The 57,671-nt window shown below is 35.6% G+C and carries 44 protein-coding genes and 1 riboswitch (1 of these 45 only partly in view); of the genes, 19 read left to right on the top strand and 25 right to left on the bottom strand.

The features are described from left to right. Nucleotides 1-377: the 5' portion of a DsbA family oxidoreductase gene (locus H7U22_RS07070; RefSeq protein WP_187070652.1), read on the bottom strand. Its footprint begins 340 nt before the window's first position; 377 of the gene's 717 nt are visible here — the first part of the coding sequence; it begins with the start codon at nucleotides 375-377; its stop codon lies off the left edge, out of view. 248 nt (nucleotides 378-625) lie between these two features. Here H7U22_RS07070 and H7U22_RS07065 point away from each other — a divergent pair, with 248 nt between their 5' ends. Then, nucleotides 626-1,252 carry a hypothetical protein gene (locus H7U22_RS07065; RefSeq protein ID WP_187070651.1) on the top strand — a complete coding sequence of 209 codons (627 nt, stop codon included), beginning with the start codon at nucleotides 626-628 and terminating at the stop codon, nucleotides 1,250-1,252. Nucleotides 1,253-1,295: 43 nt separating this feature from the next. Here H7U22_RS07065 and H7U22_RS07060 read toward each other — a convergent pair whose 3' ends face one another. Next, the gene (locus H7U22_RS07060; protein WP_187070650.1) at nucleotides 1,296-4,001 is read right to left on the bottom strand and encodes a M14 family metallopeptidase; all 2,706 of its coding nucleotides are present in this window, start codon (nucleotides 3,999-4,001) and stop codon (nucleotides 1,296-1,298) included. Nucleotides 4,002-4,187: 186 nt separating this feature from the next. Next, nucleotides 4,188-4,391, top strand: a riboswitch (cobalamin riboswitch). A 200-nt stretch (nucleotides 4,392-4,591) separates the two neighbouring features. Between H7U22_RS07060 and metE the strand changes: the two genes are divergently transcribed. Both metE and H7U22_RS07050 read left to right on the top strand, forming a co-directional pair. Then, on the top strand, nucleotides 4,592-6,925 hold the full coding sequence (metE, locus tag H7U22_RS07055) for a 5-methyltetrahydropteroyltriglutamate--homocysteine S-methyltransferase (RefSeq protein WP_187070649.1): 2,334 nt from the start codon (nucleotides 4,592-4,594) through the stop codon (nucleotides 6,923-6,925). A gap of 94 nt (nucleotides 6,926-7,019) precedes the next feature. Then, nucleotides 7,020-7,406, top strand: a complete 387-nt coding sequence (locus H7U22_RS07050; protein WP_187070648.1) for an acyl-CoA thioesterase — start codon at nucleotides 7,020-7,022, stop codon at nucleotides 7,404-7,406. Nucleotides 7,407-7,497: 91 nt separating this feature from the next. On the opposite strand, the gene H7U22_RS07045 is transcribed toward H7U22_RS07050, so the two are convergent. The 3 genes from H7U22_RS07045 to H7U22_RS07035 are packed head-to-tail and all read right to left on the bottom strand — an operon-like array spanning nucleotide 7,498 to nucleotide 9,449. After that, entirely contained in the window at nucleotides 7,498-8,307 is an 810-nt protein-coding gene (locus H7U22_RS07045; RefSeq protein WP_187070647.1) for a phosphatidate cytidylyltransferase, read from the bottom strand. Between the two features lie 28 nt (nucleotides 8,308-8,335). Continuing rightward, nucleotides 8,336-8,542, bottom strand: coding sequence for a putative signal transducing protein (locus tag H7U22_RS07040; protein ID WP_158526236.1), 207 nt, complete (start codon nucleotides 8,540-8,542; stop codon nucleotides 8,336-8,338). Then, nucleotides 8,523-9,449 carry a CPBP family intramembrane glutamic endopeptidase gene (locus tag H7U22_RS07035; RefSeq protein WP_187070646.1) on the bottom strand — a complete coding sequence of 309 codons (927 nt, stop codon included), beginning with the start codon at nucleotides 9,447-9,449 and terminating at the stop codon, nucleotides 8,523-8,525. The genes H7U22_RS07040 and H7U22_RS07035 overlap by 20 nt, the downstream gene beginning before the upstream one ends. Before the next feature lie 43 nt (nucleotides 9,450-9,492). Between H7U22_RS07035 and dusB the strand changes: the two genes are divergently transcribed. The 4 genes from dusB to H7U22_RS07015 all read left to right on the top strand — a co-directional run bounded on the left by dusB (nucleotide 9,493) and on the right by H7U22_RS07015 (nucleotide 12,938). Next, a complete protein-coding gene (gene dusB / locus H7U22_RS07030) occupies nucleotides 9,493-10,500 on the top strand; it encodes a tRNA dihydrouridine synthase DusB (protein ID WP_187070645.1) in 1,008 nt (335 codons plus the stop codon). A 37-nt stretch (nucleotides 10,501-10,537) separates the two neighbouring features. Beyond that, entirely contained in the window at nucleotides 10,538-10,924 is a 387-nt protein-coding gene (apaG, locus tag H7U22_RS07025; RefSeq protein ID WP_187070644.1) for a Co2+/Mg2+ efflux protein ApaG, read from the top strand. 122 nt (nucleotides 10,925-11,046) lie between these two features. Then, nucleotides 11,047-11,973, top strand: coding sequence for a hypothetical protein (locus H7U22_RS07020; RefSeq protein WP_187070643.1), 927 nt, complete (start codon nucleotides 11,047-11,049; stop codon nucleotides 11,971-11,973). 47 nt (nucleotides 11,974-12,020) lie between these two features. Further along, the gene (locus H7U22_RS07015) at nucleotides 12,021-12,938 is read left to right on the top strand and encodes a hypothetical protein (RefSeq protein ID WP_187070642.1); all 918 of its coding nucleotides are present in this window, start codon (nucleotides 12,021-12,023) and stop codon (nucleotides 12,936-12,938) included. A gap of 6 nt (nucleotides 12,939-12,944) precedes the next feature. On the opposite strand, the gene H7U22_RS07010 is transcribed toward H7U22_RS07015, so the two are convergent. From H7U22_RS07010 to H7U22_RS07000, 3 genes are all read right to left on the bottom strand, one after another. Beyond that, a complete protein-coding gene (locus tag H7U22_RS07010; protein ID WP_187070641.1) occupies nucleotides 12,945-15,431 on the bottom strand; it encodes an Hsp70 family protein in 2,487 nt (828 codons plus the stop codon). A gap of 5 nt (nucleotides 15,432-15,436) precedes the next feature. Further along, nucleotides 15,437-15,730, bottom strand: coding sequence for a hypothetical protein (locus tag H7U22_RS07005; protein WP_187070640.1), 294 nt, complete (start codon nucleotides 15,728-15,730; stop codon nucleotides 15,437-15,439). Nucleotides 15,731-15,906: 176 nt separating this feature from the next. Next, nucleotides 15,907-16,602 carry a zinc metallopeptidase gene (locus H7U22_RS07000; RefSeq protein WP_187070639.1) on the bottom strand — a complete coding sequence of 232 codons (696 nt, stop codon included), beginning with the start codon at nucleotides 16,600-16,602 and terminating at the stop codon, nucleotides 15,907-15,909. 84 nt (nucleotides 16,603-16,686) lie between these two features. Between H7U22_RS07000 and H7U22_RS06995 the strand changes: the two genes are divergently transcribed. After that, nucleotides 16,687-17,823: an NAD(P)/FAD-dependent oxidoreductase gene (locus tag H7U22_RS06995; protein WP_187070638.1), complete on the top strand. Its 1,137-nt coding sequence runs from the start codon at nucleotides 16,687-16,689 to the stop codon at nucleotides 17,821-17,823. Here the strand turns inward: H7U22_RS06995 and H7U22_RS06990 are convergent. From H7U22_RS06990 to purU, 4 genes are all read right to left on the bottom strand, one after another. Further along, complete coding sequence (locus H7U22_RS06990; protein WP_187070637.1) at nucleotides 17,818-18,648, bottom strand: hypothetical protein; 831 nt, start codon at nucleotides 18,646-18,648, stop codon at nucleotides 17,818-17,820. The genes H7U22_RS06995 and H7U22_RS06990 overlap by 6 nt on opposite strands. A gap of 70 nt (nucleotides 18,649-18,718) precedes the next feature. Beyond that, entirely contained in the window at nucleotides 18,719-19,150 is a 432-nt protein-coding gene (locus tag H7U22_RS06985) for a type II toxin-antitoxin system death-on-curing family toxin (protein WP_187070636.1), read from the bottom strand. Beyond that, nucleotides 19,150-20,160, bottom strand: a complete 1,011-nt coding sequence (locus H7U22_RS06980; RefSeq protein WP_187070635.1) for a DNA-binding protein — start codon at nucleotides 20,158-20,160, stop codon at nucleotides 19,150-19,152. Before H7U22_RS06980 ends, H7U22_RS06985 begins: the two co-directional genes overlap by 1 nt. 156 nt (nucleotides 20,161-20,316) lie before the next feature. After that, entirely contained in the window at nucleotides 20,317-21,156 is an 840-nt protein-coding gene (gene purU / locus H7U22_RS06975; RefSeq protein WP_187070634.1) for a formyltetrahydrofolate deformylase, read from the bottom strand. A gap of 138 nt (nucleotides 21,157-21,294) precedes the next feature. On the opposite strand from purU, the gene rmuC reads away from it, so the two are divergent. Beyond that, nucleotides 21,295-22,665 carry a DNA recombination protein RmuC gene (gene rmuC / locus H7U22_RS06970; protein WP_187070633.1) on the top strand — a complete coding sequence of 457 codons (1,371 nt, stop codon included), beginning with the start codon at nucleotides 21,295-21,297 and terminating at the stop codon, nucleotides 22,663-22,665. A 289-nt stretch (nucleotides 22,666-22,954) separates the two neighbouring features. Here rmuC and thiL read toward each other — a convergent pair whose 3' ends face one another. From thiL to nadA, 3 genes are all read right to left on the bottom strand, one after another. Beyond that, on the bottom strand, nucleotides 22,955-23,995 hold the full coding sequence (thiL, locus tag H7U22_RS06965; protein WP_187070632.1) for a thiamine-phosphate kinase: 1,041 nt from the start codon (nucleotides 23,993-23,995) through the stop codon (nucleotides 22,955-22,957). A 146-nt stretch (nucleotides 23,996-24,141) separates the two neighbouring features. Next, a complete protein-coding gene (locus H7U22_RS06960) occupies nucleotides 24,142-25,371 on the bottom strand; it encodes a dicarboxylate/amino acid:cation symporter (protein WP_187070631.1) in 1,230 nt (409 codons plus the stop codon). 85 nt (nucleotides 25,372-25,456) lie between these two features. Next, nucleotides 25,457-26,455 (bottom strand): quinolinate synthase NadA, encoded by a 999-nt coding sequence (nadA, locus tag H7U22_RS06955; RefSeq protein WP_187070630.1) that lies wholly within the window; start codon nucleotides 26,453-26,455, stop codon nucleotides 25,457-25,459. Between the two features lie 448 nt (nucleotides 26,456-26,903). On the opposite strand from nadA, the gene nadB reads away from it, so the two are divergent. Continuing rightward, nucleotides 26,904-28,490, top strand: coding sequence for an L-aspartate oxidase (gene nadB / locus H7U22_RS06950; RefSeq protein ID WP_187070629.1), 1,587 nt, complete (start codon nucleotides 26,904-26,906; stop codon nucleotides 28,488-28,490). A gap of 68 nt (nucleotides 28,491-28,558) precedes the next feature. Beyond that, complete coding sequence (locus H7U22_RS06945; RefSeq protein ID WP_187070628.1) at nucleotides 28,559-29,080, top strand: gamma carbonic anhydrase family protein; 522 nt, start codon at nucleotides 28,559-28,561, stop codon at nucleotides 29,078-29,080. A gap of 119 nt (nucleotides 29,081-29,199) precedes the next feature. On the opposite strand, the gene H7U22_RS06940 is transcribed toward H7U22_RS06945, so the two are convergent. The 4 genes from H7U22_RS06940 to H7U22_RS06925 all read right to left on the bottom strand — a co-directional run bounded on the left by H7U22_RS06940 (nucleotide 29,200) and on the right by H7U22_RS06925 (nucleotide 35,851). Continuing rightward, nucleotides 29,200-30,933 carry an Ig-like domain-containing protein gene (locus H7U22_RS06940; RefSeq protein ID WP_187070627.1) on the bottom strand — a complete coding sequence of 578 codons (1,734 nt, stop codon included), beginning with the start codon at nucleotides 30,931-30,933 and terminating at the stop codon, nucleotides 29,200-29,202. Between the two features lie 122 nt (nucleotides 30,934-31,055). Then, nucleotides 31,056-32,918, bottom strand: coding sequence for a tRNA uridine-5-carboxymethylaminomethyl(34) synthesis enzyme MnmG (gene mnmG, locus H7U22_RS06935; protein ID WP_187070626.1), 1,863 nt, complete (start codon nucleotides 32,916-32,918; stop codon nucleotides 31,056-31,058). 143 nt (nucleotides 32,919-33,061) lie between these two features. Continuing rightward, entirely contained in the window at nucleotides 33,062-34,924 is a 1,863-nt protein-coding gene (locus H7U22_RS06930; protein ID WP_187070625.1) for an ABC-F family ATP-binding cassette domain-containing protein, read from the bottom strand. Between the two features lie 294 nt (nucleotides 34,925-35,218). Continuing rightward, nucleotides 35,219-35,851 (bottom strand): GIN domain-containing protein, encoded by a 633-nt coding sequence (locus H7U22_RS06925; protein ID WP_187070624.1) that lies wholly within the window; start codon nucleotides 35,849-35,851, stop codon nucleotides 35,219-35,221. A gap of 359 nt (nucleotides 35,852-36,210) precedes the next feature. Here H7U22_RS06925 and H7U22_RS06920 point away from each other — a divergent pair, with 359 nt between their 5' ends. Beyond that, on the top strand, nucleotides 36,211-37,398 hold the full coding sequence (locus H7U22_RS06920; RefSeq protein ID WP_187070623.1) for a threonine aldolase family protein: 1,188 nt from the start codon (nucleotides 36,211-36,213) through the stop codon (nucleotides 37,396-37,398). Here the strand turns inward: H7U22_RS06920 and ybeY are convergent. The 3 genes from ybeY to H7U22_RS06905 all read right to left on the bottom strand — a co-directional run bounded on the left by ybeY (nucleotide 37,395) and on the right by H7U22_RS06905 (nucleotide 41,741). Continuing rightward, nucleotides 37,395-37,835 (bottom strand): rRNA maturation RNase YbeY, encoded by a 441-nt coding sequence (gene ybeY / locus H7U22_RS06915; protein WP_187070622.1) that lies wholly within the window; start codon nucleotides 37,833-37,835, stop codon nucleotides 37,395-37,397. The two genes, H7U22_RS06920 and ybeY, sit on opposite strands and share 4 nt — an antisense overlap. Before the next feature lie 323 nt (nucleotides 37,836-38,158). Then, on the bottom strand, nucleotides 38,159-38,398 hold the full coding sequence (locus H7U22_RS06910) for a hypothetical protein (RefSeq protein ID WP_187070621.1): 240 nt from the start codon (nucleotides 38,396-38,398) through the stop codon (nucleotides 38,159-38,161). A 31-nt stretch (nucleotides 38,399-38,429) separates the two neighbouring features. Next, complete coding sequence (locus tag H7U22_RS06905; protein ID WP_187070620.1) at nucleotides 38,430-41,741, bottom strand: DUF4175 family protein; 3,312 nt, start codon at nucleotides 41,739-41,741, stop codon at nucleotides 38,430-38,432. 541 nt (nucleotides 41,742-42,282) lie between these two features. Here H7U22_RS06905 and H7U22_RS06900 point away from each other — a divergent pair. Beyond that, a complete protein-coding gene (locus H7U22_RS06900; protein ID WP_187070619.1) occupies nucleotides 42,283-43,785 on the top strand; it encodes a glycerophosphodiester phosphodiesterase family protein in 1,503 nt (500 codons plus the stop codon). Nucleotides 43,786-43,913: 128 nt separating this feature from the next. Next, on the top strand, nucleotides 43,914-46,289 hold the full coding sequence (locus H7U22_RS06895; protein WP_187070618.1) for a phosphocholine-specific phospholipase C: 2,376 nt from the start codon (nucleotides 43,914-43,916) through the stop codon (nucleotides 46,287-46,289). A gap of 34 nt (nucleotides 46,290-46,323) precedes the next feature. Here H7U22_RS06895 and H7U22_RS06890 read toward each other — a convergent pair whose 3' ends face one another. The 3 genes from H7U22_RS06890 to H7U22_RS06880 all read right to left on the bottom strand — a co-directional run bounded on the left by H7U22_RS06890 (nucleotide 46,324) and on the right by H7U22_RS06880 (nucleotide 49,709). Further along, nucleotides 46,324-46,893, bottom strand: a complete 570-nt coding sequence (locus H7U22_RS06890) for a DUF2911 domain-containing protein (RefSeq protein ID WP_187070617.1) — start codon at nucleotides 46,891-46,893, stop codon at nucleotides 46,324-46,326. A 56-nt stretch (nucleotides 46,894-46,949) separates the two neighbouring features. Continuing rightward, nucleotides 46,950-47,135, bottom strand: coding sequence for a hypothetical protein (locus H7U22_RS06885; protein ID WP_187070616.1), 186 nt, complete (start codon nucleotides 47,133-47,135; stop codon nucleotides 46,950-46,952). A 63-nt stretch (nucleotides 47,136-47,198) separates the two neighbouring features. Further along, entirely contained in the window at nucleotides 47,199-49,709 is a 2,511-nt protein-coding gene (locus H7U22_RS06880; protein WP_187070615.1) for a glycoside hydrolase family 9 protein, read from the bottom strand. Between the two features lie 115 nt (nucleotides 49,710-49,824). Here H7U22_RS06880 and H7U22_RS06875 point away from each other — a divergent pair, with 115 nt between their 5' ends. From H7U22_RS06875 to H7U22_RS06855, 5 genes are all read left to right on the top strand, one after another. Then, on the top strand, nucleotides 49,825-50,451 hold the full coding sequence (locus H7U22_RS06875) for a TetR/AcrR family transcriptional regulator (RefSeq protein ID WP_187070614.1): 627 nt from the start codon (nucleotides 49,825-49,827) through the stop codon (nucleotides 50,449-50,451). After that, nucleotides 50,448-51,767 carry a TolC family protein gene (locus tag H7U22_RS06870; RefSeq protein WP_187070613.1) on the top strand — a complete coding sequence of 440 codons (1,320 nt, stop codon included), beginning with the start codon at nucleotides 50,448-50,450 and terminating at the stop codon, nucleotides 51,765-51,767. Before H7U22_RS06875 ends, H7U22_RS06870 begins: the two co-directional genes overlap by 4 nt. Nucleotides 51,768-51,775: 8 nt before the next feature. After that, a complete protein-coding gene (locus H7U22_RS06865; RefSeq protein ID WP_187070612.1) occupies nucleotides 51,776-52,813 on the top strand; it encodes an HlyD family secretion protein in 1,038 nt (345 codons plus the stop codon). An 8-nt stretch (nucleotides 52,814-52,821) separates the two neighbouring features. After that, nucleotides 52,822-54,369, top strand: a complete 1,548-nt coding sequence (locus H7U22_RS06860) for a DHA2 family efflux MFS transporter permease subunit (RefSeq protein WP_187070611.1) — start codon at nucleotides 52,822-52,824, stop codon at nucleotides 54,367-54,369. Nucleotides 54,370-54,883: 514 nt separating this feature from the next. After that, nucleotides 54,884-57,469 (top strand): phosphoenolpyruvate carboxylase, encoded by a 2,586-nt coding sequence (locus H7U22_RS06855; RefSeq protein ID WP_187070610.1) that lies wholly within the window; start codon nucleotides 54,884-54,886, stop codon nucleotides 57,467-57,469. The last annotated feature ends 202 nt before the right edge of the window (nucleotides 57,470-57,671 follow it).

Raw genomic sequence — 57,671 nt, 5'->3', positions numbered from 1 at the left:
AAATGAGCTTCAAATAATTTTTCTTCGGCTAAATCCTGAAGATTATGTTTTGCTGCCAAATGAATTAATCGGTGTGCATTAAAGGTATTTGCTGGAATATTTTTATCAAAATCAATTGTTAATCCTGCATTTGAGGCCATGTCAACAACCTGCTTGGTCATTTGCTTTGCTTGCTCAATCGGCATCCCTTTGCTTCTAGAAAGGTATTCGTAAACCGTTTCGTTATTTGTATTGTGATATTCAGGATTAAGCTGATAGCTTTTCCAATCCACCTCAATTTCATTTTTAAACGGAAGCCTATCGATTGCCTGTTCAAAATGCCTTTTCCCGATATAGCAAAACGGACACATTACATCCGACCAGATTTCTACTTTCATGGAGTAAAATTACCTTGATTATTGTAAAGATGGGTAAGCGCAAAGTAAAAACACATTCCCCAAAATTATTCCCCAAACTGAGCAATTTTTTTCCCAGCAGGGGAAATAGTTCCCCACACGAAAAATAATATTATTTTTAAGTTGCTGATTATTAGTTAGTTGATTTATTTAATCTTTCGGCATCATTTTAACTTACATATAACATTAAATCAAACCATAAGCAATGTTGCTATGATAAACCAAATGAAATGAAAAAAAACTTATTAGTGCTTTTAATTGTCGGACTAGGGCTTTCGGCGAGTGCTCAAAAACAAATTTTTGAGGGGCCATCAATGAAAACGGAAATACCAAAGCACAAAATTGTAGCAATCATTCCGTTTTCAACTAAGATAACTTACAAAAAGCTTCCTAAAAATTATGATGCTGCAGCTAATAAAGAACAAGAAATGGCGATGTCAAAATCAATACAATCTAGTATGTACACTTATTTGTTGAGAAAAGCTGATAATTATTCTGTTAAATTCCAAGATATTGACAAAACAAACATCCTATTAAAAAAGGCGGGAATAATTGATAAGTTAGACGAAATGACTAAAGATGAAATTGCCAAAGTTCTAGGTGTTGATGCAATTGTTGGCGGGAGTTATGATAGTGAATCTACTAAATCTGAAGCGGGCGCAATTGCTACCTCTCTAATAGGATTAGGCGGAAAAACTGGAACAGGAAAGCTAACCTTAATAATAAACAATGGCGCTGATGGTGAATTATTATGGCGCTTCTACAAAACTATGGATGATAATATCAAAACTTCAACAGATGAATTGGTTGAAACTATGATGAGAAAAGTTGCTAGAAACTTTCCATATTCAAAGTAATCTAAAAGCTAAAAGCCATTTGAATGGCTTTTAGCTTTCTTTCCTACTTATACAACTGATTAAACAGCAACTTAAATGTTCCATGAGTTTGTGCCCGGAATGTAATTTCTGGCCCAAATGCATAAAGTGTTCCTTTTCCAATTTGGCTTTGGAAACTCGTGATCCCATCTTTTAGATAAGCTTGCCCCCAAGCCCAGCCGCTTCTTAGTGGAGCAGAAGAATTAAACCACATCAAGGGTTCAATTTTATAATCTGATTTTGATTCTTTATCCAATTTAAAAACCGGACTTTCATCAAAATACACATCAGTAAGTTTATCTAAACCCCAGTTAGCGGGTTTATTTACATCAATTTCTGTTTGCAAAACACTGCCGGGGATGTAATATTTTTCATCAGGAAGTTTTTTGTCTTTCCCATCAACAAGCTCAACAATGGCGTTTTTTACGGGCAAGCCCAATTGAAATGCAAGATTTGTACTCGTTCCCATTGTTACGATCTTTCCTCCTTCTTCTAAAAATTTCTTCAATTCGGGAATAGATTTATCAGCAGTGATTCTTCCCAATTGCTTTCTGTATTCTTCAGGAATATCTTCGGCTTTTGGTCCAAAATTTCTACCGCTAGCTCCTTGCGCCTGAAGTACGGGAATTGCGCCACCAACAAACACAATTACATCATATTTAGATTTCAGATTTCCTGCATCAACATCCTGCGGATATATAACATCAATAGCATAATGGTACTGCTCCATTATAAAACGAACCCAACCAGAAGGCATCGATCCGCCATAAGTATCCCATAAAGCAATACGAGCATTATTTACCGCAACCTTACGTTTTGGTTCAGCTCCAATTTGAGCATTCACATTTGCTTTTTGCAAAACCTCAACTGCTTTAGCTGATGATTTAACATAGAAATCGCCTGATTTTTCATCACGAACGATGGCCAAATTTGCTTTTAATAAATCGTTAACGGCTTTATAAGAATCATTTTGTTTGGAGCTTAAAACAAATCCTTTACCTAAAGGCACTTTATTTAATGGTGTTAAAAGTTCTCCAACGGGTAATTTTTTAAATGGGCCAGAAAAATCATTCAAAATCCGATCAAACTTAACATTCATTAAATAAGCCAAAGTCCAGCCCGCAGCATCGTATGGAGCAACTGGTGGGCCACCAGGATATTTAAAATCATTTGGATGATCTTGTGGCTCAAACATATCCAAAACGTGCGGTCTAAAAGCTTGATCGGTTTTTACAACATAACTTCCGGCAGGATATTTCTTGCCTTCAACAGTAAAATCGGCAGAAGCTTTTTCTACAACAATTCCAGTTCTAATTAAAGCATTCAAAAATTTAACTGCTGTGTTAAAGTCGGGTTGATTTGCCGAAAGAATATAACCTCTGGCATCTCGATTAACTGGCGCCTTCATCACCGTATCATAAGCTTTCATACTCATTTGTCTGCGAGCGCCAAAATCAGATTCTCCACCAGTAACTGTTGCGCCTTTATCATTTTTAGCAGCCTCATTTATAGCTTCAATCTTTTTAGGCGAAAACGACCAATTATCTTTGCTTCCTCTATCAATAGAGTTTCTGCCCATTTGATAAATATTAAACAACAATTCATCGCGATAGCGCTGGGCGTACCCTAAAACAGCATAATTTAACGAAACCGAATAATCGATCGAATTTTTGAAATACCATTTTCTCGGCGTAATCGGGTTCGGAGAATCTCCGCTAGGCAATAATCTAGAAGGCACCAAAGGAATATCAGAAGGTGTTGGGCTACCAATAATTTCTGTTAACAAACCAACCATATTATGGAAATAAGTTGTAGTACGAAGTCCTCCGTTATACCAAGTAGAATATACAGATCCGCCTCGTTGTGTGTATCCGGGTTTGTTTTCTACATTCATTCGGTTGTGCATTGCGGCACCAACAGCATCTAAACTGGTTAAAATTGTTGGGTCGAAAACATAATTAAAAGGATCGCGATAGGGCGGGCCAGCAACAACGGTTCCTGCAGGACCAGCCTGATGGTGGTTGTACATAATCTGCGGAATCCATTCTACAAAAAGCTGACGCCCGATGTTTTGCGTTTCCTTAAGATTAAGCATAAAGAAATCTCTATTATTATCATGTCCCGCATACTTTTCATAAAGCCTTGGCAAACCACTTAAAGTTCTTTTTTTAGGATCCTTATCTCTCATGTACCAATTACTTACCAGTTCCTGTCCATCAGGATTTGCATGGGTAAATAGAATGATCACATTATCCAAAATACGCATCGTTTCAGGGTCTTTCCTCGAAACAAATTCGTAAATGGTCTGGATTAATTGATGTGCCCCAACGGTTTCATTAGCATGTAAGCCACCGTCAATCCAAACAACAGCTTTACCTTCTTGCGCCAATGCTTTTGCCTTTTCTGGCGATATTTCTGCATGCGCAAGTTGTTGCGAAATCTCTTTGTAGCGATCTAGTTTTTTTAAGTTTTCTGGCGAAGAAACAATCAGCATATACTGGCTTCTTCCTTCTTCGGTTTTGCCTATATCTACGAGTTTTATTCGGTTTGATGCTTCTGCAAGTTTCTTAAAATAAGCTTCAGTCTGCGTGTAAGTGGCCAGTTGATAGTCATCGCCAATACTGAAGCCAAAGTGCGATTTTGGTGTAGGGATTTCCTGTGCAATTGCAACAACGGAACTGCTTACAATTAAAAAGGCAAGACACAGCTTTTTAAAGTAGTTTTTTATCATAATCGGGATTTGTTGGTTGGATAATCAAATATAATATAGAAAGGTATCCAAAAATGCCCTGAAGTAAATTTGTTACAAGTAGATCTTTAGGTTTTAGAGCGCCATTTAAGGGGAATGACTAGAAATCGAAAAATTTCTTAATCCTAATCCATACATTTGCCATTGATGTAAGTTCTTAACTTTATTTTTTCATCAACCGATATAGGTTCCGGGTGTAAGATCTGGATTAAAAGGGAATCGTGTGAAAATCACGAGCTGTCGCGCAACTGTAAATCTTGTCTTTAACAAAAAAGACAACAGTTTTATCAATTAGGCCACTGTGTTTTCGAACATGGGAAGGCGATAAAATTGGGGATAAGTCAGGAGACCTGCCATTATCGAATTGACGGTGCTTTCGCGTTATAAAGCAATTGGTCAGGTCTGATAGGTTCACAATAAAATTAACCGTTTTATTAAAGTTTGTGCTAAGCTTTTATGCTGATGCTCCGATTTTTTGTGCCCATTCCTTTCCATTTATTTTTAGCAGAAAACAGTATAAAATATTGCAAAAAGGGCTTTTAAACGATTTATTTACTTAATCTTTAAAAGAAATGCTAACGCAAAATCTTGGCTATCCGCGAATTGGTAGCCACCGAGAATTAAAGAAAATCTGCGAAAATTATTGGGCAGATAAAACTGGGTACAAAAACGTACTTCAGGTAGGCAAAAACATCCGCCATGAAAACTGGCTGATGCAAAAAGAAGTAGGAATTGATGTTATTCCATCTAACGATTTCTCTTTCTACGATCATGTTCTTGATCATTCGTTAACTTTTGGAGCCATTCCGAAAAGGTACAACGAAGTCATTTTAAAAAAGGGTAATTCTGAGCTGGATTTATACTTTGCAATGGCCAGAGGGTATCAAAAAGAAGGCTTGGATGTTGTTGCTATGGAAATGACAAAATGGTTCGATACCAACTATCATTACATTGTTCCAGAATTTTACAAAGACCAGCCTTTTAAACTATTTTCAACCAAAATTATTGATGAGTTTTATGAGGCGAAACAACTTGGAATTACGACCAAGCCAGTTTTAATTGGTCCAGTTTCTTATCTACTATTGGGAAAAGAAAAGGAATCTGGTTTCGATAAAATCGATTTAATAAAAAATCTACTTTCGGTTTACATGGACGTTTTAACTCGCCTAGATGCTCTGGATGTTGAATATGTTCAATTTGATGAGCCTTTTTTAACGCTTGATTTAAACGAAAAAATACAGAAGGCTTACGAATATGTTTATAAGGAAATTAGAAAAGCTTTCCCAAGATTAAAAGTTGTTTTGGCTACCTATTTTGAAGGATTGGGAAATAATCTGGATTTAGCTGTATCGCTTCCGATAAATGTTTTGCATATAGATTTGGTTCGGGCAGAAACACAGTTAAATGAAGTTATATCCGCACTTGGCGAAAAAACCATTCTTTCTTTAGGTATTGTAGACGGAAGAAATATCTGGAAAAATGATTTCGAAAAATCTTTGTCAGTAATTAATCAGGCCGTTGAAAAACTAGGCTCAGATCGTTTATGGATTGCGCCTTCATGCTCATTAATCCATTCTCCTGTGGATTTAACCAATGAAACCGATGAGCAGAATTTATCTGCCGAAATAAAACAATGGTTGGCTTTTGCTAAACAAAAAATAGCCGAAACTGTAATTCTCAAAAAACTCGCCACACAAGAAAGCCCTGCATCTACCCTGCAAAAGCTCGAAGAAAATAAAACCGCAATTAGCAATCGCAAAAGCTCTACTTTAATTCACAATCAACAAGTTAAACAAAGAGTTTTAGCTTTAAAAGATGAAGATTCTGAACGCTTAAGTTCGTTTGCTAGCAGAAAGATTAAGCAACAATCGTTAAATCTTCCGGCTTATGCCACAACAACTATTGGTTCTTTCCCGCAAACGGCAGAAGTGAGAAGTTGGAGAGCAAAGTTTAAAAACGGAACTTACACATTAGATGAATACAACACCTTGATTGCTGAAGAGACTGCAAAAGCGGTAAAATGGCAGGAAGAAATCGACTTGGATGTGTTGGTTCATGGCGAGTTTGAACGAAACGACATGGTTGAATATTTTGGTGAACAACTTAATGGTTTTGCTTTCTCGAAAAATGGATGGGTACAAAGTTATGGCTCTCGATGCGTTAAACCTCCCATAATTTTTGGCGATGTATCTCGTCCGAAAGCGATGACTGTAAAATGGACGGCCTATGCACAATCCTTAACTTCAAAATATATGAAAGGAATGTTAACTGGTCCGGTTACTATTTTACAGTGGTCTTTTGTAAGAAATGATCAACCCCGTTCGGAAACCTGTACACAAATTGCCTTAGCCATTCGGGATGAGGTTTGCGATTTGGAAAACGCAGGAATTAAGATTATTCAGATAGATGAGCCTGCCATTAGAGAGGGCTTGCCTTTACGAAAAGCGGATTGGCAGAATTATTTAAACTGGGCGGTAAAAGCCTTTAAAATTTCAGCGAGTGGGGTTGAGGATGGAACGCAAATCCACACGCACATGTGTTATTCGGAGTTTAATGATATTATTCAGAACATTGCTGATATGGATGCCGATGTGATTACGATAGAAACTTCCCGTTCGCAAATGGAGTTGTTGGATGCTTTCGCCGATTTTAAATATCCAAACGAGATTGGCCCAGGCGTTTACGACATCCATTCGCCAAGAGTTCCAAAAAGGGAGGAGATGGTTCATTTATTAAAGAAAGCAAAAGCTGTTATTCCAAGCGAGCAACTTTGGGTAAACCCAGATTGCGGATTAAAAACCCGTGGATGGGATGAAACCAAAAAAGCTTTAATTGAAATGGTTGAAGCGGCAAAGGAAATGCGCCAGGCAGAAGTTGTATTAACAGCTGAGCAACAAATAAATTAATACTTTTGCCACGGAAGCGCAGAAAACACAGAAGAAATTGAATAAAATTAATCTGTAAAGATCCGTGTTTCCGTGGCTAATTTATAAACCCAATATGACTCTAGAAGAAAGAATATCCAACTCAAAAACAAGCATTTTTAAAGCTGTTTTCCCGAATACGACCAATCATTACGATACCCTTTTCGGTGGAACGGCCATGCACTTAATGGACGAAGTAGCCTTTATTACCGCAACTCGCTTTAGCAGGCAGATTATGGTTACGGTTAGCAGTGACAGAATCGATTTCAAAAAACCAATCCCTGCTGGAACTATTGTAGAGTTAATTGGAATGGTGAGCCATGTAGGCAATACCAGTTTAAAAGTGAATGTAGAAATTTACATTGAGCAAATGTATGCTGAGGGTAGAGAACTTGCTGTTCATGGAAGTTTTACCTTCGTTGCTATTGATGAACAGAAAAAACCGGTTCAAGTAATTAAGTAATTTCTTGTAACTGAGGCACTGAAATCACAATATAATTACATCTTTTAGGTAAAAAATTAATTATAAACCCGATTGGGAAAAAAACAGAAAATTAATATAGAATCAAATAAAGATAAGCGTACACAACCGGCGCAGCCAATAACAAACCGTCAAAACGATCTAGCAAACCGCCGTGTCCTGGCAATAAACCGCCACTATCTTTAGTATCTAAACTTCGTTTAAGCATCGATTCTACCAAATCGCCTAGCGTACCAAAAGAGGCGATTAAAACCGCCATTCCTGCCCAAACAATTACTTTGTTTTCGGTAAATAAATAAGATAAACCGATGGCAACCAAAACGCTTGTAAACATTCCTCCAAAAAAGCCTTCCCAACTTTTTTTAGGCGAATGGCGCTCGAATAATTTTCGCTTACCATACTTTACCCCAAAAAGATAGGCGCCTGTATCGTTAGCCCAAAGCATCAATAAAAAAGCTAGCGGAAAATGAAAGTTGTAATTATTCCAGTCTTTTAAAAACCCTAAGGCATGAAAAAAGCAAAATGGAATAGTTACATAAACAAAGCCCACAAAGGTGTAGGAGATGTTGGCGAAAGGAATTTTGTTCTTCTTGTAGAGTTCGCTAATGAAAACAGAGAAGATTAAGGGGATACATAGCAGAAGATATTTTACATCGTATTTTAGGTAATGCAAACCCGCCGCCATTAAGAAAATTAAACCTCCGGCAACTAAGCCAATATTTCGGTGTGGCCTAATTCCTGAATTTTTAATCAGTTTATAAAACTCAAAAAGAGATAAAATACTTAAGATGAGATAAAACGCTGTAAAAGTATAGCTGCCCAAAAAGATGGAGCCAAGCATAACAATGGTAAAAAAGAATGCGGTTATTGCCCGGGTTTTCATTTAAGGTTGGGTAAAGGGTTAGAATTTTTTATTCAATTTCATTTTGAACCATATACTCAATGGCTTTATCAAAATCGGCCTGATTTACCAAAACGTTTACTTCGCCAAAATTATAAGCTGCAAGTTGCTTATTAATTGTTACGGCAGGGATTCCGGCTTCAGTTAAGCCCTGTTTTAAAACTTCGGCGGCAAATGCATCGCCGGTTGTATATACTTTAACCCAGTTTTCGTTCACGTTGTGCGGTATCTTTAAAAAATTTAAACAAAGCTATGGTTATTATTACACTAATTACATAGCCATACCAAGGAAATCCTATCGGTTCATCTGCTTTATCTAAAGGCATATTGTGTTTTTGCATGTAAAGCGCAACACAAACGGCGTAAGCATTATTTAAAAAGTGTGCTAACATGGCGTACCAAATGCTTCCACTGAAATAGTATAAATAACCAAAACCAGCGCCTAAAAGCATACGAGGAATAAAGCCGTAAAACTGTATATGGATGGCGCTAAAAATTATTGCAGAAACCCAAATGGCTAGATGCGGGTTGTTAAAAATTCTATTTAAACTCCGTTGAACTCCGCCTCTAAACATGAGTTCTTCGCCAATGGCGGGCAAAACGGCAATCATGATCAAGTTAACTACAAAATCCCAATTATTGCGTACGGTGAGGAGCTGAATGGTTACTTTCATCGCTTCATCTTCCTTTTCTTTCATCCATTGTTCTATCCATTTTAAAAAATCAGGCAGAATCATTTTTTGATTCCAAATCGCTGTCCATTCCATAAATGGCATGCTAACGATCATGATGACTAAAACGAGAATCAATAACACAAATTTTGGCTTTCCAAATGCGTAAAAATCTGAAGGTTTTTTACGTTCTGTTAAAGCAAGTGCAATTGGAGGAGCAATAAACATTCCGATTGAACTTGTAATTTGAAGGATTTTTAAAGCGTCTGTAAATTTGGGATCTCCACCGGCAATCAGCTCAAAATTACTAATCATCCCGAAACCATAAATACATAAAATGATCACCAATCCGATAATCGAAAATATTACAGCGCCAACAATAGCGTAAACTAAAAGTAAAAGTAATTGTAGGAAAGGATCGATTTCGACCTTTTTAGGTGTTACAAAATTCATTATTTGTACCTTTGTATGTTTTATTAATCGTTGAAGATAGAAAATGTCTGTAAAGATAGGAAATATAGATTTGGGGGAGTTCCCGTTATTGTTGGCTCCGATGGAGGATGTTAGCGATCCGCCATTCCGTTATGTGTGTAAGCAAAACGGTGCTGATTTGATGTACACTGAATTTATTTCATCTGAAGGCTTAATCCGTGATGCGGCAAAAAGCCTTAAAAAACTTGATATTTTCGAATACGAAAGACCTATTGGAATTCAGATTTTTGGTGGTGATATCGACCACATGCGTGAGGCTTCAGAAATTGCCTCACAAGCTGGGCCAGATTTAGTTGATATAAACTATGGCTGTCCGGTTAAAAACGTGGTTTGCAAAGGTGCTGGTTCTAGCTTATTGCAGGACATTGATAAAATGGTAAAAATGACTGATGCTGTTGTGAAGGCTTCTCATTTACCTGTTACCGTAAAAACGCGTTTAGGTTGGGATGATAATACAAAAAACGTTTGTGAGGTTGCCGAAAGACTTCAAGATGTTGGCATCCAAGCGTTAACGATTCATGGCCGAACTCGGGCGCAACTTTACAAAGGTTCTGCAGATTGGAGTCTAATTAGAGAAATTAAGCGTAATCCGCGAATCAAAATTCCAATTTTTGGCAATGGTGATGTAGATAGCCCGGAAAAGGCTGCAAACTGGCGAATGGAGTACGAAGTTGACGGAATCATGATCGGTAGAGCCGCAATTGGTTATCCATGGATTTTTAGGGAAATAAAGCATTTTTTTAAAACCGGGGAACATTTGGCTGGACCAACAATTGAAGAGCGCATTTCTGTTTGTAGAACACATTTAGAAAAATCTATAGAGTGGAAAGGGCCGAAAACTGGGGTTTTTGAAATGCGCAGGCATTATGCAAATTATTTTAAAGGCTTACCAGATTTTAAGCCCTACCGCATGCGTTTGGTTTCTGAAGGAGACATAAATAATATTTATAATATTTTAGACGAAGTGGCAGTGAAATTTGCCAACTACGATCCGACAGATGTAATGGCTTGATTTTTGAAAGCATTTTTGTACATTCGTTTAAATCATCATGGTTACAGCAATTACAGATGGAGTTAAAGTTTCTGTAGAAACTATTTACCAACCGGAATATTCTAATCCGGCCAATGAACATTTTATGTTCGCCTATCGCGTAGAAATTTCTAATCTTTCTGATTATGCTGTCCAGTTAATGCGCAGGCAATGGTTTATATTTGATTCTAACAGCAGTCGTAGGGAAGTAGAAGGTGAGGGCGTAGTTGGAGTTCAACCGATTATTAATCCCGGCGAAACACACGTTTATGTTTCTGGTTGTAACCTTAAAACTGATATTGGAAGCATGGAAGGCAAATATTTAATGAAACGCCTTACCGATGATTCTGAATTTGAGGTAGACATTCCGCAGTTTTTGCTTATAGCACCTTACAAATTAAATTAATAATCCTTTCCGTTCAATCACTAATTCTTTAACGCTTAGGGTTTTTTGCGCCCTGATTTTATTGTTTTATTATACATTTGTATAACGAACCAACAGATTTTTAACGCCTCTTACTTTTTAAAATGATTCCGCTTAATCTTTTAGACTTAGCCCAAAAACAGTTCCCAAACTTAAATTTTGATCTTGATGATGACATCATTAAAGTAGAAAAAATTTTAAAAGCTGAAGCTAAACTAAATCCTGAAGTTAAGGTAAACGACATCGAAAACCTGATTTCTTTCCTTAGGACTTATCGAAGCAAATTCATTCCGATTTTAAAGAATAAGAACATCAATATTATTGTAACAGGGAAGCAGGCTACTATAAATTTTGCCCGCTTCGATCATGAGAATATTCCAACAGAAACACTTCAAGAGTTCGAACAGGCTTTTTCGGGCAATATTTCAGAATATTTAAAACAATGTATTAGAAACAATAAATGGAACAGCTTGAGGAGCATTTTTATCAATTATTCTTTTCTTGTTGGCGATGCAACTAGGGATGAGGTTTATCAAAATTTAAAGCTTAAAAATCAGTCTATAATTTCTGCGATATACAATAATCAGTATGTTGGATATGTTCAGTTAAATCCTTATTCAGCTGATATTCAATATTATTCGATGCTGAGCACTGTAGACCAGCATTTTTTTGATGATGATATTTTGGCCATAAATAATATCATTTGCGAAAAGCAGAAAAACACGGTTCAGAACAAAATCTTTCTCGGTAAAATTCTTTACGCCGCGAGCTATTTCAACGCCTATACCGATAGCTTAAAGGAAACGCTTGAAAACAACCAGCAAATTGCGCTTCAATGGGTTTATCCTAACGAACCGATATCAAATAGTGACTCTACAAGCTCTACAACTATGACGGTTATCATTATCGCCATTGTTGTGGTCGTTATCATTATTGCGATTGCAAGTGGCGCTACCGGATCAATTACGCCCATAATTTTGGTGGTAGGTTTAATTGCCAGACTGATTAATGCACTGAATAATAAGAAGTAGCAATAAATATCATGTACCAAAATAATTGCCAATTCTAAATAACGTTTATGATCCAGATTAGTCTATTAGAATTTGCACTAAAACAGCTTAAAGGTTTAAAACTTGATCATGAAAATGACATTCTCAGAATTGAAAAGATCCTAAAATCAGAAGTGAAATTGAATTCGAAGATTCAACTCAACGATGTTGAAATCTTAGTTGCCTTTTTAAGAACTTACAAAGGAAAGTTTATCGCGTTTTTGAAAGATCAAAATATTTCGAGAATACTACGTAATCGAGATGAAAATTTATTCGTTGGCAATTTTGATCGAAATTCAGTTTCGGATGAGACAGTGATTCAATTTAGCCAGATATTTGAGGAGAACATTTATAACTATTTAACCCAAAGGATTCGCACCAGCGATTGGAACAGTTTAAAAATAGCCTTTGCAAGGTATGGTTTTCTTATTAGCGACTTAAACATTGAAAAGATTACCCAGATTTTGAGGCAAAGAAATTTGTCTATTATTTCTGCTGTAGAAAAAAATCAGTATATCTCCTTTTCTAAGGAAAATGTTTACGCTTTCAATTCCAATTATTACCTTTTACTAAGCATAGTAAATGCCTTTTGTTTTGACGATGATATTCTGCGGATTAATAACATAATCAGCCAAAATCAACACACAAGTTTACAGAATAAAAATGTTCTCGGTAAAATACTTTTTGCGATGTGCTATTATAATCCATATGATGCAGACTTAAAGAGAATTTTGGCGCACAACCAAAAACTAGCTTACTTATGGATGTTTCCGCCTAATCATAAAACTGAGGCCCTTGTAACAGGCAAAACCTTAAAATTTTCTCTTGTTTTAGCTTTTGGCATTATTATTTTGGGCCTAGCTAGTAAGAGCATTGTTGGGGTTTCCTTAGTCATTTCTGTAATACTAGTTGGGCTCATTTATCACCTCTTTTATAGAGATAAATAGCCTAGGCTATTTCAGCCCAAGCGTTCCATTTTTATCTTCAAAATAATCTTTCGGTTTAACTTTTAATAAATGATAAAGTGCCGAGATAATTGCCTTTAGCTCGGTATACTTTGCATCTTTAATGGCTCTTTCGCCATTTGAAATATGCTTTTTGGCTATAGATTCATTTGAATATTCATCAAGATCTTTATAAGAATATTGGTAGAATAAACTCACGTAAGACTCGTCATTTTGGAAATATATTTCTTGAGAAATTTTTTGCAGTTCCTTTGTTTTTGATTTGATAAGCGAGGTTTGATTTGAGTTTAAAAATTGTGCTTCATTTTTAATGATGTTATTAAAAACATGCTCGATTTTAGGGTTTGGCTTTAAAAGAAGTTCTTCCTTGATCTCCATTTTGTAAGCTTGATACTCTTCAATTTCGGCAATAACGTTTTTCCTTCTCACCAAATCATCATAAACCTGAAAAGCCTTGCGCTTACGTTCGTCTATATTATAAATTTTATCCGTTACTAAGTCATCCTCAATATCAATTAGTGCCTTTAAAAGCTCAATAATCTCAATCCGAACATCATTTAAACGATCGGCGATTTCTTCCTGATTGTTGTTACTAAATTCTTCAATTTCATGATCGATATTCGTTAGCGATTTTTCTAATTCGAGCCTAACCTTGGCAATAGAAACCTGTTTTGCCGACGCATTAAAAACCTGGCTAATTTCCAAATTAATGGCGCCAATGTAAATATTTACCGTTAAATCTCTCGATTCGCTGATATCAAAGTCTATTTCAATATCGGTTCCTTTAAGCAGATTTGCAGACAAATCTTCAGAGTTTATTTCCAGATAACCGATGCACAAATTGCTCGCAGGCGAGGTTTCGGCCTTACCTTCAACTATGTTGATGATCAATTTCTCTCCAGAATCTTTTAGAATTGTTTTGGAGATTGTTTTATAAAGCTTTCTAGAAAGTGGCAGAATATCATTTTTCCTAAATACCCGTTCCAAGTAGGTTGTGCCTAAAGTATCATCAACTTCTAAGCAAATATCGTTCGGCAAAGGCTGGCCAGATATGTTATAAATGCCATGATTGATACTTAAATTTTCTTTTTCGAACACCAAAATCTGATGCTTATCAAATATTTTTACATTGAAAAAATTACTGGTTTTGGGTACAAGTTTTAAAAACTCATTAAATTTTGAGTGGAAAGAAATTAAGCCAGTATCAAAACCTCCATCTGTTCTTGTAACCCTATAATAACCAGAAAATTCATTCGGAACAAATCCGGTTAAAAGCTCATCGTTATCTTGAGAATTTACTTCGTAAACCAATTTAACATCTTGAAGTTTAGTGGGTAAATCTTCTTTAATCTCGGCTTTTTCTGTGCTTAAATTTTGCTTATTTTTCGTCCCCGCATAATAACTTGCGCCCACAATAATTGCTGTTGTTGGATCTATACTAGAATCTACAGTAGATTCGAATTCTTGATGCAAATATTCCTTAACGTATGGAATATAGGTTGTTCCGCCCACCAAAATAATACGCTCTACCTGTTTATTAGAAATGCTATTCTTTTCCAATAAGCGCTTTGTTAACTTTACGGTTTCATCCACTTTTGGATGAATAAGTTCGTTAAACTGTTGCCTTGTGATTTCAAATTCGATAAACTTTGATGCAAGATCCAATTCGAGTTCTACAAATACACTTTCCTTAATTGAAAGTTCTTTTTTTGCTTCTTCAGCTCTGTAAAGCAATTCGAAAAACAGTTTGCTGTAGGCACTTTTTTCGGCACTTACCATTTGTTTCCACAAATTTTCTGTACCCAGTTCCTTTTCTAAAATCGGACAAAATAGATGTTCCAAGATTAAATTATCGATATCTAAACCGCCTAAAAAGTTATTTCCTTCATGATCGATAACCTTTAATTCACGATTATTTATACTTACCAAAGCTACATCGAAAGTTCCTCCACCAAAATCGTAAACAAGCCAGTTTTTAGATTCATCAATAGAAATATTCTGTGTATTGGCATAAGCCAAACAAGCGGCAATAGGCTCTTGCAAGAGCAAAACTTCTTGCAAACCAGCGCTGTAACCAGCGCTTTTGGTCGCGTTAGATTGAATGGTATCAAAGGAAGCAGGAATGGTTATTACTGCCGAAGTTGGTTTTTCATCGCCAACAAAGTTGATTAACTCTTTTAAAATCAATGCAGAAAAATCAATTGCTGTTTTATTTTCTTGGGTAGCCGGGACATGAAAAGTATGCTCACTTCCCATTTTCCGTTTAAAACTAGAAAAAACATTTTCTGGTTGAACAGCAGTTAATTCTCGAGCTTTATCTCCAACGAGAATGCGAGCATTTCTGTAAGCAATAACGGAAGGTAAAGTATCTCTAAAACCAACAGGATTTTTGTAAATATTAACTTTTCCGGCTTGAAATTTTCCAATACCCGAATTCGTTGTGCCTAAATCTATCCCAAAATTTATATTTTCCATCCCTATTATTCTACAATTACAACTGCTTTCTGAATCAAGATTCGATTTCCACCTTCGTTTTTGTAGATGGTTGGTTTTAAAACTTTAGTGATTTTTAAATTACTTCCGTTTTCATTTAAAATATTGGCCTCAATTGATGCGTCTCGTTCATCATAAGGCTGATCTTTTGGGTTAACCACAATAAATCCTTCTTGCTCTAGCTCGTGATAAATTCTTTGAAAATTACGTTTAAACGTGGCAAAGTCTTCAGGCTTTATTTTGTTTTCAATTTCGAAAATCTGGGTAATAATATCTTTCATGTAAGCATTTTGAGTTGCATTAACTTGGTTTGACTAATATAGTTTGTTACTTATAATTTGAAAGATAAATTTAAAAATTTGTTGAGATTTAAGTCTCAATAGCCAAAAATAGCTTAAAACACAAAAGCGGCTAGGAACTTATCCTAACCGCTGTATTTTTTATAGGTAGATGTATATTAGTCCCTGTCTCTTCCAAAAAGCATCGATGCATAATAAAGTAAGTTTGCCAAAGCTCCAACAGCGGCAACAACGTACGTCATTGCGGCCCACCAAAGGGCATCTTTTGCTTGTGCATTTTCTTCTTGGGTTTGCATTACGCCACTATTGTTTTTTAACCATGCTAATGCTCTATTACTAGCATCAAACTCAACAGGAAGTGTAATTATACTAAACACCGTTACCAGTGCTAAACCAACTACGCCGATTGCTAAAACGATTGGTGTTACAGAAAAAACCAGCAACATTACACCGAGTAATAATACCCACTGCAATAAATTTGAGGAGATGCTTACTACTGGAACCATTGTGCTCCTTAAGTTAAGCCAAGTGTAAGATTTAGCGTGTTGTACCGCGTGGCCACATTCATGTGCGGCTACCGCGGCCGCTGCTACGCTTCGGCTATAATAAACATCTGTACTTAAATTTACGGTTCTATCTGATGGATTGTAATGATCTGTGAGTTGTCCTTCCGTACTCATTACTTTCACGTCGTAGATTCCGTTATCATGTAGCATTCTTTCAGCTACCTCCTTGCCCGATAGTCCGGAGCTAAGTTGCATTTCTGCGTATTTAGAAAATTTGTTTCTGAAACGCCACTGTACAAACATGCTCAGCACTAATACCGGGACGATTATAATTAAATAAACTCCCATTTTCTTGTGTATGTTTTTCGTTTACCGATATATCAAAAAGCGTTCCCATATTATTTGATTTGAAAAATATACTACTTTTATGGTATGGCAAATGCACTTTCTTACTGGGAGAAAACATCCTTTTTTAACTACGATGTAATTATTATTGGCAGTGGTATAGTGGGTTTAAATGCCGCAATTCATTTAAAAAATTCCGTTCCAAGCTTAAGCATTGCTGTTTTAGAGCGTGGGTTTCTCCCAACAGGTGCAAGCACAAAAAATGCAGGTTTTGCATGCTTTGGAAGTGTTTCTGAGTTAATAGAGCAAGAAAAAATAACGGGTACAAATGGCTTAGCTAAACTTATTGAAAGGCGGTGGAAAGGATTACTCAAGTTGCGCAATTTACTCGGCGATAAGACCGTTGATTATCAATGCTTAGGTGGCTACGAATTATTTAAAAAAGAGGAGCAACCACTTGCTGAACAGTGTGTATCCAAAATTGAACATTTTAATCAGCTTATTCGGAATATTGTTGGCGCTGATGCTTTTAGTTTGTGCAACCAAAAAATAGAATCATTTGGTTTTAATGAGGTCGAAAATCTAATTGTAAATCAATACGAAGCACAAATTGATACTGGAAAAATGATGTTTGCATTGTTACAATACGCTCAGCAACTGGGAATTATTGTGTTCAATAATTGTGAGGTAGACCGCATAGAGGAAAAGGGAAATGGGGCGGAGTTGATCACTAAGAAAGGAAATTTTCATTCTAAAAAACTTATTGTTGCCACAAACGCATTTGTAAATTCACTTTTGCCAGATTTGGATATTACCCCTGGCCGAGGTCAAGTTTTAATTACCGCTCCCATTAAGAACCTAAAAGTGAAAGGAACTTTTCACTATGATAAAGGCTATTATTATTTCAGAAATATAAACGATCGCATTTTGCTTGGTGGAGGTAGAAATATTGATTTTGATACAGAAACCACCACAGAATTCGGACAGACCGAAGTTGTTCAACAGGCATTAGAAAACCTTTTAAAACAGGTAATTTTACCTAACGTAGCGTTTGAAATAGAGCAACGGTGGAGTGGGATTATGGCTTTTGGCAAAGATCTGGAGCCTTTAATTCAAGAAGTTAAGTCTAATGTTTTCTGTGCGACCAGATGCAATGGAATGGGGATTGCCATCGGCTCGCAAACTGGAGAAGATGTGGCAGAAATGGTTTTAAAGAGCTTATAGTTTATTCATCTCTATTTTCATCTTATCTGCCTTAATAGACAAATCATTACTCGTCAAAATCCAACGATTTAATTCCATCTCCCAGTTTTTAAATTTCTCGTTGTTCTTAATTTTATAATATTGAAATAAAATGTAGTAAGCCATTTCGGCTTTGTAGGCTTCATTTGGACAGCCTGGAAGTGCTTCGTAATAGGTTTCTTCTGCTTCCTTTAATCGCCCTGCATTTGTTTTATCGAATACAGTCTGTTTATAATAATCACAATATCTATCAGAAACAAAAGAAATTGGTCTTGTAGACTTGCCTAATTTCTTCATTAGCAGTTGATTTTCTGCATTCGTTCTTTCAATATAAAGCCCTGGATATTGATCATCTCTGAAGCTTACTTTCTGTAAAAATTCTAAAGCCTTTTCAAATTCTCCCCATAAATTATAAGTAGATGCCAATCTAAAAAGACGATCTGTAGATTGATTTTTATTTTTAAAAAAAGATAGCCATTCAGGGTTTCCTATAATATTCAACTCGCCAAATCTTGCTTGTGGAACCAATGCAGCTAAATCTTTTGTAGGTAAAATTCTGTATTTAAATTCTTTAGCCCTTCTTGGCTGATAAGTGTTGTTTTTAATGGAGAAAATTCCGTTTGATTTAAATGTCAATCCTGCAAAATTATCCAAATACACGAAGCCATAAACAAAGATGCTATCCTGATTTGTAGGAATTATAACCCATTTATCTTCGCAATCCAATAATCTTTTATCGAATTTAAAATCTGTTTGGGCTTTTGCTCCGAAAAAACAAAGCAACAGCAAAGCAAGAAGCCATTTCATAATCAGGGAAGAATTGAGTGTTATTTAAAGATAATGGTTTTATTCAACTAAAATAAGTAGATGTTATAAACTATAATCCTTTAGAATAAATGACTTTAAGTTTTATTTCTTCACTAAAATCATTTTCGTAAATTATAGAGGTAATAATTTCATACAATAAATCCCTACCTATTCTGTTATCTGCGACATCAACTGCTACATTTTCCATTTCCCTTATAAATCTTTGAACTTTTAAACTACAATCGTTTATTATAAGAAAGTATGCGGATAACGCTATGGATGCTCTTTTGTTTCCATCATGAAAACTATGGTTTTTATTAATAGAGAAAAAGAGATGTGTAATTTTATCTTCCATATTTGGATAATAAAAATCATTTTTTATGTGCTCTAAAACACTTTCTAAAAGTCCTTGATTTAAAATTCCTAGCATTCCACCAGAATTATTTATAATTTCATCATGGACTAAAATTGCGTGATGTGTATCAAAATATGAAAATGACATTATCTATCCTTTAATCTTTTAAAAACATCTAATAATTCAGGATTGTCAATTATTCTATTTAATAAATCTTTACTCTTATCATCCAAAAATCGTTCATAATCATTTATTCCGAGAGAAGATATGTATGGAATTAATCTTTTATGGGTAATATTTCTTAAACCATAATCCCTACTTGCCATTTTATTTCTAGCATCTTCAATTTGTGGAATCCAAAATCTTTTCTGAGAAAATTCTAGAATTAATTCGTCAAGTTCAGTCGGCATCAATTTTCTGTTGAGTTTTTCAAACATTCTTTTCATTTCATCTGCTATCCCTATTTCGAATGACGCTATTAGTTTCAATATTTCAGAATACATAGTATCCCTAGGATTTTCCTTTTCTTCTAATTGCAAGATTTGTCTATATTCCTTTGCATCTTCTTTAAAAATAACCTTATAAATAGCGTCTGTGTAAACAGCATACTTATAATTACCCATCTCTAAATAGTTACTAAGAGATGTAGTAAATTCTTTTCTATATGCTGGTTCTCTTGCAATTGCCACCAAAAACTCCTCATCTCTTTGATTTATATATTTGGTTGATCCTCCAAGCTTCTTATTTAAAGTATCTATTACAATATCTAATATAGTACTTCTTAATGCTCTAGCTTTTTCACTTTCAGTTAATAACATTCCTAAATTAAGAAACGCACGAAAGTTAAATACAGCTAGCTGAGGTGCTTTTGCTCCCTCTTGTAACATCCATTTAAATTGCTCTTTAAATTCTTTAAGTACTTTTCCCTTCAAATTTGTATAACCATTGTGTTTTAACTCATTCTCATTTTGAGAAAGATATCTGTCAATCGTTGAATTATCTATACCATAAAACTCAGCTACTTGTTGTCTAGTAAATCTATATTCTCCGTCAAACATCATTCCTATTATCCCCAAATAATTTTGAATATTCTCAATTGCATTCTGGTTATTTAGAATATTTTGTCTGTCTATAGCCGATACTGTTAAATCTTTCATATTTCAAAATAATGTGGAAAACTTTAAATGTTTACCTCGTAAATAAGGTAAACATATCACAACTTATTGATTTACTGTGTTTTAGGTGGTGTTAAAATTATTAAAAAACATATTAACATTCTTTTTAATAATATTTTCAAATATAATTTTAATTATTTATTTAAAAATAATGGTTTTATTTCCACTCACAAAAATTCTATCTTCGAAAAGTAATTCCAAAGCTTCTAATAAAACAGCTTTTTCAACTTCCTTACCCGCTCTAACCATTTCCTTCACTCCAAAATTATGATCTACATGGGTAGTGTGCTGTGTAATAATTGGTCCTTCATCCAAATTATCGGTAACAAAATGTGCAGTAGCGCCGATAATTTTTACGCCTCTTTCAAAAGCTTGTTTATAAGGGTTTGCGCCAATAAATGCTGGTAAAAAGGAGTGGTGAATGTTTATAATTTTCCCCGAATAGCTTTTCACAAAATCGGCAGATAGAATTCTCATAAACTTGGCCAAAACAAGATAATCAATCTCAAACTGATCAATTATATTTTTTACTTCAGCTTCAAACTGTGCCTTATCCTTTTCTAAATGTGAAACATGAAAATATGGAATTCCCATTTTTTCGGTAAAATCTCTAAGCTCCTCATAATTACCAATTACACATTGAACATTTGCCCCCAAGGTTTTAAATTGATTTTTAATCAAAATTTCGGCTAGGCAATGGTATTCCTTTGTAACCAAAACTGCAATTTGTTTTTCTTTTTGGGTAATCAAATTTACTTCGGCGTCGTTAGGTAAATTCTCCAGAAGTTTTTGTTTTAGCTTATCTGTTTCCTCAAATGTTCCGATACAGGCAATCCGTGTAAAAAATGCTTTATTTGCTTCATCAACAAACTCTCGCATGGCGATAATATTTAACTGATGCGAGGCCAAAACTCGGGTAATATTGGTAACCAAACCAACTTGATCTGGACAGGATATGAGGATTGTTAATTCGTTCATTTGTATTATTTAAAAGTCAATTATAAACATTAAATAATAATCAGTCACAAATTTATAGATTTATTTTATTAGTTTTCTTACCAATAAAATTTGCTAAATCTATTTATAATCTCGATTTTTACTAAAATTTTTATCATTATGGAAATTGCCTCTATTGTTCTTTTGGTTGTTGTTTTAATTTTTTTAGTGCTCTTATTTATCAAAAAACCGCAATCATCAATTAATTTATTATCTATTGAAGATTTCGAGAAAACAAAAGCCGAAAACGAAACATTAAAAATTAATCTGGCAAAAGCAGATGAACGGGCAAATGGGTTATCGCTAGAAAAAGAACACATTACGGTTTTACTAAAGCAAGAACAACAACGCTTAATAGAAGAGTTACAAGCCGAGCGTGATCGCCTAGCGGATGCAAATCGAGAATTGGAAAGTACGCGTTCTTTTTACATCGCCGAAAAGGAAAAACTCGCAGAGCAAAAGATAAGTTATGAGCAATCTCAGGAAAAATTGAATAAAGATTTCGAGCTGATTGCCAATAAAATTTTAGAAGAGAAATCGAGCAGATTTGTGGAGCAGAATAGAACAAATTTAGATCTGATTTTGAATCCGTTAAAAGAAAATATCAAGGCTTTTGAAGAGAAAGTAGAGAAGGTTTATAAAGCCGAATCGGATGAACGAAATATTTTAAAGGGTGTTATTTCTGAGTTGCAGATCCAAAGCAAACTGATTCAAGAAGATGCCAATAACTTAACGAGAGCACTAAAAGGCGACAATAAAAAGCAGGGAAATTGGGGAGAGGTTATTTTGGAAAAAGTTTTGGAGCGATCGGGTTTGGTTCGGGATCAGGAGTATCGCATTCAAGCCTCGCATACATCCGCCGAAGGCGGTCGGTATCAACCCGATGTGGTAATTGATTTGCCAGATGATAAACATCTTGTTGTTGACGCTAAGGTGAGTTTGGTCGCTTATGAACGATCTGTGTCTGCCGAAACAGAAGAAGAGCGTGAAGGCTATGTAAAAGCGCATCTGGCGTCGATTAAGAATCACATTCAAGAGCTTTCCTCAAAAAATTATCAAGATTTATATAAAATCAATTCCCCAGATTTTGTTTTGTTGTTTGTTCCAATAGAATCGTCTTTCAGTATTGCTGTTCAAAAAGATGCTGAGCTTTTCAATTTCGCATGGGATAGGCGAGTGGTTATTGTAAGTCCATCGACGTTGTTGGCTACACTACGCACCATTGCCAGCATGTGGAAACAGGAGAGGCAAAATAGAAATGTAATGGAAATTGCCCGATTAAGCGGTGCCATGTACGATAAGTTTGTTGGTTTCGTGGCCGACATGGAAAATATCGGCAAGCACATAAAAAATGGGCAGGATGCTTACGATAAGGCTATTAATAAGTTATCAGTTGGTTATGGTAATTTAACAAATACTTCGGAGAAGATTAAGAAATTGGGCGCAAAAACAACAAAACAGATTGATTTGAAGTATTTGGATGAAGAGTAGATTAAAAAATAGTCACTGCGAGGCACGAAGAAATCTCTAACCTAGATGAAGTATCTTGGTTCTGCATTTCATCGCTTGCAGATTCTTCGCAAACTCAGAATGACAGTTTATTATGTTTCGGTTGGTGAGACACCAACCGATAGAATAGGGATAACGATTCACAAAATCGTCATTGCGAGAGAGCTTTTTCAGCCCGTCGAAGCAATCTTACTCCGCTCGCTATTGAAATTCAAAAGCTTTAAGATTGCTTCGTGCCTCGCAATGACGATCGTGCTAAAAATTATTATTCTTACTTATTAAAAGCATTCCAGCCCTGCGCTTTCAATTCATGGACTTTCTCTGATTTTGAAATCATTTTGCAACCCGAATTTTTATCCGTAACGTGCCCAATAACTGTAATGTCTACATCATGTTTCAGCTTTTTATAATCTTCTTGACTAATCGTAAATAACAGTTCATAATCTTCGCCACCACTTAAAGCGCAAACGGTAGGGTCTAAACCAAGCTCACGAGCGGTTTCATAAGTCATCGGATCTAATGGAATTTTCTCTTCGTAAATCGTAATTCCTACATTTGATTGTTCTGCCAAATGCAAAATTTCGGAAGCTAAACCATCAGAAACATCAATCATAGAGGTTGGTTTAATATTCATATCTTCCAAAAGCGCCACAACATCCATACGTGCTTCTGGCTTCAATTGTCTTTCGATGATGTAATCCTTTCCTTCCAAATCTGGCTGAATCTGTGGGTTTTCAAGATAAATTTGTTTCTCTCTTTCTAGAATTTGTAACCCTAAATATGCGCCACCCAAATCGCCAGAAACACAAAGCAAATCATTTTCTTGCGCACCATTTCTATAGACAACTTTATCAGCATCCGCATAACCAATACTGGTAATACTGATGACCAAACCTTGTTTACTAGATGAAGTATCGCCACCAATTAAATCTATATTGTATTTGTTGCAGGCTAGTTCAATACCCTTATAAAGTTCTTCAACAGCTTCTAAAGGGAATTTACTAGATAAGCCTAGCGAAACTGTAATCTGGCTTGCTTTGCCATTCATGGCATAAATATCACTTAAATTAACTTGTACTGCTTTGTAACCTAAATGCATCAAGGGCACATAGGCTAAATCAAAATGGATTCCTTCCAACAATAAATCTGTAGAAACTAAAGTTTGTTTTCCTTTGCTATCTAAAACGGCAGCATCATCTCCAACTCCTTTTACTGAATAATCATTTTTGATTTTAAAATTTGTGGTTAGGTGTTTGATCAAACCAAATTCACCTAACTCATTAATATCTGTACGCTCTTTATTTTCAAACATATATCTTAAACCCTAATGGGCCTTTAAATTTAATTATTATTCTATTTAAAATTTTTCACGACGTCATTTCAACCGTAGTGGAGAAATCTTTGAAACTTAGTACAAAGATTTCGCTACGCTTCAGTCGAAATGACGGATGATTAGGATCACAAACCCTTACTTTCCATCCAATTTTTACCTTCTGTAAACCTTGCAATCAGCATCGCTGCAACATTATCACCAGTTGCATTTAACAAAGTTGCCATGGGATCAACCAAAGTACCAATAATCATCGCTGGCGGTAAAGCTTCTGGTGGTAATTGGTAGGCAGAAATCATTAACAATTCTCCAATATAACCACCATTTGGAATTCCACCTTCTACAATACTCACCAAAACAGTGATTCCCAATGCTAAAATGATGGTATCTACGTGAACTAAATCTTTGCCAAAAATAGCAAAAACAACAGCTATTTTGATAATGGAACTAATACTAGATCCATCTTTATGTAAGGTAGCACCCAATGGAATAGTCACATTTGTAATGTACGCAGGAACGCCCATTTTTGTAGCTCCATCTAAATTTGCTGGGATAGTTGCAATGCTACTACAAGTTCCAATAGAGGTTAACGACGGAATAATGTTGTTTTTCCAAAACACTTTTATGGCTTTAAATCCACCGGCAACAAACGCGTATAAAGTAAAAAATACGATGAAATAAAATGCTCCAACTCCGTAATATAAACCTAAAGCTTTCGCATAAGTGCCGAAAAGCTGTGGTCCGAAAACACCAACTTGGTAAGCAAAATAGGCACCCAAACCAATCGGTCCTAACTTCATTATCAAAATGATGAGTTTTTTCATCACTTCATTACCAGAAACCAAGAAAGTTTTAAAACCATCACCTTCTTTGCCAGAATATAAAGTTGAAAAACCAACCAAAACTGAAAAGATAATTAGCGCCAGCATATTCTTTCGACTTCCAATTTCGAAGAATTCTCCAACAGTTAAAAGCTGGGTCATTTGTTCTCCAAAAGATTGAATTTTGGTCTCTTCTAACGGAATTGGGTTGTTTCCTAAAGCTTGATGTATTGGAAAAAGCCAAGTAGCAACCAAGGTTAGTACCGCAGAAATTATGACGGTTGATAGAAAAACCAAAACCATTACAGTAAGCAGTTTTCCTAGTTTTTTACTTCTATCTATATTCGCAATAGCCGATGAAACAGCAAAAAATACCAATGGGATTACCGCTGTAAACAACAGGTTTAAAAATATATCTCCAAGTGGTTTTATACTTTCAACACTTTTCCCAAAAATTAAGCCTACAATACTTCCAACAGTAATTCCTGCTAGAAGCCACAATAAGCCCGAATAATTTTTAAGGATGTTGTTTTTCATTGTTCTTTATCATTTCGTCATTGCGAGGCACGAAGCAATCTATTTGCGAGATAGAGATTGCTTCGTGCCTCGCAATGACGACTTTTTACAACCCCAATTCTGCTGAAATATCCAACATTCTTTGAATCGGTTTACGTGCCAAATCTATAATATGTTCTGGTACAGTTACTTCTGGTAAACCATTTTTTAAACATAAATATAGTTTTTCTAAAGTATTTCTCTTCATATACGGACAATCGTTACAAGCACAACTGTTATTTGGCGGTGCCGGAATAAAAGTTTTTGTAGGATTTGCCTTTTCCATCTGGTGAATAATTCCACTTTCGGTAGCAACAATAAATTCTGTAGCTGGATTGGTAATCGTATATTTTAAAAGGCCGGTGGTTGATCCTATGTAATCAGCCATTTTTAAAACCACCTCTTCACATTCTGGGTGCGCAATAAATTTTGCTTGCGGGTGACGTTCCTTCAACTTCGTAATTTTCTCCTGAGAAAAAATTTCATGCACCATACACGCACCATTCCAAAGCACTAAATCTCTCCCTGTTTTTTTGGCTACGTAAGCACCCAAATTACGATCTGGACCAAAGATAATTTTTTGATCTTTTGGTAAACTTTCTACAATCTGAACGGCATTTGTCGAGGTACAAACGATGTCACTCATCGCCTTCAATTCAGCTGTACAATTCACGTAAGTAATCACCAAATGATCGGGATATTTCTCTTTGAATTTCTTGAATAAATGTGGCGGACAGCTGTCGGCAAGCGAACAACCTGCCTTAACATCGGGCAATAAAACCTTTTTAGATGGCGATAAAATTTTTGCAGTTTCTGCCATGAAATGCACTCCAGCAAAAACAATTACATCAGCATCCGTTTTTGCAGCTTCTTGAGAAAGCCCTAAACTATCACCAATATAATCCGCTATATCCTGTATATCAGGCTCTTGGTAATAATGAGCTAGGATAATCGCATTCTTTTCTTTCTTTAATTTCTCAATCTCAACAAAAAGGTCGAGAGTTGGATCTATCTCCTCCTCCACAAATCCCTTTTTATTAATTTCTTCTAAGATGTCGATGTTCATTACTAATTTTCCTTTTTTGAATTTTGACGTTGACCAAAGATAAAGCTTTCCACGTCTCAATAATTAATAAGTATTTTAATTTAAATAAATCTTGTTTGTTTATTAGTGTGTTGGTAACGTTGGTAAGTTTATAAAAAAAGTGATGTTATGTAAGTTGTTAATTGTTTACTAACATTAAGATTACATTTTTATAACATGATAGGATTGATATTCAGCACTATCGAAAAACGCTTTAAATTTTATCAATATTGGAATGTTAATTGTTTGTAAGTAGGTAAAAAGTTAATTACTTAGGCAAAGGTGCTTAAAAATTGGGTAAAAGATTGTGGCAAATTGTCTTTTTAGAGTAGCTTTAAACATTCAAATTTATTTGTTAGTATAATTTAGACATAGAGTTAACACTTATTACATAGTTGTTAATATCGTTGATAATTAAAGGTTTTAATTGATGAGAAAAGTAGATTTTCTGGTAATAGGTTCAGGTATAGCGGGTTTGAGTTTCGCACTTAAGGCGGCCAAGTTTGGAAAGGTTTTAATTGTGACGAAATCCAACGAGGATGAATCCAATACAAAATACGCTCAAGGTGGGGTTGCAGTTGTTGTAGATAAAGGCGATTCCTTTGAGAAACATATTCAAGATACACTGATTGCTGGTGATGGTTTGTGTGATGAAAAAATTGTGGAAATCGTTGTAAAAGAGGGACCTCAGCGTATTCAAGAGATCATTGACTATGGTATAAATTTCGATAAAGACAATTCTGGTTTTTACGATTTAGCTAAGGAAGGTGGTCACTCCGAACACCGTGTTTTGCACTATAAAGACATCACCGGATACGAGATTGAGCGTGTACTTTTAAAGGAAATTCATGAGAATCCAAACATAGAGATATTAACACATTACTTCGCACTCGAGTTAATTACTCAGCATCACCTTGGTGAGTTTGTTGATAAACGTACTGAAGATATCAACTGTTATGGGATATATGCCTTTAACACAGAGCTTAACGATGTGGAAAAGATTTTAGCAAGTGTAACTGTAATGGCTTCTGGAGGTGCCGGACATGTCTATTCTGCCACAACAAATCCAGTTATTGCAACAGGCGATGGGATGGCAATGGTTTACCGTGCAAAAGGAAAAGTGAGGAATATGGAATTTATTCAGTTCCATCCAACAGCTTTATACCATCCTGGTGAGTACCCTTCTTTCCTAATTTCTGAAGCAGTTCGGGGTTTTGGCGGTGTACTTCGTCGTAAAAATGGCGAAGAATTTATGCAAGAATACGATGAAAGGAGATCTTTAGCTCCTCGTGATATTGTAGCCAGAGCAGTAGATAATGAAATGAAAAAATCTGGTGATGAGTTTGTTTATTTAGATATTACCATGCGTAAGAAAGCAGATATTTTAAAGCACTTCCCTAATATATATGCTAAATGTTTGTCTATTGGTATCGATATGACCAAAGATTTTATACCGGTTACGCCAGCTTCTCATTATATGTGTGGTGGAATTATGGTTGATGAATACGGTCGTTCATCCATAAAAAATTTATATGCTTGTGGCGAGGTTTCATCTACGGGTTTACATGGAGCAAATCGTTTGGCTTCCAATTCTTTACTAGAGGCTACCGTTTTTGCACATCGGATTTTTCAGGATGCAATAGAAAAATTTAAAAATAATATTATTCCAGAAAATATTCCAGAGTGGAACTCTCAGGGTGTTACGCAAAGTAATGAAGATGTATTAGTGACTCACAATCTTCGTGAATTGCAAAAGGTAATGGGTGATTATGTTGGGATTGTTCGTTCTGATTTTAGGTTGGAAAGGGCACATAGAAGATTGTTTTTAATCTACCAGGAAACAGAAGAATTCTACAAGAAAAATAAAGTATCAGTTAAACTTTGCGAATTAAGAAATGTAATTCAAACCGCTTATTTGGTGATTAAATCGGCCATGCAAAGAAAGGAAAGTAGGGGATTACACTTTACCACAGATTATCCAAACCATGCAGACAAATTAATTGATACTGTTTTTTAACCCCTAAATCCCCTAAAGGAGACTTTAATTTATAGTCCATTTTACATCTACCACCTTACATTTTAATTATGCCTTTAATACTACCTGTAAAAGATAAATATCCTCAAATTGGTAAAGAAAATTTCATCGCAGAGAACGCAACAATTGTTGGCGATGTTGTAATTGGCGATAAATGTTCCGTTTGGTTTAATGCGGTGATTAGAGGCGATGTAAATGCAATTACGATTGGTAATGAGTCGAATATTCAAGATGGTGCTGTGATTCATGCCACCTATCTAAAAGCTTCTACACATATTGGTAATCGGGTTTCAGTAGGGCACAATGCAATTGTTCATGGTTGTACTGTCCAAGATAATGTTTTGATAGGAATGGGTGCAATTGTTATGGATCATGCCGTAATTGAACAATATTGTATAATTGCTGCTGGCTCTGTGGTTTTAGAAAATACAATTTGCGAAACTGGCTTTCTTTACGCCGGCACGCCGGCAAAAAAAATAAAGCCCATTACTGATGAGCAAAGGGCTTTATTAGATAATTTACCAGATAATTATATCATGTATAGCGGGTGGTTTAACCCCCCGACCCCCTAAAAGGGGCTTTTGACTTTCCAGAGTTTAGGCCAATAGCCTTAAATATTGATGTTTAAAATTTTTTTACTTCTCTATTTCCACCTTGCTTTTAACTCCCCCTTTAGGGGGCTGGGGGGTTATTAATTCCTTCTTGGCGATTTCGGTGCTTCTCTCAAACCAGGAGTAGTATTGTTATTTGGAACTGGTTCTTTCTTTTGAAAAATACTGTTTTCCTGTATTAAAGGTGGAGTTAAAGGGATTGTCAATTGTTCTTCCCTTTCCCAATTTGCTCTTAATGACATTTCTTTTGATGCGTACCAGATTTTTTCAGGTTGAGTACCTAATTTTACATTCCCGGTATCCCAAATTCCATTTTTATTTTCATCATAGATTACCCTGATAAAATATTTTCCAGCAGGATAATTTGCAAAAATAATGGAGGTGTTTTTAGTGATTACTGATGACTTTATTGGTGCTTTTTTCTCATTAATAAATTCGACAATGTAACTTTTTGAAGTATCGGGAACTTCTACTTTTAAGGTTAAGGTTCCGTAACTGTCGGCGGTTTCCATTTTGAAAGTTTTGTTTACTTCCTTGTTTTTAGCATTGAAAATGGCTTTAAAAGTTCCGGCTCCAAGCTTTAAATCATACGTTCTTTTTTGCCTCCATGGATATTTAACATAATATTTTAGAAAATCTACGCTATCCTTTACCAATTCAAAATTTGTTCTTTTTACAGAATCTTCAAGCAGAGTTACTTTAGATGCATCTGCAGCTGTTATTGGAAATGGAAAAGTAAGCGTTAAAGTTTGAAATGGATTAAGTTTACCTCCAGAAAGATTATCTGTAAGTGTTAAATCTCTAGTATATGTATCTTTTTTAGCTCTTGTAAAGTTAACTGTTTGCAAAACTTTTCCCTGATCCTGTATGGCCAATTTTAAAGAGTCGAAACTCAAATCATTTACCCAAACCTTTGCGCTATCGTTAGTTTTATTAAAATGAACTCTTTTACCTACATCAGCTGCTGGCGGATCCATTACCGTTAATTTTGGATTTTTTAGTTGCTGATTGAATATAACAGAAATACTTCCATCACTATTAAGCTTTCTATCTACAACTCTAAATTCTGGAGCAAGCTCTTTAAATACCTGAAGATTTACATTATCCAAATTTTTATCGATTACGATCGGATCTTTCATAAAACCGATTTCATCTGAGCTCTGCTGATAAATTTTATCACTACCAGTTTCTTTTAGTGCATAGATCTTGTAGGAACCTTTTCTAAGATTATTCAACTTATAGTTTCCAGAACTATCGGTGAGTGTATAAATTGAAGGTCTTTTTTTTCCGAAAAGTGTATCACGTTCTAAAGGCAAAATAAATACCACTACATCTTTTTCTGTTTCACCAGTTAACGCACTTGAAACTCTTCCGCTTAAGGTAAGCGAATCAATTTCTGGGCCAGTAGAAAAAACGTATGATAAATTTTTAACCACGTTATTCTCATTTATATCTGCAATAGATTTTCCAAAGTTTAAAGTGTAAGTAGTGTTTTTCTCTAAAGAATCTTGCAAAGTGATTTCCAGTCTTTTTTGACGTTTCTTTAAAATTGGTGGTCTCTCCTGATCGGGAGAAATTGAGAATTCTTTAAATTCGTCATTGATATTAAAATATTCATCAAATTCAATTACAATTTTTTTAGTATTAAAATTTCTCGTTTGATTTTTTGGGAGCATACTCAAAACTTTCGGCGGCTTGGTATCTTTTGGCCCACCCTGTGGCGTTTGGATACTCGCACAACCAAAAAATAGGAGTAGTGCAAATACAACTATTAAATTTTTAAGGTTAAAATACTGAGCTTTTAAATTTGGCATATTTTAAGCGTTCTAACGAATTTTTAATGTTTTTGAAGACATAATATTAAAAAATATTTTTTTTCGATTATATGTCATTATTTTGAGTCACTATTTTTTATATTTAAATATCTGATTATCAGTTATTTAGTTATATGTACCATCAAAACTGAGATATCTGAAGGTGAAACTCCAGAAATCCTAGAAGCTTGTCCCAAAGTCCGAGGTTTTATCTTAAATAATTTTTCTCTTGCTTCTTTAGAGATTGAAATAATTTTATTGTAATCGAACTCAGGGTTAATTTCTTTGTCTTCCATCTTAAGCATTTTGGCTACAATCTCATTTTCCTTTTCGAAATAGCTTTCATACTTAATTTTAATCTCTGCTTGCTCTATCGTTTCATTGTCTAAATGTTCAGTTGCTTTTGCTAAGGGCTGACTCACTTTTATCAGATCTTTTAAACCTACGTGTGGTCTACCAATTAGGCTGTGAATTTTTACATTTTGATTCAGGGCACTCGAACCTAAACTTTCAAGCATTGGATTTGCATCAGCCATGTCAATACCTTGTGCCTTGGTAAATTTAACCAATTCATCAGCTTTTGCTATTTTCTGATTTACTTTTTCTAAACGCTCATCACTTATTAAACCAAGTTGGTGACCAAGAGGGGAGAGGCGAATATCTGCATTATCTTGTCTTAACAATAAACGGTGCTCTGCTCTAGATGTGAACATTCTATAAGGTTCTTCAGTTCCTTTGGTTACTAGATCATCAATTAAAACACCGATGTAACTTTCTGATCTTTTCATAATCAGCTCATGTTTATCGTTTATTTTTTGATGTGCATTTATACCCGCCATGAATCCTTGACAGGCGGCTTCTTCATAACCAGTGGTTCCGTTAATCTGTCCAGCTAGAAATAAATTATTGATTAACTTCGTTTCTAAAGTTAAAGACAATTGTGTAGGTGGGAAGAAATCATATTCTATAGCATAACCTGGCCTGAACATTTTGGCATTTTCAAAACCAGGTATTAAACGCAATGCTTTAAATTGAACATCTTCTGGAAGCGAAGTTGAAAAACCATTTACATAAATTTCACAAGTGTTCCAGCCTTCAGGTTCTACAAAAATTTGATGTCTATCTCGCTCTGCAAAACGATTAATTTTATCTTCAATTGAAGGGCAATACCTTGGGCCTAAACCTTTGATTCTACCGGTAAACATTGGAGATTTTTCAAAGCCTTCTTTCAACGTTTCATGTACAGCTACATTGGTATAAGTAATCCAGCAGCAACGTTGGTCCGTTGAAACCTCGGTATCTGAATAAGAAAATTTACCTGGATTCTTATCTCCCCATTGTTCCTCCATTTTAGAATAATCCAAGCTTCGCCCATCTACCCTAGGAGGGGTACCTGTTTTCATTCTGCCAGATTCCATGCCCAATTCTACCAATTGTTCGGTAATACCGGTAGATGCTCTTTCTGCTGTTCGGCCACCTCCAAACTTCTTTTCTCCAATATGCATCACGCCATTAAGAAAAGTGCCGTTAGTTAACACAACTGCTTTACTTTCTATTTCAATACCTAAAGAGGTTTTTACGCCATATACTGTATTATCTTTTACTAGCAAACCAACTACACTGTCTTGCCACATATCCAAGTTAGGCGTTTTTTCTAAAGCTAATCTCCATTCTTCAGCAAAGCGCATTCTATCTATTTGGGCACGTGGACTCCACATTGCCGGACCTTTAGATAGATTAAGCATTCTAAATTGAATAGTGGATTTATCTGAAATAATTCCAGAATAGCCACCCATAGCATCAACCTCGCGAACAATTTGCCCTTTCGCTACGCCACCCATTGCTGGGTTACAACTCATTTGAGCAATTGTGCCCATATTCATTGTGATCAGTAAAACAGATGATCCAAGATTGGCAGCGGCAGCAGCAGCTTCACAGCCTGCATGGCCTGCGCCAACAACAATCAAATCGTATTTTGAAAACATTTTATTTTATAATTCTTAATTGTTCCACGTGAAACAATTGGTTTGTTTTTAATTATGGAGATGCTGAAAATTAATTTGGCATTACAAATTTGAATATGTTCCACGTGAAACATAACGTGAAATTGTGCGTAGAATTGTTGCCTTTATTCAGACAGTTCTAACCAACGCATAGTATAATCATCAAGCTTTATCTTAAGTTTTTCAATCTCGTCTGATACCTCTTGAATTTTTACATAATCAATAGAATCAATTTTTATTAAGCTTTCAGTTAATTCTGCAATTTTATTCTCCGTATCTGCCATTCCCTTTTCGCTGTCATCTAATTCTTTCTGCTCCTTGAAACTCAGTTTTTTTACAGCTTTAATTGACGGTTGTTTAGTAATGGGAGCAGGAGCTTTTTTTGTTTCAACTTTGGCTTTTGGCTGATCCAAACTCAAACGATATTCAGAATAGTTACCATTATAAATTTTAACAACGCCTTCACCTTCCATAATAAATAACTGATCACTCATCTTATCAAGCAAGTATCTATCATGAGAAACCAGCATTAATATACCTGGGAAATTCTCCAAAAATTCTTCTAATACATTTAAAGTATCAATATCTAGATCGTTGGTCGGCTCATCTAAAATTAAGAAGTTTGGGTTCTGCATTAAAACTTTCATCAAGTTTAAACGTTTCTTTTCTCCACCACTTAACTTCTCTACCATACCATGTTGTTTCTTTGGTGGGAAGAGAAAAAGAGTTAATAAGGCAGAAGCCGTAATCACAGAACCATCAGCCATCTTGATATATTCGGCGTCAGATTTTACAATATCAATTACTCTTTCTTTTGGATCGAAGGTTAAACCACCTTGTTTGTAATAACCAAAAACGGTTGTCTCTCCTGTATCAACTTTACCAGCATCTGGCTTTAACTGACTCGTGATAATATTTAGTAAGGTAGATTTACCCGTACCGTTTTTACCCGCTAAGCCAATTCTGTCTCCTTTTTTAAACGTATAACTGAAATCATTTATAATTGGACGACCATCAAATGCTTTTGCAACATGCTCTATTTCAATAATCTTTCCACCTTGACGAGACATCTTCATTTGAAGTGTAACACTTTGATTATCAGACTTTTTCTTACTTATTTCTTCTAAATCGTAAAAAGCATTGATTCTGGCGTTAGACTTCGTTCCTCGAGCCTGTGGCATGCGCCTCATCCACTCTAATTCTTTCTTCAATAGCTGCTGATTCTTGTGCAAAACAGTAGCATCGAGCGCTTCTCTTTCCGATTTCTTTTCTAAGTAGTAAGCATAGTTTCCATTGTAATTGAAAATTTTGCCTCTATCTAATTCCACAATCGTATTACAAACGTTATCTAAAAAGTATCTATCGTGTGTAACCAAAAGGATTGTTTTTTGACCGGTAGTTAAAAGTTTTTCTAACCATTCAATTGTATCAATATCCAAATGATTGGTAGGCTCATCTAGCACTAAAATTTCAGGATCTTCAATTAACAGCTTAGCTAAGGCCAAACGTTTCTTTTGTCCACCAGAAAGCGTAGAGATTTTTTGTTGCAAATGAACTATACCCATTCTGTTCAAAATGGTTTTAATCTCATGTTCATATTCCCAAGCATTGTGCTCGCTTAATTCTTCATATAAACGGTTAAGCGTTTTCTCGTCTGGATTTGGGTCTTCAATTAATTCCTCGTATTCCTTAATCAGTTGTTGTTGTTTATTATCTAGCGAAAAAATGAAATCACTTATAGAATAACCTTCATTAAATTGAGGTTCCTGATCAAGAAAACCGATTTTAACGGCTTTGTTTTTTACAATCTTACCTTCGAGGGGAGGGAACCTTTCTGCCAATAATTTCAAAAGTGTACTCTTACCTGCGCCATTAATTCCAACCAACGCTACCCGCTGACCAGAGTTAATACCCAAAGTTAAATTCTTAAATAGCCATTCATCATGATAACCATGACCTAGGCCTTCTGCCGCAATTAGTGTGCTCAATTTTTTTGTATTTCGGATTTATAAAGGAAAATTAGTGCAAAAGTAAGTATAAAATATTTGGTGAGGTATATAGAAGTATCAAACCAGTTCAGTATCAATTAAAAATGGCAGAATATTGATTTTTTGAAGCAGAATTAACCATAGATAAAAGGTATGGGCAATGATAGGCGTTGTTGATTCATAGCTGTAGATATTTGTGCTTTGAATTGCTTTTATAAACGAAAACAGCGGTGGGACTCGCTCCCCCGCTGCTTCAATCATTAACTAAAACTAAACTTTATCTTTATTTGATTACTAGAAAATAGATTCCAATAAATCAACTTTTAAATCTTCGTATCTGTTTGCACTATATTTTATAATAGGTGCACTGTTTACATTACTTTCTACTGCTGTAAAATCGTTCATACTAACTTTTGCAACCGATCCTAAAACTGCATTGTAGTTTTCTGTAGAGCCACTCAAAGTCAAATTACCAGCACCATTAATATTTGTGTTTAAGTTTACTGTATTGGCTTTAATATCGGCAGTAGCGCTATCGTTTAAAATCACATTTAAGTTTAATAAATTAAAATTTCCTGATGTTTTAATGCTTGAAGTATTGGATGCTTCAATTGATGAAACATTGTTTACATGAGCGATAACTGTCAATGCTTCTTTATCAAATGAACTAATTCTTAGCTCGCCATTTTGTTGCTGTACTAAAGCGTTTTTAGCGTAGTAATTATCGTAAACCTGCACACTTTCATTTCCATCCTGAATCAGAATTAATTTTACATTTCCACTGATTTTTATTTTGCTGATGTTCTTAACCGAAGTTAAATTTGTAAAGCTGTTGTTGTTCTCGTTTGCATTTGCTGCAACACTTGCAGTACCTAAAATTATTGTTGTTAAAGCTGCTGCGAATAATGTTTTAATAGAAGTTTTCATAACCGTATATTTTTATTTTTTTAAATCTTTTTGTTGTTGTTTTGAATATAAGACGCCACTATGCCCAAAACGTTGCAACGGATTTCCGTGTATTATACCAGCGTGAGGTTATTATCGACGAACGCCTGTAACTATTAGACGAACAGGAATAAAAAAAATTGATTCATAGAACGATGAGATTGTTAAATAGATGTTGGAGTCTAGATTTTGAGTGGTGAATCAGATAAACTTTTTTTGTTAAGCTATTAATTTAGTAATCTACATGATAATCAGATTGTTAATTAAAAACCAGTTGTTGATTTGGAATAAAAGAAAGAAAAACGGACTTTTATTAAATACCGAAATCAAACTAATTATCCATGTCAGATTTTAAACGTCGCGATTTTATAAAACTCTCAACACTTTCTGCGTTGCCAATAATTGCATCTGCTACGCCATTCATTTCTTATGCGAGGGAGGTGAAGCAGCCATCAAAAGATAGTGAAGCCGTTTATTTTATAAATGATGGAATATTTTATCGACCAACAGATTTTATTGAGAAGTTACAGGAAATCAATTCTGCAGATCCAATAGAAAGAGATAGTTATGGAGAAGGAGCGACTTTAGAAAAACTGTTAAAAAAGTTTATTGAAATAACGGGTAAGGAGGCTGCCGTTTATGTACCGACAGGAACGTTAGCCAATCAATTGGCTATAAGTGTTTTATGCGGAAATAATACTAAAGCATTCGTACAGGAAACCAGTCATGTATACCGTGATGAAGGCGATGCTTCGCAAACATTGTTTAATAAAAGGTTAATCCCGTTGGGTGAGGGGAAATCTCATTTTACGTTGGAAGAATTACAGGAATCAATTAAATATCATAAAGATGGAGAAGCCTTTGTTGGTGGCGTTGGTGCAATATCAATTGAAACTCCAGTAAGGAGATGCAGTAATCAAGCTGTTCCATTGAGTGAAATAAAAAGAATTTCATCGTGGTGTAAGGAGCAAGGTTACAAAATGCATTTGGACGGAGCAAGATTGCACATGGCAACCGCTTTTACAAAATCAACAGTAAAGGAATATGCTTCGTATTTTGATACGGTTTATATGTGCTTATATAAATATTTGGGTGCAACTGGCGGAGCGGTAATTTGTGGTGATAAAAGCATAATTGATCAAATGCATCACTTAATTAAAATTCATGGTGGAGGGATTTTTACCAATTGGCCAAGCGCAGCAATGGCACTGCACCATTTAAATGATATTGATGAGGTAATGGCAAAGATTATTGTTAAAACGAAAGATCTCCTTAATCAGTTCAATCAGTTAAAGGGATTAAAATTTATCGCAATAGAAAATGGTACAAATCAGTTTAATGTCAGCGTAGATAAGGGAATAGATGCTACAAAATTAAATGCAAGGTTAAGAGCAGAACACAACATAATTTTTGGGCAGCCAAGAGAAGATGGTTTTGTAAAGATCAAAGTAAACCCAACGCTTTTAAGAAGAGATAATAAATTGATTTACGAATCTTTTAAAGAGGCAATCGCTTTTGCGAAAATTTAAACGACTAAACCAGACTCAATTCTATAACTTAAATACTCATCTTCTTTTTGGGTCATTAAGGCTTTAGCTTCTTTGCCTTTGTCTTTGTAGCCTAATAAGTGCAATGTGCCATGAATCATGATGCGACAAACCTCATCAAAATCAGCGGTTTTAAAGGTTTTTGCATTCTCTTTAACCCGATCAATACTGATGAAAATATCACTTATGATTAGTTTCTCTACATCAGAATTGTCAAAAGTAATAATGTCGGTGTAAGTATCGTGATTTAAGTATTGCTGATTGATGCCCAATAAATATTCATCACTGCAAAAAATAAAATTAAGTTCGCCTAGTTTATAGCCTTCTTTTTCTATTGTAGCTTTTATCCATTTCTTAATTTTTAACTTTTGAGGTAAATTATAGGAAATAGATTCGGTAAAAAAGGAAATTGCAGGCATATTGGATTTTTTATGAATGCAAATTTATCGATTATTTTCTTTTGAACTTCAATTTAGGATTTCTAGCTGTATGGAATACCGCAAAAATTATTATTTCATCTGCTATAATCTCAAAAACTAAAACCTATGGAAATTTATTCAGAACTAAATGGCGATAGTTCTTTTTGAGTTTTTGGTAGTGTAATGGGTTCTTTTCTAATTTGGAATAACATCTGCCTAATTCAGCAATAAATAACTCTCCTAAACCAGCCTTTTGTTCTTCATACCAATTAATGCTTCTTTTGCCATTAAAATGGCAGCGGGCTTTAATTGGATAATGTGCATTATATATTTTTATGGCCTCTTATAATATCAAAAGAATCTTGTTTGCTGTAAGACTTACTCATACCGTTTAAATGCAAAGCCCTTTCCTTATCAAGGATCTCTAAATGTTCTTCAGTAAGGCTAAAAGATTTTTCATTTTCAATTTCGCTTTCAAGCAAAGTGTAAATGGCCTTAATCTTATTATCTTCTGCATCAGATAAATATGTAATTAACCTCTGTCTTATTGTTGTACTCGTCATACAACAAATATAATGAAAATAGTCTCCAAACCTACTGCGTCAAACTCAGTGATTTTAAATACTCGGCGATTTTATTTTTATAATAGTAGTTTAAACTTGGTGGTAAATTCTGCAACATATCGCTTCCATTTTGTTGTTGCTTTTTATATTGATCAAGCATTTTTTGATAGGAAGGTGGAAATTCTTTAGCCGCTTTACTTTCTCTTTTAGAATCTTCTTCTTGGTCACGCTCTGCTTTTTCGGCATCTAAAAGCTTGGTTAACAGTTCTTTTTGACGTTGTAAAGTTTCTTGCTGTAAACGTTTATTGACCAAGTCGCTTTCGGTCTGCTTCATATCTTTAATGGCCTGGTTTAAATTACCCATTTTGCCCGTTCCATCTTTATTGTCTTCCCGATTGATTTTTTCTAAAGCCTGGCGGATCATTTGCTGTTGCTGAGCCATTTTACCAAATTCTTTACTCATTTCGCCTTTGCCAACCGTACCTTGATTGCCAGATTTTTGCATCTGCTCTCTAGCTTTCTCCATACTTTTGTTCAGTTGCTCTTGCATTTGCGAAAGCTGTTTCATGCCCTGTTTTTGCTTGCCTTTTCCGCCTTTGGAGTTTTTAGAAATATTCTGCAACTGATTTAAAGCCTCGCTCAACATCAACGTTAAGTTATTTATCGAGGTCATGGTAAACTGCTGGTAACGATTCGCTTCTGGTGTTCTTCTATCTCCGAGGCTTTCCAAACTTTTATCCAAATTGAAGTTAATTTTATTCATTTCCTCATTCACTGTAGATTCTATTTGTGGAACCTTTTTGCTCAGTGAAAACAAACTATCTGCAATGGTTTTAAGGTTATCTTTTATACTTCGTTGTTTCTGAACATTGCTGATGTAAGACGGATCAGCATTTGTCATTTTTTTTAGGGCGAGCATCACTTTTTCTTGCTCGAAAGAAGTATTAAGCAGGTTTTCTAACAAACGACGCAACTCTTTCGCATTAAGGTTGTTTTCCATTTCTTCGCCTTGCTGTTGCATGTCGCTCATCTTTTTGGAAAGTTTTTCCATTTCCTCTCCAGCTTTTTGTTGCTTTTGGCTAGCACCTTTCTGGTCTTTTTTATCTAGAGCATCTTTACTATCTTTTTGGTCTTTCTGAATTTCCTGCATTTCTTTTTCAGGATTATCAAAAGGGTTTAGCTTTTCTAAAGATTGATTTTTCTCTTCTAATTTTTTTAAATCGTTTTTAAGATCGTTAGTTTCCTTATTTAAAGATTCCTGCTTGTCTTTAAGCGATTGTGCATCTTCTTTTTTATTTTTGGCTTGTTCGGCAAGTTCCTTCTGTTGCTTAGCCAAATCATCTAAACGATTGATATCATTTTGCAGATTTTGCTCAAATTCCAATTGCTTATACAACTCTAAAATTCGATCTAATTCATTTTTGAGGGTTTTATTATCCAATTGCATCTTCGAAAGTTCATTCTGCGTTTGGTCCTTATTCCGTTCATTCATTAAATTCTGAAGCTTTTGCAGTAGCTCCTTCGTTTTTTCATCAAGTACTTTATCAAAAAGATCTTTTATCTGTTTCTGCTTTTCTAAAAGATCCTGATTTTGGCCCTGATCTTCTTGGTTTTGAATGTTCTTATCGTTTTGTTCCTTAATTTCTTTTACGGCCTCGTCAAGTTGTTTTTGTTTATCTAAAAGGGCTTCAATTTGTTTTTTATCCTCAAAAGAAATCTGTTTTTTATCAATCAAACTTTCAGCAACTTTTTTGCTTTCCTTTTCAATTGTATTTGCCAAACGAATGGCCGATTGCATTTTTTGTTTCAATGCCTGATTGCTTGCATTAACCTGATCTGCGGTTTCCTTTTTGGTGGGTTGTTTAAAGGTTTTAATTTCCGACCGAGTGGTTTTTGCACCATTAACACCATCATTATCTGCTACTTCGAAATAATATTCAAGTTCTTGACCGGGCTTTAATAAAACAGTTTTTAAATCCCAAAAGAAGAAGAAGTTATTATCAGTGGTATTAGTTTTAATGGCTATATTTTTGGTTACTGCACCGATAGTTGTATTATTTTCTTTGATATTGTACTTAAAGTTCAAACGAGAAAAACCATAATCATCGGTTATTTGACCTGTAAAATAAAGTGCCTTATTGCTTATAGAATCTGTTTTTTCTTCAACTGAAATTCCTGGAGATTGATCCTTAATTATCGTAATTTGGTGCGAAAGGGAATCTTGAAGTGTTACATATTCGTTTTTAGGTGTAATGCTATATTTAGAATTTGATTTGATAACGGCATTAAACCCAGATTCGTTATCAGCTACTTTTAATACGTGTTGTTGATTGTTTAGAACAAAAATAAGCACATCACTTTGTTCGGTTTTAAAGCTCCAAGTCACTTTTGTACCCTCAGGCAAAAGCATATCGCCAACATTAGAAACCTCTTCAGCTCTTTTACCTAAATAGGGTGGAAAATTTAATGTAGCCGTTGCGTTCAGCAATTCTGGTCGGGGCTTTACACTTACTGTAAATGTAGAAGAACTAAAGCCACCGCCTTTAAATACCAGCTTTTTATCACTTTGAATGTTTTTGATGCTGTAATTGAACTTGCTTATATTTTCTTTTTCAAGCTTATAGGTGTTCTTTCCATCTTCTACATAAACATCAGCAGGAAGCTGATCGCCGGTTAATTTTAAGTTAAGGGTCAAATCATCGCCTTGCGTAACGGTTAAGTTTTTATTTAAAACATTAAAGCTAAATGGAGCTTGCGGTGCGATATATTCATCGTATTTGAAAAAGCTATTTGTTCCTTCCTTTAAAATCGCCGGAGCAATTAAACCGATAATTAAAATTATAGAAAGTGGAATAAAAAGGTATTTTAAATATTTACGATTATCATTAATCCGAACGGCTGTATAAAACGGAACCGGCTTAAGTTCCAATATCTTCTGATCGATGCTCGCCAAAATCAGATGATTATTTTCAGGCAAATTCTCTGAAAGGCGATGAAGCTGAAGCGTGTTGAGTAACTTGTCTTTAATATCGGCAAAATGGTTTCCGATGATAACCGATGCTTCATCAAAAGATAAATGTTTGCCCAGCTTAAGCATGGCCAATAATGGCTTAATAATTAAAAAACCAATGAGTAACCCGGCCAGCAATAAATAGCTAAAAAACACGAAAGTTTTAAACCCTGCACCGGGGTTTAAGTAGTAAAGACTCAGAAAAAGAAGAAGATACAAGCCAAGCAAAATAGTTGCAACATAAATGCTCCCTCGCAAAATTTTATTTAAATAAAATTTACGAATGAATTCATCTATCTTTTTAAGTAAATCGTTATAATTATTACCCGCCATACGCTACCTGTAAATATATAAAATCAATTGAAAAATCTTGATAATAATGGTAACACCATTACAAAGCCATTCATTATAGGTTTAGCGAAACTTAAGGTTTAAAATTATTTGTAATTTGAAAATGAAAGCTCTGTTTTTCATGGCGGTTTTCAGCCCCGCTTTTTGCTACAACAAAAGCAGAAAAGGCTTTTGGTTTCCGCTACAATCGGGTTTGTTTAATAAAGATTGATGCTTTTGACAAAATAACCGCCCCTGGCCCCTCCTAAATTAGGAGGGGAGTAGTTTATTGGCTTGCAGGTTAAATCCACCTCCTAAAATAGCTGAACAAATTTAAAAATTGCACCGACCAACTCCCCTCATTATTTTCAAGGAGGGGCAAGGGGTGGTTTTCTTCATTGCCGTTTGGCTTCAGCCAACGACGCATTATAGATTAATTTAAAATTATTTATCTTGTTGTAAATTAATACAAAGGTTACATAGATTTAAAGGGAGTGTTCTTATAAAAATCTACTTTTGATTTTTTGTATAATCAAACCCAAATATGAAACGAGTACTTATTTTTAGCTTAATGATCTTTGTTTTTTCTGCTTCTTTTGCTCAAAAATTTAACTGGAATAAAAATCAGGTAATTGCCCATCGTGGCGCATGGAAAAAAAATAATTTTCCTCAAAATTCTATTGCTTCTTTAAACGAGGCCGTAAAGTTGGGCTGTTATGGATCTGAGTTTGATGTTTGGATGACGGCCGATAACGTTTTGGTCATTAATCACGATCCTGAATTTCAAGGTTTAACGATAGAAAAAGTTAAGTATGAAGAACTTTTGACCAAAACAATGAGTAATGGCGAAAAAATTCCAACACTTGAGGCTTATTTATTCGAAGGAAAAAAACAAAAAACCACCAAACTGATATTGGAAATAAAACCATCTTTAATTAGCAAGGAAAGAGGAATTGAGGTAACAAATAAGTGCATTGAAATGGTGCAGAAACTTAAAGTGGTTGATTGGGTAGAGTACATCAGCTTTGATTACGATTATTGTAAACGTGTTTTAGCGCTTCTGCCCATGGCAAAGGTTGCTTATTTAAAGGGCGAGGTAAGTGCCGAGCAATTGAAAGCGGATAAATTAACTGGAGTAGATTATCATTATAGCGTTTATCAAAAAGATGGTTGGATTGAAAATGCCCAAAAATTAGGGCTAACCGTAAACGCTTGGACGGTTAATAGCATTACGGAAATTCAATGGCTTTTGGCACATAATGTGGATTATATTACCACAAACGAGCCAGAGTTAACTTTTGAGGAGCTGAAAAAGACTCCTGTTGCACAAGGATGGAAACTAAAATGGGCAGATGAATTTAACGATGCGGGTTTACCATTGAGTAAAAATTGGTCGTACGATGTTGGTGGGAATGGCTGGGGAAATAACGAACTTCAATATTACACAGATGCAGATTCTACCAATGCCAAGGTTAAAAAAGGCAATTTAAATATAACTGCGGTAAAGGCAGATCAGGATAAAAATCATTATACATCAGCTCGATTGGTAAGCAAAAACAAATTCGATTTTAAATACGGAAGAGTAGAAGTGAGCGCTATTTTACCAAAGGGAAGAGGTTTATGGCCTGCAATTTGGGCTTTACCAACCGATTGGAAATACGGCGACTGGCCAAAAAGTGGAGAAATAGATATTATGGAGCACGTAGGTTACGAGCCTGATAGCGTTTATGGAACCGTGCACACAGAAAAATTTAATCACGTTATTCACACTCAAGTTGGGAAAGGGGTAAAAATTAATCCTTACACGGCTTACCACGTTTATGCAATAGAATGGTTTGAAGACCATATGGATTTCTTTGTTGATGATCAAAAATATTTAACCTTTAAAAACACGAAAAAGGGAAGTCCAGATTGGCCATTTGATCAGAATTTCCACATGATTTTGAATATCGCTGTCGGTGGTGGCTGGGGCGGAAAGAAAGGAGTAGATGAATCTATTTTTCCGGCTACCATGAAAGTGGATTATGTAAGGGTTTATCAAAAGTAAAACGTTAAATTGTTCGGTGAATTAGCCAAACTTTAAACTAAAAGGTAAATTTCCATCAATCTTAATACATTTTTCTTATTCGAGTTGCTTTGCCTAAATTGCAGTATCTAAGCTATTTTGAATAAATTATGGACTCACGTAGAGAATTTCTAAAAAAGGCGGCTCTATTTGCTGGTGCTACAGGGATGGCAAATGCTTTACCCAGCTCGGTACTTAAAGCCATGTCTATCAACCCCGAACTCGGGAGTACTTTTTATGATGCCGAACACATTGTGTTTTTAATGCAAGAGAACAGATCTTTTGATCATATGTTTGGCAATATGAAAGGTGTAAGAGGATTTAACGATCCGCATCCACACATCCAGCCAGATGGGAATAAGGTTTGGCTGCAAAAAGATAATCAAGGATATACTTATGCGCCTTTCCACGTAGATATTAATAAAACAAAAATAACCTGGCAGGGTGGTTTGCCTCATTCGTGGAATGATCAATTGGCGGCAAGAAATGGAGGTAAATACGATAAATGGATTCCCTCCAAATCTCCGATGACGCTGGCGCATTATAACCGCAACGATATTCCATTTTATTATGCTTTGGCAGATGCATTTACCATTTGCGATCAGCATTTCTGCTCTTCGCTAACTGGAACTACACCTAATAGGCTATTCTTTTTTACCGGAACCGTTAGGGGCGAGCGAAGTGAAAACAAAGTTGCCGTTGTAAATAATGATCAGGCAGAATCGCAGAACAATGTTTTTGTAGATTGGCCAACTTTTCAGGAAACGTTAGAGGATAATGGAATAGATTGGCGCATTTATCAGAATGAACTGTGGACATCCAAACTTCCCGAAGGTGAAATAGATGACTGGTTGGGTAATTATGGCGATAATCCCGTTGAATATATTTCGAGACACAATGTAAAGCTCTCGGCTTATTTTAGAAAAAATGGCGACAATACCGTTAAGCCAGCTTTGAGCGCAAAAGAAGTTCAGGCGAAGTATGATAAACTTTCTCAAAAAGAAAAAAATTTAATTGATAAAGCCTTTCAAACCAACATTAACCAAAAGGATTATTTAGAGCTTGCTCCATTTACTTTTACCAATGATGAAGGAAAACCTGAAACTGTAAACATTCCAAAAGGAGATATTTTCTATCAGTTTAGAAAAGATGTAGATGAAGGGAAACTTCCAACGGTTTCTTGGCTAGTTGCGCCACAAAGATTTTCTGACCACACAAGTTCCCCGCTTTATGGAACCTGGTATGTATCAGAAGCTTTGGATATTTTAACTAAAAACCCCGAAGTTTGGAAAAAGACGATCTTCGTTTTAACCTATGATGAAAATGATGGTTATTTCGATCATCAGCCACCATTTGTAGTGCCGAATCCTGAAGATCCATCAACAGGAAAAGTTTCTCCTGGGATAAATTACGCAACAGATTTTGAAGGAAAAAAAGCTAGCCCAATTGGGTTGGGTTACCGTGTTCCATTAATAATTGCTTCGCCTTGGAGTAAGGGAGGTTTTGTAAATGGGCAGGTTTTTGATCATACTTCTTCACTTATGTTTATGGAGAAATGGCTCAATAAAAAAACAGGCAAACAAGTTAAAAGCAATAACATAAGCGATTGGAGGCGTGCAGTTTCTGGAGATTTAACGTCAGTATTTAGGGCGTATAATGGTGAAGAAATTAAATCGCCAACTCCACTTACAAAAGAGGGCGTAGTAACGAGCATAGAAAACGCCAAGAATAAACCGGCACAAGTTGGCCCAACGGCATTAAACCAAACGGAAGTTTCAAAAATAAACAAGCAACAATCTTTTTCCTTGGAAACATCGGCACATATGCCGAAACAAGAAAGAGGCTCAAAGCCTGCCTGTGCATTGCCTTATCATTTGTTGGTAGATTCTGTGCTGAAAAACAACGAACTAGAATTGACTTTTCAATCTGTTAAAACGTTATTTGGGAACGAAACAGAAACTGTTGGCGCTCCTTTTAACATGAGCACACCTTCAAAATATAAAGGCGTAAATGGTAAAATTTGGGCGTATGCGGTTAAGGCAGGAGCCAGCCTAACGGATAAAATCAGTCTGGATGATTTTGACAATGGCATTTATGATTTGGCAATTACAGGTCCAAATGGTTTCCATCGCCATTTTAAAGGAAATAAATCAAATCCGAATCTTTCGATAAAAGTTTATCCAGAACAGAAAGGATTGGTAACCAAAAAATTAAGTGGAAACTTAATCTTTGAAATTGAAAATAAATCATCGATTGTTCTCGCTTTGCAGATAACGGATAATGCTTATAAATCAGGAGTACAGAGAATCAGCATAAAACCAAAGTCGAGCACAACGATAGCATTAAATACGATTAAAAATGGGAATTGGTACGATTTCAGCGTAGGCCAAGTTGGTAATGCCGTTTTCAATCATCGCTTTGCTGGGAAAATAGAAACAGGAGAAATTACAATTACAGATCCTTTTATGGGAAATGTATTGGCTTAGAATGCAATTTAAGCACATCGCAATGACGATTGTTTTAAAAACCGATCGGCAATTCAACCTGTGTTTTATCCCAACCAATAATCAAATTTGCACCTGTTTCTTTTGGAGTGAATGTAAGCGAGAAATATTCGATTGATTTTGCCAAAGTTTTAACGGGAACTTCTACCCGAACGAGATCTTTTGATTGATCATAAGTAAAAGCGCCCCATCTATCGGTTTGGCTATTTACAATGATGGTCCATTTATCTTTATTAGGAATGGCAAACAAACTATACGTGCCAGCTTTAATTTTTTTGCCACCAATGGTTACTTTTTGGAAGAATCTAACCTCCGTACTTTCATTAGCACCAAAACGCCAAACTTTATCATACTGCTCTAACACACCAAAAATTTCACGCCCCTTTTTCTGCGGACGAGAATAAATTATTTTGATGATCGGTTTAGTTGCATCATCTGCCTTAACTTTCGGTGCATTTAGCGGATAATAAACAATATCCGCAGGGCTAGGATCTGTAACAGGAAATTTAATTTCTGCTGCGGAGTTTTCCTGAGCTTTTGCGCCAAGACACAATAGAGCGAAAACAAGAATAAATATATTCTTCATCTATGGTAGATTAGTAATATTGTAAAGAGGGGATAACCTCTTAAAATGGTTAGGTATTAGTATTTTCTGCCTTTAACTAGGGCATTTAAAAATAAGCCTGCGCTTAATAAACCGAACACTCCACCTAAAATTGCATAAATATAGCTTTGTGTAATAACCACTGCAGTTAAAATCCCAAATGCTAAACCCAATGCGTAATAAAGCCAGTTAAAGTTATTGTTGCTATTTTTTTGTACACTCATGTTTTCAAATATTTGAGGCAAAGTTAATATTTATTTTAAATTTTAATTTGTGATATCCGTTCATTATTCTAATAAATTGTTAATTCTTACTAATTCGTAATGGTTTTTTTTAAGATAACGAATCAGTTTATGCAATTTAAGATAAAACTTATCTGTTCTTCTAGGATCGGTACCAATATGAAGTAATAATATAAATCCATTTAAACCCTCGGCTTTTGATTCATTATACGTTATTATCGATTGATAGATTTCATCACTTTTGCGGAAACTTTTCCCCAATTCGGGGTAGGTGTAATCTGCATTTGATCTTGTACCAGGTGTAAAATTGATTATATTTAAATGTTGTTCATTTGTCCAATCGGAAATGCTTTTGTTATACCATTCGTATGGCGGAAGAAAAAACTTAGCTTCGGGTTTATTTATTCCCAAAGAAGCCATTGCTTGATAATTTGATTTTAAATCAGCGTCGAATTGAGATTTGGTAACTAATAAACTATCTCGCTTATTCCAATCACAATACAAAAGATGTTTATCAGAATGAGGGCCTAGATAATGACCATCTTTTTTTAACCTATTAACCAAAGGTTTAAAATTAGGGTTTCGATAGAAATTTCCGGTCAAAAAAAACGAGGCTTCAATATTTTCATCATGCAGTGTTTTGGATATTATTTCACCACCATCACCAAATTCATCGCCTGTAAAAACCAAGGCAATTTTCTTTTTGGTAGAATCGCCACGGGTAATGGCACCCAAAGTATAAGTTTTGTTCTCATCTCCTTTTGCTGCAGCTTCTTTGCCTGCTAGTAAATAAACCAAAGATGCAGTTCCATCCATAGTGGGTTCGTTGGTGCTATAATCTTCATAATCATCATGGTATACAGCTAAATCACTTTGAAAATCTGCATATTCGTCACTATCCGCTAGTTTAATTCCGATTAAGTTTTTGTAAATTTTCGTGTACACTGGGCCATCAACCAAACCCCCGTCAATAGGATAATTTTTTAAATGTGTAAATGCCGAATGCGGATCGGTTGGCGTATCACCATAGCTCGGCAATCCATAGACCATACTTGTTCCCCAAGGATTGCAACCAAAAATCCAGTCGAAGTTGGCTTGTTCAAGTTCAGAAAAGGTTTTATCGCCACTTAATTTTGAGTACCAGTTACATTGAATAGCAAAAGCAACAGTCAAATTATTACTGCACCAAATAAAGGGGATGCCCCGATAAAAAGCATTGTTTTTTGCTCGCCCCCAAACCTGTTTAATCCCTTCTTTGTAATAATCGATGCTTAAACTTTCTTCTCCAGTTTGTTTAGCCAATTCGTAATGGCCTAAGTTAATAAACGGATAATATTGATAATGAGAAGCGGTATCGCGTAGCATCCATGGAGTGATTTTCTCCAGATTGGCATAATATGACGCATTTTTTAACCGATTTGGATCTGGTTTATTTCTATTAAAATTGAAAGCTGTTTCTGCAAGTTCCATATCATCAACCCAATTGTCTTCGGCATAGATATAAGGAGATTTTACCGATGCTGTCTGTGTAACGCCAGGCTTTTTCAATGCAAAATTGTAAGATGATAAGGCTTTTGCGTTGAGTATTTCGGCATAATTTGGATCTCGCTTTTTAAATAGAAATGCGCCTAAATTAAAAGCACTACTAAATTTGGCTGCGGTAGAACTTGTGCCCGTTGTATTGTTCAAAAACTTTCCTCTTTGTTGTGGTTCTCCTGTTATAAAATAGAGCGGACGCTCGAAACCCTTTCCATATTGATTGTCCTCTTTTGGAATCCGCATAGAGATGTGATCACGATCATCGGCCAATTGATTAAACATAATATTCTTTTTAGGATGCATTTTTAATAACCAGTCTAAACCCCATTTTGCTTCATCTAAAACATCTGCTCTCCCGTTTTTGCCATCTAAACCGTTAGCCTGCTTTTCATCTCCGAAAACTTCGGGGAAATCTCTATAAGCCATCAGTAAATGGTAGGTTGCATTTGCCGAGGTTGTAGAATATTGCAAGTAATCGCTCGCGTCGTGCCAGCCTCCAGAAGCCTCGAAATGTGTACTATCTTTTATTCCAGCTTTATTTCCATATAAAACGAAACCATCATGAGTATGGCAACTATCTTTTAGATAAGGATTAAAGCCACTTCTTTGCTGGCGCATATAGCGCAAACAGAAATCGGCGGCACCATCGTAAACATGGTTGTTAATTAAAATGAGCGGGGATAAAATACCATTTGCCCGAATAAAAAAACTTCCTTTTTGATTAAAGTCAGAAAAGCTTAGGCGTGCTGTGTGGCGAAACGGACCATAAGCGCCAAAGTTTTTAATATTTGATGAAGTGTAAACTACTTTACCGCCATCTTTTTCGATAATTTCGAAAAGTGATGGAATTTCTTCTTCCTTACTTACCCAAACTGCAACTTTTGATGCTAATGGCGGATATCCCAACAGATTAATTCTTATCCAACTCTGCTGATTTGACTTATTAATTTCTTTAAAAGAAGTAAGGCTTATTATAAAAAGCAAAAAAACGAAGGTTAAAAAGAATCTGATTTTCATTTTTTAGGAGATTAATACGTATAAAATTAGGGTTTTATCAAGGAAATGTAAAAGAAGTACAAAAACATTTGGAATTTAATCAAACGATTGATTAATTTTGTGCCATCAAAAAGAAATGAAAACAGAAAAGATAGATAAAAGACAAGCCATAATCGAGGCAGCCGAAAAGCTGTTTTGCTTAACTGGGTACGAAGGAACTTCTACTCGGCAGATTGCGAGAGAATCTGGAGCGAATATGGCAATGATAAATTACTATTTCGGATCTAAGGAAGGTGTTTTTGTAGAGATTATGAATGAGCGTATTGCTGGTTTTGCTTCTCAATTAAAAATCATTAACGAAGATAAAATTTCATCATTAGAAAAACTACATCGGGTAATAGAAGGGTATGTGAATAGAATCCTTGCAAACCCAGCTTTTCATAAAATGATGCACAGGGAACTTTCTTTAAGTCAGAGACCCGAAATGTACGATAAAATTAAGGATGCGATGAGCCACAACATGTTGCTTATCGATCGCATTATTACAGATGGTATCGAGGATGGCAGTTTTAACAAAGTTGATGTAAGGATGGTTATTGCGACTATTATGGGCACCATTACCAATATCGTAATTGCACCGAACAAGGTTATGCCCTGCTCAAACTTCGATTTAAACAATCCGAAAGACAAAAAAATTATTAAGGAACGAGCAATCAATCACTTAAAAGATCTAACAACCGTTTATTTAACAACAAAAAAATGATACCCAAATCAATTAGATTAATGCTTGCGGCATCATTAATTCCAGCGGCTTTATTTGCACAGAGTACGAAGGAATTAAACATTAACCAAGCAATTGAACTTGGCATAGCCAATAGTAAAAACTTAAAATTATCTCAGAACAAAATAGATCAGGCCGTAGCCAAGCTAGAGGTTGTAAAAGACAATGTGTTGCCAACAGCAAACGCAAGTTTTTTGTACAATCATGCAGAAATTCCAACCAGCACTTTTACTTTACCCGGTGGAGGTTCTTCTTTGCAACTGCCTAAAAGAGCTGATGCTTTTGTAGGAACTGCGGCCGTACAAGAACTTGTTTACGGCGGTGGAAAATTGAAATATGCAAAAGAATCGACCAAGTTATTGGCAGATGTTGCCCGTTTAGATGCCGATAAAAGTAAGGAGGAAATTACTTATGCAGTAATTAACACTTATTATGCCTTATATAAAGTAGCGCAGAGCAGAAAAGTTGTTGATCAAAATTTAGAATCGATCGCAGCTCAAATTAAACAGGCTCAGCGTTTTTTCGAACAAGGCATTGTTACCAAAAATGATGTTTTGCGTTTCCAATTGCAACAGGCAAATGTTACGCTAACGCAGATGGATATCGAGAACAATCGCAAAATCATCAATTATAACTTAGATATTTTGTTGGGCTTACCAGAAGATACTGAAGTTAAAATTTCTGATCCGAATGGTGGCTTAAAAGCACCGGGCGCACTTAACGATTACATCGCACAAGCCATGGCAAATCGCCAAGAATTGAAACAACTTGATGTGCAAAATAAAGTTGCCGATTACAATATCAAAACAATCAAAGCAAATACTTTACCTACTGTTGGTGTTGGTGCAAATTTATATTATATCAACCCAAGTGGCAGTTTCATTCCGCCAGTAAACCAATATTTAATGCCGATTACATTAGGCGCTACGGTTTCATGGAACATCGCAAGCCTTTGGTCGAACAGAAATAAAGTAAGCGAAGCAAAAATTCAGCAGAGCGAAATTACCATTCAGAAAGACATTTTATCTGATCAGGTTAAAACAGATATTAATAGGAACTATCAAAATTACCAGGTTGCTGTAAATAAGATTCAGGTTTTAGAAACCTCAATTGCACAGGCAACAGAGAATGATAAATTATTGGCATCGAAATACAAAAATAATGTGGCTTCGGTTACAGATCGTATCGACGCCGAAACATTATTATACCAAGCAAAAATAAACTTAGAAATAGCAAAGGCAGATGCAGGTTTGGCTTACTATACATTACTAAAATCAACAGGAAAAATAACGCAATAAATACAGCAATGACAACTGAAAAGAAAAAAAAGAACATAGTAGTACCCATCATTTTAGGTGTTTTACTAGTAATAGGAATAATCTTCGGGGTTACCGAATGGAATTATTATAGCAAACACGTAGATACGGATGATGCCCAGATTGATGGCGATATCAGTCCGGTAGTTGCTCGTGTTGGTGGTTATGTAAAGGATATTAATTTTGAAGAAAATACACGTGTAACTGAAGGGCAGATTTTGGTTAAGCTAGATGATAATGACTACAAAGTAAAGTTGGAACAAGCTCAATCTGGTCAAAAAGGAGCAAGTGCTGGTGTTGGGGTTGCTCAGTCTCAAATTATCGCAACGCAAGCAAATACAAGTACAGCTAAGGCTAATGTAGCGGCAGCAAAAGTTAAGTTAAATTTAGCCAACAAGGATTACGCTCGTTATGCAAACTTGGTAAAAGATGGTTCGATTACGCAACAAGCTTTTGATCAAGCTAAGGCTACATTAGAATCGGCGCAAGCGGCTTATCAGGCAGCTCAAGATCAATACACAGCGGCAGTTAAGCAAGTTGGAACAACTCAATCGCAATTAGCGGTAAGTAGCAATGTAATTAGCCAACGCCAAAGCGATATCGATTTTGCTAAACTTCAATTGTCTTACACAGACATTAAAGCACCTGCAACAGGGATCGTTTCTAAAAAGAATGTTCAAAAAGGACAACTGGTGCAAGCTGGGCAATCTTTATTCTCTGTAGTAAACGATGGAAGCATTTACGTAACAGCAAACTTTAAAGAAACTCAGTTAGAGAAAATCAAATCTGGTTCTAAAGTAGAGATCGAAGTTGATGCTTATCCTGAAGAAAAAATTCAAGGAGAAGTTTACAATTTCTCTCCAATTACCGGCGCTAAAGGATCTTTATTGCCTCCAGATAATGCAACTGGTAACTTCGTTAAAGTTGTTCAACGTATTCCAGTAAAAATCAAAATTCATCCATCAAAAGAAATGCTTGCTAAACTACGCCCAGGAATGAGCGTTAAAGCTTCCGTTTCTACTAACTAATATTTAAAATGGCCGAAGTAGGTTTTAAAAAATGGATTATTACGTTTACGGTAATCACAGCTTCGTTATTGGAGCTGATTGATACAACCATTGTAAACGTAGCAATTCCACAAATACAGGGAAACCTTGGCGCAACCTTAGAGGATGTTGCCTGGTTGTCCACAGGTTATGCCGTCGCGAACGTAATCATCCTACCAATGTCGGGATGGTTGGGGAGTCGTTTCGGGCGTAAAAATTACTTCTTAACTTCCATTATCGTATTTACGCTGGTTTCATTTTTATGCGGTAATGCAACTTCATTAAACGAACTAATTTTATTTAGGATTTTACAGGGATTAGCCGGCGGGGGATTAATTTCTACCGCTCAAGCCATTCTTATAGAAACTTGGCCACGTGAAGATGTGGGTATAGCTACGGCTTTATTCGGTTTAGGAGCTGTTGTTGGGCCTACTGTTGGACCAACGATTGGTGGTTATATTTTAGAGATAGCCGATTGGCCTTGGATCTTTTACGTAAATATTCCCGTGGGAATCCTCGCCGCGTACTGTACGATAACCTTTATTCGAGAGACGCCCAAGGATGGGCAAGGTAAACCGGTAGATTGGTGGGGCATTGGATTATTGGCAATTGCTGTTGGTAGTTTGCAAACCTTATTAGAGAAAGGCGAAAGCGAAGATTGGTTTTCAACACCATACATCACTGCTTTAGCTGTAGCCTCGATTTTTGGATTGCTATTGTTTATCTGGCGAGAAACCAGTACCGATCACCCAATTGTTAATCTTAAGATTATGAAGAAGCGAAGTTTCTCTATCGGGATGTTTACTTCCTTTATCCTAGGGTTTGGATTATATGGTTCGGTCTTTGTCTTCCCCGTTTTTGCGCAAAATCTTTTAGGTTTTACGCCCTTACAAACAGGAAAGCTCTTTATCGCCGGTGGTATTTGTACAATCTCCATGATGCCTTTTATCGGTATTATGCTTAAAAAAGGTGTTCCAGCGCAATTTATGGCAACAGGAGGGATGTTTTTATTCTTCGTTTTCTGTTGGATGCTGAGTAAATCAACGCTTGCTTCTGGTACAGGAGATTTCTTCTGGCCGTTGGTTATTAGAGGATTTGGAATGGCTTTGCTCTTCGTGCCACTAACTACTTTGGCAATGCAAGATTTATCTGGACCAGAAATTGGACAAGGCTCTGGATTAAACAATATGAGTAGACAATTAGGCGGATCTTTCGGAATCGCGGCATTAACTACATTGATCCACATAAGAGCAGGCTTCCATAGAAGTAATTTGTTAAGCAATATAAATGAATACAATCCTGCGTTTACTGGAAAGTTAAACGGATTAATCCACAATTTTATGGCTAAAGGCTCGTCATTTATTGATGCAAGACTTATGGCAATGAAAGCGATTGAAGGATCGGTAATTAAACAAACCATGTTGCTTACTTATAACGATGCTTATTGGGTTGCGGGATTGATTATGTTGTTCTCAATACCTTTGTTGTATCTGCAGAAGTTTAAGAAAAATGCAAATATTGTAACGGATGCTCATTAAAACGGCCTCACCCTGTTAAAGTTTGTAAGTAGGCTTGGCCTGTATCCGCCCTCTCCAGAAGAGAGGGTTTGGAAGGGCAGTACATCTAAACCCAATAGGTTCAAACCACAATCCTTTGTTTCCCTCTCTTCAAGGAGAGGGATGCACAATAGAGAGTTTAACCATCACCATTCAAAGGGAGAGGTAAAGCAACACTGATTTAGCATCCAAACAAAGCCAAAACCTACCCTACAAAAACATAATCCTGCTGTAAAGTCCTCCTTTTAGGAGGATTTAGGAGGGGCCAAATAAAAACAGCCGGTGTATTTTATTACATCGGCTGTTTTAACCCAAAAAATTAACAATCTATACAATGCCCTTAAACATTGCATATGTTCTTATTCAAGTATCGAATACCCAAATAAGATTTTAAAAATAAAATATATTCTACAATTTTCCAAATTGTACGGCCTAGAATTTTAATAGCTTACGCATTTTTTGTAGTATTACGCTATACAAAACTATTGCTTAAGCCATGCCTAAACTTCGTTTAACAACTCAACGAGAATCTATTTTTAATAATGAGGTCATCTCAAAATTCGAACTGTTTAATAGTCTTTTTTTAACGCTTCCATTTTATAAGATAAAGGATACAGGTACATTGTTGCCATTATTCTTTAAAAGTTGCGAAGAAGGGATTGCAAACGGACAGAAGCCAGCTCAAATTATTGAGGAGTTTTTTGCTAAGTACACAAGCTATAAAGAGCGCAAGGATATTGTTGATTTATTGTTCCGTTTCATTCAATATATAGAGCGCCAAGTTGTGCTTTTTGATGCCGTGGAAGATGCTTCTTTTACCAAGTTAAATACTACAGATGAGCAAAGTACGCTTGCTTTCATCTTAAAAAAGAATGCCGATAATAAACCAATGTTAGCGAAAATTGAGAAACTGATTGATGAACTTTCTTTACGTTTGGTTTTAACGGCTCACCCAACCCAATTTTATCCCGGAAGTGTGCTTGCAATCATTACCGATTTAACCAAGGCAATTAGAGATAACGACATCACCTCGATGAATTCCCTTTTACAGCAACTGGGTAAAACGCCTTTCTTTAATAAAAAATCGCCAACACCTGTTGATGAAGCTTTAAACTTAGCTTGGTTTTTAGAAAACACATTTTATTTCGCTGCGGCTAATATTCAAGAAGAGATTGATCAGAATTTAGATGAATATAACCTTGAAACCAAAAAGATTTTAGAATTGGGCTTTTGGCCGGGTGGCGATAGAGATGGAAATCCGAACATTCACTCGGATACCACTTTGGAGGTTTCTAAAATGTTGCGTCAAATTTTATTTCGTTGTTACTATCGTGATTTTAGAGTAATAAAACGCCGCATCACTTTTAGAGGAGTAGAAGAAAACATTGCGCTTTTGCATGATGTACTTTATAAAAATGCCTTCGATCAAACTTGCGAATTACATGATATTTCTGATGAATTAAGGGAAAACCTTAATAAGATAAAAGATACATTATTGGCCGAGCACGATGGTTTATTTGTGGATTTAGTTAACGATTTAATCCGTAAGGTTGATTTATATGGAAATTATTTTGCTTCGCTTGATATTCGTCAAGACAGTCGAGTTTTGAGAAGCGTACATGAGTATTGCCGTCAGAATAAACCAATCTCTTCTTTATATCCGGCAGATTATGATAAACTTTCTGAGGCCGAAAAACTGAAATTAATTTCCTTTAAAGAGGCTACAATCGTTTACGCAACCGAAGCAGATTCTTTAACAAAAGATACTATTGAAGTTATAAAAGAGATTAAAGGAATTCAAAAACGTAACGGAGAAAAAGCTTGCCACAGGTTCATTATCAGTAATTGCCAACAGGCGAGTGATATTCTTCAACTTATCGAACTTTTCCTTTGGAATGGCTGGAGCAAAGAAGCGTTAACGATAGATTTTGTTCCGCTTTTTGAAACTGTTAACGATTTAAAAGGCGCTGCGGCGATTATGGATATTCTTTACAGTAATCCTTTTTACAAAGCGCATTTGGCTAGCCGTGGAAATAAGCAGGATATTATGCTTGGTTATTCCGACAGTACAAAAGACGGCGGTTATTTAATGGCAAACTGGTCTATTTTTAATGGTAAAACATCATTAACGGCCGTTGCTGCGAAACATAATATTCAATTGGCGTTTTTCGATGGTCGTGGTGGGCCACCTGCTCGTGGAGGAGGTAAAACACATCGTTTCTATGCTTCTATGGGTAAAGAGATTGCAAATAAAAATATGCAATTAACCGTTCAGGGGCAAACCATCAGTTCTCAATATGGCTCAATAGAAAGTGCCGAATTTAATATAGAGCAACTTATTAATGCAGGGCTAACCTCAGGACTAAAAGAAAAACATAACATCCTTTTAGATCCTGATAATAAAGCTTTGCTTGATGAGATGGCTGAAGAAAGTTATAAGGCTTTTGTCGATTTACGGGAGCATCCACTTTTTGTAAGTTACCTCGAAAAATTATCTCCACTCAAGCTGTTATCTCAAGCAAATATTAGCAGTCGCCCGGTTAAAAGAAATGGTGGTGGCGAAATGAAATTAGAGGACTTAAGGGCCATTAGCTTTGTTACGGCTTGGAGTATGTTAAAGCAGAACGTTCCGGGTTTCTATGGCATGGGAACGGCTTTAAGTACACAAGAAAAGGCAGGCAATTGGGACAAAGTTGTTAAGGTTTACGAAGATTCCGATTATTTAAAAACCATCGTTGATAATTGTATGATGAGTATGAGCAAATCAGACTTTGTAATTACCGCTCATTTAGCTAGCGATAAAGAGTTTGGTGCTTTTTGGACTCAACTACACGATGAATTCGAATTAACGAAGGAGATGCTGTTAAAACTCTCTGGACAGCCAACCTTGATGGCGAATTATCCTGTTGATAAAAAATCTATCGCTACACGTGAAAGAATTATTTTACCGTTGGTATTGATTCAACATTTTGCTTTAGAAAAACTTCAGCACGATCAAAACGAAAAAGATCAGCACGCTTTAGAAAAATTGGCGGTGAGAACGGTTTTCGGAATTGTAAACGCAGGAAGGAATTTGGCTTAAGGTTTGGCCTCAGATTCGCAGATTATTTTAAATTATACACCAAGGTCTGTATCAAAAGTCAGAATTCAGGAAGAGTTACCAAATTAAATTTTGCAATTAATTTTTACCTCACCCTGTTAAAGTTTTTGCTTTGGCTAGTGTTATGCTGTCCCTCTCCTTGAAGAGAGGGATTTAATGGCTTGTGAGAGAAACTCAGGTGTTC

The sequence above is a fragment of the Pedobacter fastidiosus genome, assembly GCF_014306625.1.
In the GTDB taxonomy this organism is placed as follows: Bacteria; Bacteroidota; Bacteroidia; order Sphingobacteriales; family Sphingobacteriaceae; genus Pedobacter; species Pedobacter fastidiosus.
Note: the sequence above shows the minus strand (reverse complement) of the source record. Positions and strands in the feature narration are given on the sequence as shown.

What these genes read in the sequence shown, in the direction of transcription:
- ybeY (WP_187070622.1), bottom strand. Translation starts at nt 37,835, where the DNA reads ATGCCTGCAATTTCCTTTTTTACCGAATCTATTTCCTATAATTTACCT.
- H7U22_RS06960 (WP_187070631.1), bottom strand. Translation starts at nt 25,371, where the DNA reads ATGAAAAACAACATCCTTAAAAATTATTCGGGCTTATTGTGGCTTCTA.
- H7U22_RS06860 (WP_187070611.1), top strand. Translation starts at nt 52,822, where the DNA reads ATGGCCGAAGTAGGTTTTAAAAAATGGATTATTACGTTTACGGTAATC.
- H7U22_RS06890 (WP_187070617.1), bottom strand. Translation starts at nt 46,893, where the DNA reads ATGAAGAATATATTTATTCTTGTTTTCGCTCTATTGTGTCTTGGCGCA.
- purU (WP_187070634.1), bottom strand. Translation starts at nt 21,156, where the DNA reads ATGAACGAATTAACAATCCTCATATCCTGTCCAGATCAAGTTGGTTTG.
- H7U22_RS06940 (WP_187070627.1), bottom strand. Translation starts at nt 30,933, where the DNA reads ATGCCAAATTTAAAAGCTCAGTATTTTAACCTTAAAAATTTAATAGTT.
- rmuC (WP_187070633.1), top strand. Translation starts at nt 21,295, where the DNA reads ATGGAAATTGCCTCTATTGTTCTTTTGGTTGTTGTTTTAATTTTTTTA.
- H7U22_RS07050 (WP_187070648.1), top strand. Translation starts at nt 7,020, where the DNA reads ATGACTCTAGAAGAAAGAATATCCAACTCAAAAACAAGCATTTTTAAA.
- H7U22_RS06905 (WP_187070620.1), bottom strand. Translation starts at nt 41,741, where the DNA reads ATGGCGGGTAATAATTATAACGATTTACTTAAAAAGATAGATGAATTC.
- H7U22_RS06895 (WP_187070618.1), top strand. Translation starts at nt 43,914, where the DNA reads ATGGACTCACGTAGAGAATTTCTAAAAAAGGCGGCTCTATTTGCTGGT.
- H7U22_RS07035 (WP_187070646.1), bottom strand. Translation starts at nt 9,449, where the DNA reads ATGAATTTTGTAACACCTAAAAAGGTCGAAATCGATCCTTTCCTACAA.
- H7U22_RS06855 (WP_187070610.1), top strand. Translation starts at nt 54,884, where the DNA reads ATGCCTAAACTTCGTTTAACAACTCAACGAGAATCTATTTTTAATAAT.
- H7U22_RS07020 (WP_187070643.1), top strand. Translation starts at nt 11,047, where the DNA reads ATGATTCCGCTTAATCTTTTAGACTTAGCCCAAAAACAGTTCCCAAAC.
- H7U22_RS06980 (WP_187070635.1), bottom strand. Translation starts at nt 20,160, where the DNA reads ATGAAAGATTTAACAGTATCGGCTATAGACAGACAAAATATTCTAAAT.
- mnmG (WP_187070626.1), bottom strand. Translation starts at nt 32,918, where the DNA reads ATGTTTTCAAAATACGATTTGATTGTTGTTGGCGCAGGCCATGCAGGC.
- H7U22_RS07000 (WP_187070639.1), bottom strand. Translation starts at nt 16,602, where the DNA reads ATGGGAGTTTATTTAATTATAATCGTCCCGGTATTAGTGCTGAGCATG.
- metE (WP_187070649.1), top strand. Translation starts at nt 4,592, where the DNA reads ATGCTAACGCAAAATCTTGGCTATCCGCGAATTGGTAGCCACCGAGAA.
- dusB (WP_187070645.1), top strand. Translation starts at nt 9,493, where the DNA reads ATGTCTGTAAAGATAGGAAATATAGATTTGGGGGAGTTCCCGTTATTG.
- H7U22_RS06870 (WP_187070613.1), top strand. Translation starts at nt 50,448, where the DNA reads ATGATACCCAAATCAATTAGATTAATGCTTGCGGCATCATTAATTCCA.
- nadA (WP_187070630.1), bottom strand. Translation starts at nt 26,455, where the DNA reads ATGAACATCGACATCTTAGAAGAAATTAATAAAAAGGGATTTGTGGAG.
- H7U22_RS07045 (WP_187070647.1), bottom strand. Translation starts at nt 8,307, where the DNA reads ATGAAAACCCGGGCAATAACCGCATTCTTTTTTACCATTGTTATGCTT.
- H7U22_RS07015 (WP_187070642.1), top strand. Translation starts at nt 12,021, where the DNA reads ATGATCCAGATTAGTCTATTAGAATTTGCACTAAAACAGCTTAAAGGT.
- H7U22_RS06880 (WP_187070615.1), bottom strand. Translation starts at nt 49,709, where the DNA reads ATGAAAATCAGATTCTTTTTAACCTTCGTTTTTTTGCTTTTTATAATA.
- H7U22_RS06990 (WP_187070637.1), bottom strand. Translation starts at nt 18,648, where the DNA reads ATGAAATGGCTTCTTGCTTTGCTGTTGCTTTGTTTTTTCGGAGCAAAA.
- H7U22_RS07060 (WP_187070650.1), bottom strand. Translation starts at nt 4,001, where the DNA reads ATGATAAAAAACTACTTTAAAAAGCTGTGTCTTGCCTTTTTAATTGTA.
- H7U22_RS06910 (WP_187070621.1), bottom strand. Translation starts at nt 38,398, where the DNA reads ATGACGAGTACAACAATAAGACAGAGGTTAATTACATATTTATCTGAT.
- H7U22_RS06945 (WP_187070628.1), top strand. Translation starts at nt 28,559, where the DNA reads ATGCCTTTAATACTACCTGTAAAAGATAAATATCCTCAAATTGGTAAA.
- thiL (WP_187070632.1), bottom strand. Translation starts at nt 23,995, where the DNA reads ATGTTTGAAAATAAAGAGCGTACAGATATTAATGAGTTAGGTGAATTT.
- H7U22_RS07065 (WP_187070651.1), top strand. Translation starts at nt 626, where the DNA reads ATGAAAAAAAACTTATTAGTGCTTTTAATTGTCGGACTAGGGCTTTCG.
- H7U22_RS06900 (WP_187070619.1), top strand. Translation starts at nt 42,283, where the DNA reads ATGAAACGAGTACTTATTTTTAGCTTAATGATCTTTGTTTTTTCTGCT.
- H7U22_RS06925 (WP_187070624.1), bottom strand. Translation starts at nt 35,851, where the DNA reads ATGAAAACTTCTATTAAAACATTATTCGCAGCAGCTTTAACAACAATA.
- H7U22_RS06920 (WP_187070623.1), top strand. Translation starts at nt 36,211, where the DNA reads ATGTCAGATTTTAAACGTCGCGATTTTATAAAACTCTCAACACTTTCT.
- H7U22_RS06995 (WP_187070638.1), top strand. Translation starts at nt 16,687, where the DNA reads ATGGCAAATGCACTTTCTTACTGGGAGAAAACATCCTTTTTTAACTAC.
- H7U22_RS06985 (WP_187070636.1), bottom strand. Translation starts at nt 19,150, where the DNA reads ATGTCATTTTCATATTTTGATACACATCACGCAATTTTAGTCCATGAT.
- apaG (WP_187070644.1), top strand. Translation starts at nt 10,538, where the DNA reads ATGGTTACAGCAATTACAGATGGAGTTAAAGTTTCTGTAGAAACTATT.
- H7U22_RS06875 (WP_187070614.1), top strand. Translation starts at nt 49,825, where the DNA reads ATGAAAACAGAAAAGATAGATAAAAGACAAGCCATAATCGAGGCAGCC.
- H7U22_RS07010 (WP_187070641.1), bottom strand. Translation starts at nt 15,431, where the DNA reads ATGGAAAATATAAATTTTGGGATAGATTTAGGCACAACGAATTCGGGT.
- H7U22_RS06885 (WP_187070616.1), bottom strand. Translation starts at nt 47,135, where the DNA reads ATGAGTGTACAAAAAAATAGCAACAATAACTTTAACTGGCTTTATTAC.
- nadB (WP_187070629.1), top strand. Translation starts at nt 26,904, where the DNA reads ATGAGAAAAGTAGATTTTCTGGTAATAGGTTCAGGTATAGCGGGTTTG.
- H7U22_RS07005 (WP_187070640.1), bottom strand. Translation starts at nt 15,730, where the DNA reads ATGAAAGATATTATTACCCAGATTTTCGAAATTGAAAACAAAATAAAG.
- H7U22_RS06865 (WP_187070612.1), top strand. Translation starts at nt 51,776, where the DNA reads ATGACAACTGAAAAGAAAAAAAAGAACATAGTAGTACCCATCATTTTA.